The sequence below is a fragment of the Gottfriedia sp. NPDC058432 genome, assembly GCF_042721555.1.
GTDB lineage: Bacteria > Bacillota > Bacilli > Bacillales > Bacillaceae_G > Gottfriedia.
Window position 1 is genome coordinate 1 of sequence record NZ_JBHXLC010000004.1, and the last position, 57,671, is coordinate 57,671.

At 34.4% G+C, this 57,671-nt stretch carries 44 protein-coding genes, 4 tRNA genes and 1 rRNA gene (1 of these 49 running past the window's edge); 39 read left to right on the plus strand and 10 right to left on the minus strand.

The window, feature by feature from the left end:
- From ACFWM3_RS05810 to dnaA, 7 genes are all read right to left on the minus strand, one after another.
- A 16S ribosomal RNA gene (locus tag ACFWM3_RS05810) occupies positions 1-327 on the minus strand; the annotation flags it as partial.
- A gap of 615 nt (positions 328-942) precedes the next feature.
- Positions 943-3,453: a DNA gyrase subunit A gene (gene gyrA, locus ACFWM3_RS05815; protein ID WP_390310677.1), complete on the minus strand. Its 2,511-nt coding sequence runs from the start codon at positions 3,451-3,453 to the stop codon at positions 943-945.
- Between the two features lie 69 nt (positions 3,454-3,522).
- Positions 3,523-5,442 carry a DNA topoisomerase (ATP-hydrolyzing) subunit B gene (gene gyrB / locus ACFWM3_RS05820; protein ID WP_390310833.1) on the minus strand — a complete coding sequence of 640 codons (1,920 nt, stop codon included), beginning with the start codon at positions 5,440-5,442 and terminating at the stop codon, positions 3,523-3,525.
- 97 nt (positions 5,443-5,539) lie between these two features.
- Positions 5,540-6,661 carry a DNA replication/repair protein RecF gene (gene recF, locus ACFWM3_RS05825; RefSeq protein ID WP_335409283.1) on the minus strand — a complete coding sequence of 374 codons (1,122 nt, stop codon included), beginning with the start codon at positions 6,659-6,661 and terminating at the stop codon, positions 5,540-5,542.
- 17 nt (positions 6,662-6,678) lie between these two features.
- Complete coding sequence (yaaA, locus tag ACFWM3_RS05830) at positions 6,679-6,897, minus strand: S4 domain-containing protein YaaA (protein WP_098429557.1); 219 nt, start codon at positions 6,895-6,897, stop codon at positions 6,679-6,681.
- Positions 6,898-7,114: 217 nt separating this feature from the next.
- Positions 7,115-8,260, minus strand: coding sequence for a DNA polymerase III subunit beta (dnaN, locus tag ACFWM3_RS05835; protein WP_056467133.1), 1,146 nt, complete (start codon positions 8,258-8,260; stop codon positions 7,115-7,117).
- Positions 8,261-8,416: 156 nt separating this feature from the next.
- Complete coding sequence (gene dnaA, locus ACFWM3_RS05840; RefSeq protein WP_056467135.1) at positions 8,417-9,763, minus strand: chromosomal replication initiator protein DnaA; 1,347 nt, start codon at positions 9,761-9,763, stop codon at positions 8,417-8,419.
- Between the two features lie 745 nt (positions 9,764-10,508).
- Between dnaA and rpmH the strand changes: the two genes are divergently transcribed.
- The 10 genes from rpmH (at position 10,509) to ACFWM3_RS05890 (ending at position 19,461) form a co-directional block, all read left to right on the plus strand.
- On the plus strand, positions 10,509-10,643 hold the full coding sequence (gene rpmH / locus ACFWM3_RS05845) for a 50S ribosomal protein L34 (protein WP_056467137.1): 135 nt from the start codon (positions 10,509-10,511) through the stop codon (positions 10,641-10,643).
- A 141-nt stretch (positions 10,644-10,784) separates the two neighbouring features.
- Positions 10,785-11,165 (plus strand): ribonuclease P protein component, encoded by a 381-nt coding sequence (gene rnpA / locus ACFWM3_RS05850; protein ID WP_056467140.1) that lies wholly within the window; start codon positions 10,785-10,787, stop codon positions 11,163-11,165.
- 39 nt (positions 11,166-11,204) lie between these two features.
- Complete coding sequence (gene spoIIIJ / locus ACFWM3_RS05855) at positions 11,205-11,990, plus strand: YidC family membrane integrase SpoIIIJ (RefSeq protein ID WP_056467143.1); 786 nt, start codon at positions 11,205-11,207, stop codon at positions 11,988-11,990.
- Entirely contained in the window at positions 11,987-12,625 is a 639-nt protein-coding gene (gene jag / locus ACFWM3_RS05860) for an RNA-binding cell elongation regulator Jag/EloR (RefSeq protein ID WP_390310682.1), read from the plus strand. The genes spoIIIJ and jag overlap by 4 nt, the downstream gene beginning before the upstream one ends.
- A gap of 156 nt (positions 12,626-12,781) precedes the next feature.
- Positions 12,782-14,158: a tRNA uridine-5-carboxymethylaminomethyl(34) synthesis GTPase MnmE gene (mnmE, locus tag ACFWM3_RS05865; RefSeq protein ID WP_056467149.1), complete on the plus strand. Its 1,377-nt coding sequence runs from the start codon at positions 12,782-12,784 to the stop codon at positions 14,156-14,158.
- Positions 14,159-14,178: 20 nt separating this feature from the next.
- On the plus strand, positions 14,179-16,065 hold the full coding sequence (gene mnmG / locus ACFWM3_RS05870; RefSeq protein ID WP_390310684.1) for a tRNA uridine-5-carboxymethylaminomethyl(34) synthesis enzyme MnmG: 1,887 nt from the start codon (positions 14,179-14,181) through the stop codon (positions 16,063-16,065).
- A 21-nt stretch (positions 16,066-16,086) separates the two neighbouring features.
- Entirely contained in the window at positions 16,087-16,806 is a 720-nt protein-coding gene (rsmG, locus tag ACFWM3_RS05875) for a 16S rRNA (guanine(527)-N(7))-methyltransferase RsmG (protein WP_390310686.1), read from the plus strand.
- 130 nt (positions 16,807-16,936) lie between these two features.
- Positions 16,937-17,743, plus strand: coding sequence for a nucleoid occlusion protein (noc, locus tag ACFWM3_RS05880; protein WP_390310834.1), 807 nt, complete (start codon positions 16,937-16,939; stop codon positions 17,741-17,743).
- A 127-nt stretch (positions 17,744-17,870) separates the two neighbouring features.
- Complete coding sequence (locus ACFWM3_RS05885; protein WP_025568951.1) at positions 17,871-18,632, plus strand: ParA family protein; 762 nt, start codon at positions 17,871-17,873, stop codon at positions 18,630-18,632.
- Entirely contained in the window at positions 18,625-19,461 is an 837-nt protein-coding gene (locus ACFWM3_RS05890; RefSeq protein ID WP_390310689.1) for a ParB/RepB/Spo0J family partition protein, read from the plus strand. Before ACFWM3_RS05885 ends, ACFWM3_RS05890 begins: the two co-directional genes overlap by 8 nt.
- 104 nt (positions 19,462-19,565) lie before the next feature.
- Here the strand turns inward: ACFWM3_RS05890 and yyaC are convergent, their stop codons facing one another.
- Positions 19,566-20,153: a spore protease YyaC gene (gene yyaC, locus ACFWM3_RS05895; protein WP_390310691.1), complete on the minus strand. Its 588-nt coding sequence runs from the start codon at positions 20,151-20,153 to the stop codon at positions 19,566-19,568.
- Between the two features lie 194 nt (positions 20,154-20,347).
- On the opposite strand from yyaC, the gene ACFWM3_RS05900 reads away from it, so the two are divergent.
- The 22 genes from ACFWM3_RS05900 to rlmH all read left to right on the plus strand — a co-directional run bounded on the left by ACFWM3_RS05900 (position 20,348) and on the right by rlmH (position 37,563).
- Positions 20,348-21,244: a mechanosensitive ion channel family protein gene (locus ACFWM3_RS05900; RefSeq protein ID WP_056467165.1), complete on the plus strand. Its 897-nt coding sequence runs from the start codon at positions 20,348-20,350 to the stop codon at positions 21,242-21,244.
- Between the two features lie 37 nt (positions 21,245-21,281).
- A complete protein-coding gene (locus ACFWM3_RS05905) occupies positions 21,282-21,479 on the plus strand; it encodes a DUF951 domain-containing protein (RefSeq protein WP_056467168.1) in 198 nt (65 codons plus the stop codon).
- Positions 21,480-21,642: 163 nt separating this feature from the next.
- Positions 21,643-22,743, plus strand: coding sequence for a redox-regulated ATPase YchF (gene ychF, locus ACFWM3_RS05910; RefSeq protein ID WP_056467170.1), 1,101 nt, complete (start codon positions 21,643-21,645; stop codon positions 22,741-22,743).
- A gap of 129 nt (positions 22,744-22,872) precedes the next feature.
- Positions 22,873-23,163 (plus strand): 30S ribosomal protein S6, encoded by a 291-nt coding sequence (gene rpsF / locus ACFWM3_RS05915; protein ID WP_025568958.1) that lies wholly within the window; start codon positions 22,873-22,875, stop codon positions 23,161-23,163.
- 34 nt (positions 23,164-23,197) lie between these two features.
- Entirely contained in the window at positions 23,198-23,683 is a 486-nt protein-coding gene (ssb, locus tag ACFWM3_RS05920; RefSeq protein WP_025568959.1) for a single-stranded DNA-binding protein, read from the plus strand.
- A gap of 79 nt (positions 23,684-23,762) precedes the next feature.
- Positions 23,763-23,996: a 30S ribosomal protein S18 gene (rpsR, locus tag ACFWM3_RS05925; protein WP_056467298.1), complete on the plus strand. Its 234-nt coding sequence runs from the start codon at positions 23,763-23,765 to the stop codon at positions 23,994-23,996.
- 132 nt (positions 23,997-24,128) lie between these two features.
- Complete coding sequence (locus ACFWM3_RS05930) at positions 24,129-25,055, plus strand: YybS family protein (RefSeq protein ID WP_390310695.1); 927 nt, start codon at positions 24,129-24,131, stop codon at positions 25,053-25,055.
- 92 nt (positions 25,056-25,147) lie between these two features.
- Positions 25,148-27,124: a DHH family phosphoesterase gene (locus tag ACFWM3_RS05935; protein ID WP_056467176.1), complete on the plus strand. Its 1,977-nt coding sequence runs from the start codon at positions 25,148-25,150 to the stop codon at positions 27,122-27,124.
- Positions 27,121-27,564: a 50S ribosomal protein L9 gene (gene rplI / locus ACFWM3_RS05940; protein WP_390310696.1), complete on the plus strand. Its 444-nt coding sequence runs from the start codon at positions 27,121-27,123 to the stop codon at positions 27,562-27,564. The genes ACFWM3_RS05935 and rplI overlap by 4 nt, the downstream gene beginning before the upstream one ends.
- 27 nt (positions 27,565-27,591) lie before the next feature.
- Complete coding sequence (gene dnaB, locus ACFWM3_RS05945; RefSeq protein WP_056467182.1) at positions 27,592-28,950, plus strand: replicative DNA helicase; 1,359 nt, start codon at positions 27,592-27,594, stop codon at positions 28,948-28,950.
- Positions 28,951-29,164: 214 nt separating this feature from the next.
- Entirely contained in the window at positions 29,165-30,454 is a 1,290-nt protein-coding gene (locus tag ACFWM3_RS05950; protein WP_056467185.1) for an adenylosuccinate synthase, read from the plus strand.
- Positions 30,455-30,594: 140 nt separating this feature from the next.
- Positions 30,595-30,667, plus strand: a tRNA-Lys gene (locus tag ACFWM3_RS05955).
- Between the two features lie 19 nt (positions 30,668-30,686).
- Positions 30,687-30,758: transfer RNA gene (locus ACFWM3_RS05960), tRNA-Glu, on the plus strand.
- 23 nt (positions 30,759-30,781) lie between these two features.
- A tRNA-Asp gene (locus ACFWM3_RS05965) sits at positions 30,782-30,857 on the plus strand.
- Positions 30,858-30,863: 6 nt separating this feature from the next.
- Positions 30,864-30,936: transfer RNA gene (locus ACFWM3_RS05970), tRNA-Phe, on the plus strand.
- Positions 30,937-31,285: 349 nt separating this feature from the next.
- Complete coding sequence (gene yycF / locus ACFWM3_RS05975; protein ID WP_056467188.1) at positions 31,286-31,990, plus strand: response regulator YycF; 705 nt, start codon at positions 31,286-31,288, stop codon at positions 31,988-31,990.
- Positions 31,990-33,825 (plus strand): cell wall metabolism sensor histidine kinase WalK, encoded by a 1,836-nt coding sequence (walK, locus tag ACFWM3_RS05980; protein ID WP_056467191.1) that lies wholly within the window; start codon positions 31,990-31,992, stop codon positions 33,823-33,825. Before yycF ends, walK begins: the two co-directional genes overlap by 1 nt.
- Positions 33,822-35,177: a YycH family regulatory protein gene (locus ACFWM3_RS05985; RefSeq protein ID WP_056467194.1), complete on the plus strand. Its 1,356-nt coding sequence runs from the start codon at positions 33,822-33,824 to the stop codon at positions 35,175-35,177. Before walK ends, ACFWM3_RS05985 begins: the two co-directional genes overlap by 4 nt.
- Positions 35,164-35,961 (plus strand): two-component system regulatory protein YycI, encoded by a 798-nt coding sequence (locus ACFWM3_RS05990; protein ID WP_056467197.1) that lies wholly within the window; start codon positions 35,164-35,166, stop codon positions 35,959-35,961. Before ACFWM3_RS05985 ends, ACFWM3_RS05990 begins: the two co-directional genes overlap by 14 nt.
- Before the next feature lie 2 nt (positions 35,962-35,963).
- Complete coding sequence (locus ACFWM3_RS05995) at positions 35,964-36,758, plus strand: MBL fold metallo-hydrolase (protein ID WP_056467200.1); 795 nt, start codon at positions 35,964-35,966, stop codon at positions 36,756-36,758.
- A 74-nt stretch (positions 36,759-36,832) separates the two neighbouring features.
- Positions 36,833-37,024 (plus strand): CxxH/CxxC protein, encoded by a 192-nt coding sequence (locus ACFWM3_RS06000; protein WP_056467203.1) that lies wholly within the window; start codon positions 36,833-36,835, stop codon positions 37,022-37,024.
- A gap of 59 nt (positions 37,025-37,083) precedes the next feature.
- Positions 37,084-37,563, plus strand: coding sequence for a 23S rRNA (pseudouridine(1915)-N(3))-methyltransferase RlmH (rlmH, locus tag ACFWM3_RS06005; RefSeq protein WP_390310698.1), 480 nt, complete (start codon positions 37,084-37,086; stop codon positions 37,561-37,563).
- 238 nt (positions 37,564-37,801) lie between these two features.
- Here the strand turns inward: rlmH and ACFWM3_RS06010 are convergent, their stop codons facing one another.
- Positions 37,802-38,122, minus strand: coding sequence for a hypothetical protein (locus ACFWM3_RS06010; protein WP_390310700.1), 321 nt, complete (start codon positions 38,120-38,122; stop codon positions 37,802-37,804).
- A gap of 496 nt (positions 38,123-38,618) precedes the next feature.
- A complete protein-coding gene (locus ACFWM3_RS06015; protein WP_390310702.1) occupies positions 38,619-40,106 on the minus strand; it encodes a DNA/RNA non-specific endonuclease in 1,488 nt (495 codons plus the stop codon).
- Between the two features lie 464 nt (positions 40,107-40,570).
- Between ACFWM3_RS06015 and ACFWM3_RS06020 the strand changes: the two genes are divergently transcribed.
- From ACFWM3_RS06020 to ACFWM3_RS06050, 7 genes are all read left to right on the plus strand, one after another.
- On the plus strand, positions 40,571-41,257 hold the full coding sequence (locus tag ACFWM3_RS06020) for a response regulator transcription factor (RefSeq protein ID WP_390310703.1): 687 nt from the start codon (positions 40,571-40,573) through the stop codon (positions 41,255-41,257).
- Positions 41,232-43,313, plus strand: coding sequence for a sensor histidine kinase (locus tag ACFWM3_RS06025; protein WP_390310704.1), 2,082 nt, complete (start codon positions 41,232-41,234; stop codon positions 43,311-43,313). The genes ACFWM3_RS06020 and ACFWM3_RS06025 overlap by 26 nt, the downstream gene beginning before the upstream one ends.
- 126 nt (positions 43,314-43,439) lie before the next feature.
- Positions 43,440-44,924 (plus strand): WD40/YVTN/BNR-like repeat-containing protein, encoded by a 1,485-nt coding sequence (locus ACFWM3_RS06030; RefSeq protein ID WP_390310835.1) that lies wholly within the window; start codon positions 43,440-43,442, stop codon positions 44,922-44,924.
- A 430-nt stretch (positions 44,925-45,354) separates the two neighbouring features.
- Entirely contained in the window at positions 45,355-53,379 is an 8,025-nt protein-coding gene (locus ACFWM3_RS06035; RefSeq protein ID WP_390310706.1) for a S8 family serine peptidase, read from the plus strand.
- A gap of 659 nt (positions 53,380-54,038) precedes the next feature.
- Positions 54,039-55,538, plus strand: a complete 1,500-nt coding sequence (locus ACFWM3_RS06040; RefSeq protein ID WP_056467220.1) for a malate:quinone oxidoreductase — start codon at positions 54,039-54,041, stop codon at positions 55,536-55,538.
- Between the two features lie 405 nt (positions 55,539-55,943).
- Entirely contained in the window at positions 55,944-57,194 is a 1,251-nt protein-coding gene (locus ACFWM3_RS06045; RefSeq protein WP_056467221.1) for an ABC transporter substrate-binding protein, read from the plus strand.
- 84 nt (positions 57,195-57,278) lie between these two features.
- Positions 57,279-57,671, plus strand: the beginning of a protein-coding gene (locus tag ACFWM3_RS06050) for a carbohydrate ABC transporter permease (RefSeq protein ID WP_390310836.1). The gene runs 546 nt beyond the window's last position; 393 of the gene's 939 nt are visible here — the first part of the coding sequence; it begins with the start codon at positions 57,279-57,281; its stop codon lies off the right edge, out of view.

Consider the following 57,671-nt stretch of genomic DNA (forward strand, 5'->3'; position numbering starts at 1 on the left):
CCCAGTGTGGCCGATCACCCTCTCAGGTCGGCTACGCATCGTCGCCTTGGTGAGCCGTTACCTCACCAACTAGCTAATGCGCCGCGGGCCCATCTGTAAGTGATAGCTAAAAGCCATCTTTCAATAAAGGAACAGGAGTTCCTTTATGTCATCCGGTATTAGCTCCGGTTTCCCGAAGTTATCCCAGTCTTACAGGTAGGTTGCCCACGTGTTACTCACCCGTCCGCCGCTAACTAACGGGAGCAAGCTCCCATTAGTCCGCTCGACTTGCATGTATTAGGCACGCCGCCAGCGTTCGTCCTGAGCCAGGATCAAACTCTCCATAAAAGTTAAGTTTAAATCTTGTATTGCTCAAAAAACTAATAATTGACGTTTACTTCATGTTTTGTTTAGTTTTCAAAGTTCATTTTGTCGTCCGTATCTCTTGGCGACTTCTATATAATAACAAATCTAACAACCCAGGTCAATAGTTTTTATAATATAATTTCAAAAAAAAATAAAACAGTACGTTTCACTAAATTTCCCTTCAACTTAAGCATTTTATCTTCTCACCTAAAGTAATACAAATCATGGAGATATACTAACCAAAATAGTTTTAATAAAACTGTATACTATATAGTAGAAAGTATTTCAGGTGCTTACACGATTTAACTTGATTGATCGTAGTTAACTTAAAACATTAACACTATACTATAAGTGAAAATACCAACCAATTTGATCAGCTCCAAAATTGTCTGATTAATGCTAAGCTTCATTAAGCGCACGGATATTTGGCAATCTCTTTTTTGATTTTTATTTAAATAAGATGTGCACTTAAGGATACATTTTGTTTTATGAAAGAATCAATTATTCTTTCACTCGATTCTCTATGTTTAACACATCCGTATACAATCAAAAAAAAGAGAGAACCTACTTGTTCTCTCTTTACTAATCACTGCTCTATTATTCTTCTGTTGTTTCAATATCATCTTCGTTTTCTAGAGTCGTTAATTCTTCAGCTTCATTTTCAGCTTCTTCATCAATTTCCTCTTCTTCTTTCGCAGCAATTGCTACAGTCGCAACATGACCTTCTTGATCAAGTTTAATTAATTTAACACCTTGAGTAACTCGACCTAAACGAGAAATTTGTTCAATTGGCATACGGATTATTACACCAGACTCAGTAATTAACATTAAATCCTGTTCGTCACTTACACATTTTAATGAAATCATTTTACCGTTTTTGTCTGTAACATTAAGTGTTTTTAACCCTTTACCGCCACGACTTTGAATTCGGTATTCTTCCTGTGCAGTTCGCTTACCATAACCTAGTTCCGTAACAACAAGAATATCTAAGTGCTCTTCAACAACTTCCATTCCAACAACATAATCATCATCAGAAAGAGTAATTGCTTTAACACCTGTTGCCGTTCTTCCCATCGATCTAACATCGTCTTCATTAAAACGGATCATCATACCTTTTGAAGTACCGACAACAATATCTTTTGTTCCGTCAGTTAAACGTACAGATATTACGTCATCATCTTCTTTTAAATTAATTGCAATTAAACCGTTAGTACGAATGTTTGCAAAGGCAGATAAAGGCACACGTTTTGCTATTCCTTGTTTTGTTGTAAAGAATAGGTACCAATCCTCTAAAAATTCACTTACTGGAATAATAGCGTTAATATTTTCATCTCGGTCAATTTCTAGTAAGTTTACGATCGGTAATCCTTTAGCTGTACGACTAAACTCTGGAATCTCGTAACCTTTTGAACGGTATACTTTTCCCTTATTCGTAAAGAATAAAATTGTATCATGTGTTGAAGGTGTTAGTAAGTGTTCTAAGAAGTCATCATTATTAGTACCCATTCCTTGAATACCACGTCCACCTCTACGTTGAGATCGGTAAGTAGAAACTGGAAGACGTTTAATATATCCATTATGAGTTAAACTTACAATGATATTCTCCACTGGTATTAAGTCTTCATCTTCAATGATTTCTAGTCCTCCAGGAACTATTGCTGTTCTTCGTTTATCATTATACTGCTCTTTTAGCTGAGTTAATTCTTCTCGAATAATTTCAAGAACTCTTTCCTCATCAGCAAGAATTGCTCTTAATTCTGCAATTAACTTGATTAGTTCTTGATATTCTTCTTCAATTTTCTCGCGCTCTAAACCAGTTAAACGTTGTAATCTCATATCTAGAATTGCTTGAGCTTGCTTTTCAGATAAGTTAAAAGTTTCCATTAAGCCATGTTTAGCGATTTCTCCCGTTTGAGAAGCTCTAATTAAGCTGATTACCGCATCTAAATGGTCTAAAGCAACTTTTAAACCTTCTAAAATATGTGCACGCGCTTCTGCTTTTTCTAACTCAAACTGTGTTCTACGTTTAATAACAACAATTTGATGGTCTAAATAGTGTTTTAAACAGCTCTTTAGAGATAAAACTTTTGGTTCACCATTTACAAGTGCTAATAAATTAATACCAAAACTTGTTTGAAGAGCAGTTTGTTTATAAAGATTATTTAAAAGTACATTTGCGTTCGCATCTCTTCTAACTTCAATGACAACACGCATACCATTTCGATCAGATTCATCACGTAGATCAGTAATACCTTCTATTTTCTTATCTCGAACTAGTTCAGCAATTCGTTCAACAAGCTTAGCTTTATTTACTTGATATGGTAACTCTGTAACAATAATTGTTTGTCTACCATTTGCTTTTTCTTCAATTTCAACTTTTGCCCTAATAATGATCGAGCCTTTACCAGTTTCATAGGCCTTACGGATACCACTTTTACCTAGAATCATACCTGATGTAGGAAAATCTGGTCCTTGAATATATTCCATTAAATCTTGTGTAGTGATTTCTGGATCTTTACTTAGTGCAAGAACACCATCAATTACTTCACCTAATTGGTGCGGAGGAATATTCGTTGCCATACCAACCGCTATACCCGTTGCTCCGTTTACCAACAAGTTAGGGAATCGTGCAGGAAGAACGATTGGCTCTCTTTCTGAACCATCATAGTTATCTTGATAATCAATTGTGTTTTTATTAATATCACGAATTAATTCCATCGAAATTTTAGACATTCTAGCCTCTGTGTAACGCATCGCCGCCGCTGCGTCTCCATCAACTGATCCAAAATTCCCATGGCCATCTACTAACATATATCTGAAGTTAAAGTCCTGAGCCATACGTACCATTGTTTCATATACAGCAGCGTCACCATGCGGGTGATACTTACCAATAACTTCACCTACGATACGCGCTGACTTTTTATAAGCTTTATCAGCTGTCATACCTAAATCATTCATTGCATATAAAATTCTTCTATGAACAGGCTTAAGGCCGTCTCGTACATCTGGTAACGCTCGAGAAACAATTACACTCATTGCATAATCTAGGAAGGAATTACGCATTTCATGACTAATATTTATTTCTTTAATTTGTTGATTTTCACTCAACATCGGCACCTCCCTTTAGTTTCCGTATCTACCTGAGAAAAGGAGCATAAAGCTCCTTACAAATACTTGTTAAATATCTAAATTCTTTACATACTTAGCATTATCTTGAATAAAGTTACGTCTTGGCTCTACTTTTTCACCCATTAATGTTTCAAACGTTTCATCCGCTTCGATCGCATCTTGAAGGTTAACTTGCAGTAACGTTCTAGTTTCTGGATTCATTGTAGTTTCCCATAACTGTTCAGGGTTCATTTCACCTAGACCTTTATATCGTTGGATAACAGGTTTTGGTACTGCATTTAAAGTCGACATAATCTCATCCATTTGTCGGTCATTATAAGCATATTGTATTTTTTTCCCTTGCTGGATCTTATATAAAGGTGGTTGAGCAATATAAATATAACCACTTTCAATGATTTGACGCATATAACGATATAAGAACGTTAACAATAAAGTACGGATATGGGCACCATCAACATCAGCATCCGTCATCAATATAATTTTATGATATCGTGCTTTCTCGATATCGAAATCATCACCGATTCCGGTACCAAAAGCAGTAATCATTGAACGAACCTCGTTATTTGATAAAATTTTATCAAGTCGAGCCTTTTCAACGTTAATAATTTTTCCACGTAAAGGAAGAATTGCTTGGAAGTGACGGTCTCGTCCTTGTTTAGCACTTCCACCCGCTGAATCACCCTCAACGATATAAATTTCGCTAATAGAAGAATCTTTTGAAGAACAATCAGCTAATTTCCCAGGTAAACTTGATACTTCTAAAGCACTTTTTCTTCTTGTTAATTCACGAGCCTTTTTAGCAGCAACACGAGCTCTAGCCGCCATTAAACCTTTTTCAACTATTTTTTTAGCCTCTGTTGGATTCTCTAATAAAAACTTTTCAAGTTTCTCTCCAAAAATTTGCTCTGTAATTGTACGAACTTCACTATTACCCAGCTTAGTTTTTGTTTGCCCCTCAAACTGTGGATCTGGATGTTTAATAGAAACGATCGCCGTTAACCCTTCACGTACATCCTCACCAGATAAGTTGCTATCTTGATCTTTAATTAAACCATTCTTACGACCATAATCATTAATAACACGAGTTAAAGCTGTTTTAAATCCAACCTCGTGTGTACCACCTTCGTGTGTATTAATATTATTCGTGAATGAGTAGATATTACTTGTATAGCTTTCGTTATATTGAAGTGCAATTTCTACACTAATTCCATCTTTTTCACCAATAACAAAAATTGGTTCGTCATGTATTACTTCTTTAGAACGATTTAAATGTTCAACGTAAGATTTAATTCCACCTTCGTAATGGAATTCTTTCTTTTGTTTATTTTCTCTACGATCTTCAATTGTTAAGCGAATACCTCTGTTAAGGAATGCTAATTCTCTTAAACGGTTTGCTAATGTATCAAAGTCATAAACTGTCGTTTCAGTGAAAATTTCTGCATCAGGTTTAAAATGAGTAATTGTACCTGTAACATCAGTTTCACCAACGATACTCATATCTGCAACCGGTATACCTTTAGAAAATTGTTGATAATAAATAGTACCTTCACGATGAACGTGAACTTCTAGCAAAGTAGACAACGCATTTACTACTGAAGCACCTACTCCGTGTAATCCACCAGATACTTTATATCCGCCACCGCCAAATTTTCCACCTGCATGAAGTACCGTCATAATTACTTCTAGCGCAGGTCTACCCATTTTTTCATGGATACCTACTGGAATCCCACGGCCATTATCTTTAACAGTAATACTATTATCTTCTTCAATTGTTACATTAATCTCGTCACAGTATCCAGCCAATGCTTCATCTATACTGTTATCAACGATTTCCCATACTAAGTGATGTAATCCTTTTCCGCTCGTAGAACCGATATACATACCCGGTCTCTTACGTACGGCTTCTAAACCTTCAAGAACTTGTATCTGATTTTCATCATAATTATGTTCTTGCATCTTTTGATCCATTGTCATGAACACTCACCTACTTTTTTTATTTTACATAAAAGAATTAGTAAATTTCAGCTATGCTTATTAGGCGGCGTAGTAGAAATTTCATAAATTATTATCGAGAAGTACTTATAATTGTTCCATGTGAAACATTTATAATATTAGCTTGTTTTATCGTTTCGTGCTGAATTCCGTCGACACTTGTTGTTGTGACAAAAGTCTGTACTTTATTTTGAATTGCATTTAATAAGTGTGTTTGACGATAGTCATCTAGCTCTGAAAGAACATCATCTAATAAAAGAATTGGATATTCTCCAACTTCCTCTTTAATTAGTTCAATTTCTGCTAGTTTTAATGAAAGAGCTGTTGTCCGCTGCTGTCCTTGCGATCCGAAAGTTTGAACGTTTTTATCATTTACCATAAAAACTAAATCATCTCTATGCGGACCAAGCAATGTAGTACCTCTTGATACTTCACGCTCTTTTTCAGCTTCGAATTGTTTTATGTACTCATCTTCCATTTTCGTCAAATCTGTTAAATCTGATACATTAATGCTTGGTTTATATATAATTTCTAGTTTTTCGGTCTCTCTAGAAATTTGACTATGAATAGGCGATGCCCAATCTTGTAGTAATTTGATGAACGAAATTCGTTTTTCAATTATTTTTACGGCATGTTTTACAAGCTGAGATGTTAGGACTTCAAGCATTAAATAGTTCCGATCTCGGCTGGTTTGTAATGTTTTTAGTAGTGAATTTCGCTGTTGGAGGATTCTCTGGTATTGACTTAATTCATGTAGGTAAACAGGCGAAACTTGTCCTAGTTCCATATCTAGGAATTTACGACGCACTTGCGGACTACCTTTTACTAAATGTAAATCTTCCGGTGCAAACATAACGACATTCATCACGCCTATATATTGACTTAACTTCATCTGTTCAAGATGGTTCAGCTTTGCTTTCTTACCTTTCTTTGAGAGGATTAGCTGTAGTGTTACTTGCTGATTTTTTTTCTGTAACGTACCCTTTATTGTACCATATTCTTCATCCCAACGTATCATTTCTTTGTCGTTACTTGTTCGGTGGGACTTTGTTAAAGCTAGCACATAAATGGATTCCATTAAATTTGTTTTACCTTGAGCATTCTCACCAATAATGACGTTAACATTATTTTGAAAGTTTAACTCAAGGTTTTCATAATTACGGTATTGTTTTAGTTGTAAATCTTTAATATACAATGGGATTCCCCCAAAACTTATGAAGTTATAATATACGAACCTTTTCCAGTTATAGAAATTGTATCATTTAAAACTAATTTTTTTCCTCTTCTATTCTCAGGTTCATTGTTTACAAAGATTTCATGCTCTGATAAAAACCATTTAGCCATTCCACCTGTATCAATTACACCCGCAAGCTTTAAAAATTGACCTAATGTAATATAATCTGTATTTATTTTAACTTTTTCTGTTTTCATCTTTTATCACCCTCATTTATCCATTCCTTAATTGTACTAAACTTCTGTAAGAAAAAAAACACTTAACCCTTATTTTGTCTATTAAGTAAAAAAAGACTGACCTCAATGTACTATGCACTCCCCAAACAAGTTGTAGAATAAATTCTTTATTCAATCTGCTCGTTGGAGATTGCTAGTACATTCTATTAGGTCAGCCCCTTTCGATAGAATTTACTAACTAGTATGTGCGAACTGGTAAAATTAATTGCAATGTTCTTGAATCATTTACAGTACGAATTAAAAATGGTCTCATAGCCCCTGTGAATTGAATATAAATTTCTGGGCTTTCTATTGCTTTTAATGCATCCATAACATATTTCGCACTGAAAGAGATTTTTAACTCTTCACCTTTAATATCCTCACAAACAATTTCATCTACTACTTTACCGATTTCAGGAGAATAAGAAGAAACATTGACTAATGAGTTACCAACTGTTTCTAAGTGAACAACATTATTTCTACCTTCTCTCGCTAATAAAGAAGCACGATCAATTGCTTGTAGGAATTCTTTTGTCATTACAGTTAGTTCCGTTTTACTTTCACTTGGAATTAACTTTGATGTATCAGGATAATTCCCTTCTAGTAATCGAGTAAAGAACAATAGATGTTTAGTCTTAAATAAAGCTTGATGTTCTGTTAAGACGATCTCTACTTTTTCATCATTGTCATCTAGAATTTTACTTAATTCATTTAGACTTTTCCCAGGAATTACTACGCTAGCTTTAAATTCACTTGTTGTAGAACTTCCGTCAATTTTAGCTTGTCTTAAAGCTAGTCGGTGACTATCTGTCGCTATACACGTTAGATCACCATTTTCAATCTTCCAGTTTACACCGGTTAAAATTGGTCTAGTCTCTGAAGTTGATACTGCAAATACTGTTTGACGAATCATAAACTTTAATAAATCTGCAGAGATCGAAATTGTTTCATGTTCTTCAATTTGAGGAAGTAGTGGATATTCCTCAGAATCAAAACCATTTAAGCTAAATTCAGTTTTTCCCGCTCTTATCGTTGTTACATAATTATTATCAGATTCTAATTCGACAAAATCTGAAGGTAATTTTTTTACAATATCACTAAAATATCGAGCATTTAATACAATGCTTCCAGTTTGTTTTACATCAACTAGTTGTTGATCATCTAAAACTATTGGTAAATAAGATTCTATAGATATATCTGAATCACTACCTGTGAAAGTTAATCCTTCAGTTGTAACGACTAATTTAATTCCAGTTAAGATTGGAATAGTTGTTCTTGATGAAACAGCTCTCATAACTTCTTGTACAGCTTTAACAAGATGATCTTTTTGTACCGTAAATTTCATTGTTTGTACTCCTTATATAATTTATAAAATAATATAGTAATAGTAGTAGGGCCTGTGAATTTGTGGATAACTATATTTTAGTAAAGAAAAATAAGTCTATCAACATGTGGATAGACTGTGTAAAAAAGATAGAAAGTTATGCACAGGTAAATAACTCTACTGATTTAATTTTTCATTGATTTCTTTAACTTGAGATTGCAATTGTGTGTCAGTTTCAATTAATTTTGAGATTTTTTCATGCGCATGAATAACAGTTGTATGATCTCGGCCACCAAACTCTTCTCCTATTTTAGGTAAAGAATGGTCTGTAAGCTCTCTCGAAAGATACATTGCAATCTGTCTTGGGAAGGCTACGGATTTTGTACGTTTCTTTGCTTTAAAATCCTCTAATTTAATACTAAAAAATTCTCCAACTGTTCGTTGAATATCGTGTATTGATACTGTTTTAGGCTTCGTCGCAGTGATTAAATTCTTTAAGGCTTCAGCGGCCACACTGGCGTTTATATCCTTGTTAATTAACGATGAATAAGCGACTACACGAATAAGTGCTCCTTCTAACTCACGGATGTTTGTATCAATTTGATTTGCTATATATAACATTACCTCATTTGGAATATCTAACCCCTCAGCCTTAGCCTTTTTACGTAAGATCGCTATCCTAGTTTCTAAATCTGGTGGTGTAATATCTGTAATAAGGCCCCATTCAAATCGTGAACGAAGTCGATCTTCTAATGTAGGAATTTCTTTAGGTGGTCGGTCACTTGAAATAATGATTTGTTTACTTTCTTCATGAAGTGTATTAAACGTATGGAAAAATTCTTCCTGTGTTTGTTCTTTTCCAGCTAAGAACTGAATATCATCTATAAGTAGCACGTCTACATTACGATACTTATTTCTAAATTCAATTGCTTTATTATCACGAATTGAATTAATGAACTCATTTGTAAATTTTTCTGATGATAAATAAACGACTTTGGCATTTGGATTATGCTCAAGTACATAGTGTCCAATTGCGTGCATTAAGTGCGTTTTTCCTAACCCAACGCCCCCATATATAAATAATGGGTTATAGGCTTTTGCAGGTGCCTCAGCAACCGCTAATGATGCCGCATGGGCAAAACGGTTACCTGAACCAATTACGAAAGTATCAAAAGTATATTTAGGGTTTAACATACTTTGGTTGAACTCTACTGGTTCCTCAAATTTTACTTTTGCTTTAACTGCCGGTATATTCATCTCTATTTCTTCTACATGATTTTGAGGAAGGATAAATTTGATTTCTAATTCCGCTCCAGTTATTTCTAAAACTGTATCCATTATTAAAGATGAATACTTTGACTCAAGCCAATCACGGGCGAATTCATTTGGCGCAATAATTGTTAAAGTATCATTCTTTAAAGAAAATGCCTTTGTTGATTTTAGCCATGTTTCAAAGCTTGGTTTACTTATTTTTTTTTCTATTTCTGCTAGAACCCTAGACCACAGATCCCCTATATTCTCCAAACGGTAATCCCTCCTTACAAAGCTTGTTCAACTTTTGTACAAGCACATAAATTAAGTATTTATTTTTATTCATGTCTTTGAATATGCGTTATTTTATAAAACTGCAAAAAACCACTTTATTTGACAGTATTCACCCTTGTGGATAACTTTAAAATAGTACAAGTGTAAAACCTGTCCACAAGTTATTAACATCTGTGGACAAATAAAAATAAAAAACAAGTTGTCCAAAGTGGAAAACAAATTAATAATATCAAAAATCTTAAGCTATTTCAATGAGTAGTTAATGTTATCCACATGCTAATCCACTTGTTTAAAAAAATTGTCCACAGAAAAAGAACTTGTGTAAAAGTTGTCAGTAACCATTGTGGGTAAAAAATGTGTAGAAAAATATTATCCACAGAGCACTTAACAATTTTAAGAAAAGGGGAAGTACTACTTATTTATAGATTTTTTTATTCACTTAAAGTTCTGTTCCAAAAAATCTTTCGACACCACATCTTTTGCTCAGATTACTCGTTTATAAATTTTTGGGAGGGAAATGATAGGAGTAAATCGCATTTCTTTTATTAAATAAGTAACTATTTATTATTTTTTTCTTACTAAAACTCACTGGATCAGCCACTCTTCATAAATTGGAAATAATTATTCATTATGATTTAATATCTTACATTGACATTAATAGTAGTTATTCTTTATAATTTATAGGACTGTCTATTACAGTAATTCCTCAGGGAGGTGTCATATAATGAAAAGAACATTTCAACCAAACAAACGTAAACGCAGCAAAGTACATGGTTTCCGTAGCCGTATGAGCACTGCAAATGGACGTAAAGTTCTAGCAGCTCGTCGTCGTAAAGGAAGAAAAGTATTATCTGCGTAGGCCACTGTCAACAGTGGTCTTTTTCACTAATAAGAAGGCCTTTTTTGCTTTTATGTCACAATTTGTAAGTAAAAAAGGCCTCATTTTTTATAAAAAAGTTGTTATGATAATTGAAGGAATCATTTGAGGTGTCAGTGGAACATGAACAAGAAAAACAGAATAAAAAAGAATGCAGATTTTAGTCGCGTTTTTCAAGAGGGATCGTCAACTGCGAATCGGCAATTTGTAATCTATACATTAAAAAAGGAAGATCAAAAGCAATTTCGTATAGGATTATCTGTTAGCAAGAAGTTAGGTAATGCTGTAATGAGAAATCATATTAAGCGGTATATAAGACAAGCTCTTACTGAATTAAGTGATGATCTTCGTGTGAATATGGATTATGTTGTAATCGCAAGAAAGCCCTGTACTGAACTACCCTTCAATGAATTTAAAAAAAGTTTAATTCATGTGTTGAAAAGGGCGGAAGCGCTTAAAATACATGATTCAAAACATAAATTAGATAAAAATCAAATTAAGTAATTACATATTTAAATGTAACTTCTTAAAGGAGGAACTAGTTTGAAGACTAAGAAGTACCAATTGCTAGTTACAGTTCTTTTATTAGTAGTCGTGTTAGCTGGGTGTTCGCAAACAAACCAACCGATTACATCTGAAAGTACGGGGATTTGGAATGAGTATTTCGTTTATCCACTATCGTGGTTAATCACGGCTGTATCTAAAATTTTTGGTGGAAGTTATGGGATGTCGATTATCGTCGTAACACTTTTAATCCGTTTAGCATTACTACCATTAATGATTAAACAAATTAAAAGTACAAAAGCGATGCAATCAATCCAGCCTGAAATGGCCAAACTTAAAGAAAAATATTCTTCTAAGGATCAAAAAACAGTCCAAAAATTAAATGAAGAAACAATGAAGTTGTACCAACAACATGGTGTAAATCCACTATCTGGTTGTTTACCAATTTTTATTCAAATGCCAATCTTAATTGCTTTCTATCATGCAATTATGAGAACAATGGAAATTAAAGCACATGACTTCCTATGGTTCCAATTAGGCCACCCGGATCCAATTTATGCTTTACCAATCATCGCTGGTATTACAACTTTCATTCAACAAAAGGTGTCAATGAGTACTGGTTCAATGACAGGGCCTGCTGCTCAACAAATGAAAATCATGCTTTATGTTATGCCAATCATGATTTTAGTATTTGCTGTTAGACTTCCTTCTGCTTTAGCTTTATATTGGGTAGTTGGTAATACATTTATGATTCTTCAAACATTATTTGTTAATAGAGGTAATACTACCGTAAAAAATAAAAATGTAGGAGGGGCTAGTAAGTGAGAGAAGTAACTGCTACTGGTCAAACAATCGAACAAGCAGTTCAAATAGCACTTCAGCAACTTAGTTCATCAGAAGAAGACGTAGACATTACAGTAATCGAAGACGGTAAAAAAGGATTTTTAGGATTTGGTGCTAAACCTGCTAAAGTATTAGTTGTTAAAAAGAAGACTTTAATCGAAAAAGCATACGACTACCTTTTAAATATTGTTAAAAGTCTTGATGAAACTGCAGATGTAAGTTTCGAATTGCAAGGTACTAAAGAACAAACCTTCTTATTTACAGTAAAGGGTGACAAGGTTGCTCTTATTATTGGAAAAAGAGGTAATACTTTAAATGCTCTTCAATTCTTAGTTCAAACATTTGTAAATCGTCATTCAAAACAATTGATTCATGTTGTCGTTGACGCTGAGAATTATCGATTAAAACGTAAGGAGTCACTAGAGATTCTTGCAAAAAAGACTGCTCAAACAGTTTTAAAAACAAGAAAAGCGATCTCTTTAGAGCCAATGCCTTCTTTCGAAAGAAAAATTATACATCATATACTGACAGATATGCCAAATATCTCTACGAAGTCTGTAGGCCAAGATCCGCATCGTCAATTAGTTATAGATTTAAAGAAACCAATTAAGGGTTAATCCTTAATTGGTTTTTTAATGTTCTTCATTCAAGTCATATAAGTTTACTTGTACTTTCGTACGGTTATAATATAAAAACATTCAATTTTATGCTATGCTATAGATTTAGAAGTAACATGTTAACTTTTGTTTAACATGCTCCGAGGTGATTTTTTGATGGAATTCGATACAATTACAGCGATATCGACACCAAAAGGTGAGGGTGCAATTGCCATCGTTCGTTTAAGTGGCGATGAAGCTGTTCAAATAGCGAATAAATTATTTAAAGAAAAAGATTTAAATATAGTAGATTCACACACAATTCATTATGGACATTTAGTTGATCCAAGTTCCGGGAATACTGTTGAGGAAGTTATGGTCTCGATCTTAAGAGCACCAAAAACATTTACACGTGAAGATGTTGTCGAAATAAATTGTCATGGTGGAATTTTTTCGGTAAACAAAGTACTTGAATTAGTACTATCGCAAGGTGCTAGATTAGCGGAGCCTGGTGAATTTACGAAAAGAGCATTTCTTAATGGACGAATCGACCTGTCGCAGGCCGAAGCAGTAATGGATTTAATTCGTTCAAAGACTGACAGAGCAATGGCTATCGCAATGAATCAAGTAGAAGGTCGATTGTCTAAGCTGGTTAATAGCTTAAGACAAACATTACTTGAGATTTTGGCTCATATTGAAGTAAATATTGATTACCCTGAATATGATGATGTTGAAGAAATGACCAATACTGTTTTAATTGAAAAAGCAAGAACAGTTCGAGTTGAAATACAAAAACTACTAGAAACATCAAAACAAGGTAAGATTTTACGTGAAGGACTATCTACTGTGATTATAGGTAGACCAAATGTCGGAAAATCATCTCTTTTAAACACGCTTGTTCAGGAGAGCAAAGCAATTGTTACTGATATTCCAGGTACAACTCGTGACGTTATTGAAGAATACGTAAATGTAAAGGGTGTACCATTACGACTAATTGATACAGCCGGTATTCGTGAAACTAAGGATGTTGTAGAAGCAATTGGTGTTGAAAGATCTAAAAAAGTATTGAATTTGGCTGACTTAGTTTTATTTGTTTTAAATAATAATGAGCAATTAAGTGAAGAAGACCGTAAATTATTTGGTGAAATGAGCGGTAAAGATGTAATTGTGATCATTAACAAAACAGATTTGCCACAAAATCTTGATATGGATGAAGTAAAAGCGTTAGTTGGTAATGCTACAATTGTTACGACTTCCTTAAAAGAAGAAAAAGGAATAGATGATTTAGAAAAAGCAATTGCCAACTTATATTTTGAAGGACAAATTGAGGCACAAGATTTAACCTATTTATCTAATGCTAGACATATTGCGCTATTAAAACAATCAGAACAGACAATTAATGATGCAATTGAGGCAATGAAAAATGGTATGCCGATTGACTTAGTACAGATTGACTTAACAAGAGCGTGGGAATTGTTAGGTGAAATCATTGGAGATACAGTTCAGGAAAGTTTAATCAACCAGCTATTTTCTCAATTCTGTTTAGGAAAATAAAATGGTTAGGAGGAGAAAAGATGAGTTTTGAAGCAGGCAATTATGATGTAATCGTTATTGGAGCTGGTCATGCTGGATGTGAAGCCGGTTTGTCATCTGCTCGAATGGGTGCAAAAACGTTAATGCTAACAATAAATCTCGATATGGTAGCATTTATGCCTTGTAACCCATCTGTAGGTGGTCCTGCCAAGGGGATTGTTGTACGTGAAATTGATGCACTTGGCGGTGAAATGGGTCGAAATATCGATAAAACACATATTCAAATGAGAATGTTAAATACGGGTAAAGGTCCTGCAGTACGCGCATTGCGTGCTCAAGCGGATAAATTTGCGTATCAACACGAATTAAAGAAAACCATTGAAAATACAGAGAATCTAACTCTAAAACAAGGTTTAGTAGAAAGATTAATTGTAGAAGATGGGCAATGTACAGGTGTAATTACACAAACAGGTGCAATTTATCGTTCAAAGACAGTTGTCATTACAACGGGTACTTTCTTACGTGGAGAAATTATTGTAGGAGAATTAAAATACTCAAGTGGTCCTAATAACCAACAACCAGCAATTAAGCTTTCTGAGCACTTAGAGGAATTAGGTATAGAACTTGTTCGTTTTAAAACAGGTACGCCTCCTCGTGTAAATAGTCATAGTATTGATTATTCAAAAACAGAAATACAACCTGGCGATGATGTACCTCGTGCATTTTCATTCGAAACGGAACCAGTTGAAACAGAACAAATTCCTTGTTGGTTAACTTATACAAGTGAAACTACACATCAAATCATCGACGATAACTTACACCGTTCGCCTATGTACTCTGGTATGATTAAAGGTACTGGGCCACGCTATTGTCCTTCTATTGAGGATAAAGTTGTCCGATTTAATGATAAACCGAGACATCAAATTTTCTTAGAGCCTGAAGGAAGAAATACTCAAGAAGTTTATGTACAAGGATTATCAACTAGTTTACCTGAAGATGTACAGGAAAAAATGCTGCGTTCAATTGCAGGTCTTGAAAATGTTCAAATGATGAGAACTGGATATGCAATTGAATATGACGCGATTGTACCTACTCAATTATGGCCAACTTTAGAACTTAAACAAATTAAGAATCTGTATACTGCTGGTCAAATTAACGGAACTTCTGGTTATGAAGAAGCAGCGGGTCAAGGTTTAATCGCAGGAATTAATGCTGCATGTCGTTCTTTAGATAAAGAAGAGTTAATTTTAGATCGCTCTGAAGCTTACATTGGTGTTTTAATTGATGACCTGGTAACTAAAGGGACAAATGAACCGTACCGTCTTCTTACCTCTAGAGCAGAATATCGATTATTATTACGCCACGATAATGCCGATTTACGTTTAACTAAAATTGGTCAAAGACTTGGTTTAATAAATGATGAAAGATATGCAGAGTTTGAACAAAAGAAAATGTTAATTGAAGAAGAAATAGAGCGTTTAAAAGCAACTCAATTAAGACCGACAAAAGAAGTACAGGAATTAATTGTACAAAATGGTGGTAGCGAGCTGAAAGATGGCATTCGTGCAGCAGATCTTTTACGCCGCCCTGAAATGCTTTATGAACATATCCATCTTCTTACTCCATCTGAAAAAGAATTACATTCAGATGTTAAAGAGCAAGTTGAAATACAAATTAAGTATGAAGGTTATATTGAAAAATCATTAAATCAAGTAGAACGCATGAAAAGAATGGATTTAAAGAGAATCCCTGAAAACATCGATTATCAAGCTATTCACGGCCTTGCTACTGAGGCAAGACAAAAGCTTGAGCAAGTGCGCCCTCTATCAGTAGGTCAAGCTTCTCGTATATCTGGTGTTAATCCAGCAGATATTTCAATTCTACTTGTTTATTTAGAACAAGGAAAAATTGCAAGAATATCGAACTAATAATAGATAGGGGTATTACTAGTGAATAAAGAACAATTTATCGCTGCTCTTAAAGATAAAGGAATCCATTTGTCAGATTTTCAATTAAAACAATTTGATATATATTTCCACACATTAGTTGAGTGGAATAATAAAATGAACTTAACTGCTATTACAGAAGAAAGCGAAGTATATTTAAAGCATTTTTATGATTCAATTAGCGCTGCCTTTTATTTCGACTTCGCTGGTGAGATTACTTTATGTGACATTGGTGCAGGAGCGGGCTTCCCCTCTATCCCAATTAAAATATGTTTCCCATCTATCAAATTAACGATCGTAGACTCCCTTCAAAAAAGGATTACATTTTTAAATCATTTAGCGAAGGAATTACAACTAGAGAATGTATCATTTATTCATGATCGAGCAGAAACTTTTGCTAAAAGAACTGGTATGAGAGAATCTTTTGATGTTGTAACTGCTAGAGCAGTTGCTAGAATGTCTGTGTTGACTGAATTATGCTTACCACTTGTTAAACAAAATGGCCACTTTGTTGCACTTAAAGGTGCTGCTGGTCAAGAAGAGTTAGAAAAAGCAAATTATGCTATAAAAACTCTTGGTGGAGAAGTTAAATCAATTAGTCACTTTACTCTCCCAAGTGAAGACAGTGATCGAAATATTGTTATAGTAGAAAAGAAACGTAAAACGCCAACTAAGTACCCTCGTAAACCGGGTACTCCTGGTAAAGAACCATTAGAGATTTAATATGATAAACTAACAAATGTTTCACGTGAAACATTTGTTATGTTTATTCTATTGTGAACGAAATTCTAAAAGGGTGGGAATCACATTGAAAAGCACATTATCTAGGTTATTTGGCTTATCAGAAAAAGAAATTAGTGATGATGTTCAAGATTCGGTTTCGAGTAATGAAGTTATTCGCCAAATTCCAGTATCGGACATTGTACCGAATCAGTATCAGCCTAGAACATTCTTTGATGATGAAAAAATTAAAGAACTAGCGCTAACGATTCGAACTCATGGTATTATTCAACCAATTGTTGTTAGGGAGATTAGACCAAACTTTTATGAAATAATTGCCGGGGAAAGAAGATTCAGGGCTGTTTCATCTTTAGGTTGGGATACAATTCCTGCAATTGTGAAAACGTTTAATGATACAGAGACTGCCTCCGTCGCTCTGATTGAAAATTTACAACGTGAAGAACTATCTCCTTTTGAAGAAGCCGTAGCTTACCAAAAATTAATTGATTTACATAACTTAACTCAAGAGGCACTAGCTCAGCGATTAGGTAAAGGTCAATCGACTGTTGCAAATAAATTGAGGTTGTTGAAACTTCCTGGGGAAATACAACAAGCATTATTGGATAAGTCGATTACAGAACGTCATGCACGAGCACTTATTCCATTAAAGTTACCTCAACTACAAATTACTCTTCTTCATGAAATAATTGAAAAGCAATTGAATGTTAAACAAACAGAAGAACGAGTAGTAACATTACTTACTGAGAAAAAACCAAAGGCTAAACGTAAATTTAAGGCTATTAGTAAAGATATACGAATTGCGATGAATACGATCCGCGAATCTTTACAAATGGTTACTAAAACAGGCATGAATATTGATAGTCAAGAAGAAGAACATGATGACTATTACCAAATAACAATTAAAATACCAAAGAAATAAACATTAAATTCACCTCTTTACAGTGGTGAATTTTTTTATTCATTTTTAAATCTAGACACAACGATGAATCTATTCATGGTAAAATAGAAAATAAGAATTGTTTGTTGTGGAAGGAGTAGATTACATAGTGGTTAAAGTAATCTCTATAGCTAATCAAAAAGGTGGTGTTGGTAAGACTACAACATCGGTTAATTTAAGTGCTTGTTTAGCTCATTTAGGAAAAAAAGTATTACTAGTCGATATAGATCCTCAAGGTAATGCAACTAGTGGTATTGGAATTGAAAAAGCTGATGTAAATCAGTGTGTTTACAATGTATTAGTTGATGATGTTGAGGCGAAAAATGTCATTTTAAACACTGCTATTCCAAATTTCGATATTATTCCAGCAACAATTCAACTTGCTGGAGCAGAAATTGAATTAGTACCTACTATTTCTAGAGAAGTACGATTAAAGCGCGCTTTAGATACAGTAAAAGGTAACTATGATTATATTTTAATAGATTGTCCTCCATCATTAGGTTTATTAACTTTAAACTCACTAACTGCTTCTGATTCAATTATTATTCCAGTTCAGTGTGAGTATTACGCACTTGAAGGTTTAAGTCAGCTATTAAGTACTGTACGCTTAGTACAAAAACATTTAAATAAAAATTTAGCAATTGAAGGCGTATTGTTAACGATGCTAGATGCTCGTACAAATTTAGGGCTTCAAGTTATAGAAGAAGTAAAAAAATATTTTCAAGATCGTGTCTATAAATCAATTATTCCAAGAAATGTACGCTTAAGTGAAGCACCAAGTCATGGTAAACCGATCATTACATATGATCCAAAGTCAAGAGGTGCAGAAGTATATCTCGATCTAGCAAAGGAAGTGATTGATAATGGCTAAAGGGTTAGGAAAAGGCATTGGAGCGTTTTTTCAAGATATTAATCAGCAAGAAGAGTTAGTCCAGGAAATTGATCTTAAAGAACTTAGACCTAATCCATACCAACCTCGCAAAGTATTTGATGAGACTGCAATGTTAGAATTAACCCAATCAGTGATTGAACATGGGATTCTTCAACCAATCATTGCAAGAAAAAGCATAAAAGGTTTCCAAATCGTTGCTGGAGAGAGACGCTATCGCGCTGCAAGGAATGCAGGTTTAAATACAGTTCCAGTTATTGTGAGAGACCTGACTGAAGAGCAAATGATGGAGTTAGCTGTATTAGAAAATTTACAGCGAGATGATTTAAATCCTCTTGAAGAAGCTGAAGCATATCAAACTTTAATTGAACAATTACACTTAACGCAAGAACAACTGGCAAAGAAACTTGGAAAAAGTCGTCCACATATTGCTAACTATTTAAGAATTTTAACTTTACCTAATTCTGTTCAAAAAATGGTCGAAGAAGGCACGCTCTCAATGGGACACGGAAGAGCACTTTTAGGACTAAAACGAAAAGGATTAATTGAGGGTACCGCACTAAAAGTAATTGAAAAAAACTTAAGTGTTCGTGAGGTTGAATCGTTAGTCAATGATCTGAATGAAAATGTTTCACGTGAAACATCAAAGAAAAATCCAACTAAAAACATATTTTTTAGTGAATATGAGGATCTTTTACAAGAAAAATTCGGAACGTCAGTTAAAATTAAATCGGCTAAAGATAAAGGGAAAATAGAAATCCAATTCTTTAACAAAGAGGATTTGGAAAGAATTCTTTCAATTATAAAATGAGTTACTCATAGGGAATATTAAATGTGTTGTCTTCCAATGCAGTTAATACTCCCTTTTTGTATTTATCTAACCATTTTACAATTGAAAGTTAGGAAACTATTATGTTAAAAATCTAATTGGCAGGTAAATTTTTTTTCAGTTTCTTTAATTGAATTCGCAATAAACTTAGCCATTTTCATTACAAGGCTTAATCTAGTATTTTGTAAAACGTAGAACTCCATGAATCCACTAACATTTACAACACCAGTTAAGTTAATTTCACCTACTAAAGGTAATTCTTTTTTCATTGCAGCACCAGGTTTTAATGGGCCATTGGATAAGCGCACGCTACCAATGCTTTTTACTCTGCCTAAACATGCATCTACAGCAATGATAAATGGATTGTTATATCTGCCTTTAATTTTTTCAAGTTGGTCTGAAAGATTTAACGCATGAATTGGCTCATCAAGAGTACCATAATAATGAAATCTACTTAAGTTTAATTCTCCTAACATGGTTCCAACTAAAGGACCTAAAGAGTCTCCCGTGGAACGGTCAGTTCCAATACATACAAATACAATTTCTTTAGTGTGAACACTTGGAAGCGACTTACATAAACGATCTGCAAATCTGTTAATAGCGTTTTCGTCATCTAGAAATACAGAATAATCATCCTTGAATAGGTTACGCAAAGGATTTGCTGAAAATTGCATAATATCGCCTACTTTTCATTTAAGAGAGTAGTATTAGTTTATGCAAAATTTAAACAATTTATACTTTTGTCAAGCAATCTTCGTTATTAAATTAAATCATTATTACATTTGTTCATATTTGTAGTTTTAAGGTGATAATTCGTTTAGTATTACGTTAAAAGTCATTTGAAAATAGATAGGGGGAAAAATACAGTATGAATAATGCAGCAGATAAAATAGAAAATGCTGAGAAATTAGTAAAAAAAAGCATGCTAACTCCAGAACAATGGGACACAATTTTAAATTCAACAATAAAAATAGCGCTAATTATTATCGTTTCAGTATTGGCTGTAAAACTCGGAAGAAAGTTAATCCGTAATCTCTTAAAAGTTAATGCTAGAGGACCGTTACAAGTATCAGAAAGAAGATCAGTAACACTTATTAAATTGATGGAAAATGTACTTGCATATGTAATATTCTTTATTGCTGCTTTGACGATTCTCCCGATATTTGGCGTGGAAATAAAAGGACTTTTAGTTGGAGCAGGAATAGGTGGCGTAGCAATTGGTTTTGGGGCACAAAGTTTAGTAAAAGATATCATTTCTGGATTTTTTATTTTGTTTGAAGATCAATTTTCAGTTGGTGATTATATTAGAGTTCAAACTTTTGAAGGAACAGTATTATCAATCGGTTTAAAAACAACTAAAATTAGAAGTGGAACTGGTGAACTTCATATCATCCAAAATGGAATGATTACTGAAGTAACCAATTTTTCATTACATAATGCTGTGGCAATGGTAGATGTTAGTATTTCATATGAGGGCGATATTGAACATGCACAAAATGTAATTGAAAAACATCTAGAAACTATGCCAGCTAGATATGAAGAAATGATAAAACCTCCAGAGTTTCTTGGGATACAAAACTTGGGTCCTTCTGAAGTAACATTGAGAATATCTTCAGAAGTTAGAGCAATGACACAGTTTAAAATTTCTAGAGCAATTCGAAAAGAAATTAAGGAAGTACTTGAAAGAAATAACATAGAAATTTCGTATCCAAAAATGGTATTATATAAACAACCAGAAACTAAAAATGAAAATGCGAATGTATAGTTTGTATGCTACTATTTTAAGGAAGTGAAGTTTTTACATGGAAGAAAAAGAATTTAGCCTAAATGATATAGTAGAAATGAAAAAACCTCATCCTTGTGGAGTGAACAGATGGAAAATTATTCGAATGGGTATGGACATTCGATTAAAATGTGAGGGGTGTGAGCATAGCGTATTAATACCGCGCAGAGAGTTCACACGAAAATTAAAAAAGGTTTTAGTTCGATCTGAAGAGTAGGACGATTTTTAAATCAATGGGTATCTAGTAGAGCAATTTGAAGGATCGCTCGTATTAGATACCTTTCGTATGTTTAGAATTAATATTCAGATTTTCTTGTTATTTTTTTTTGAAATCAATATAATTGTGAAAGATTAACTAAGTTCGTATAGGAGTGGAAAATATGCCATTAACAGCAGGAATCGTAGGATTACCAAACGTAGGAAAGTCAACATTATTTAATGCAATTACACAAGCGGGCGCTGAATCAGCAAACTATCCGTTTTGTACAATTGATCCAAACGTAGGTGTGGTAGAAGTACCAGATTACCGTTTAGTAAAATTAACTGAATTAGTTCAACCTAAAAAAACTGTTCCAACAACTTTTGAATTTACTGATATCGCTGGGATCGTTAAAGGTGCAAGTAAAGGTGAAGGTTTAGGAAATAAGTTTTTATCTCATATTCGTGAAGTGGACGCAATTTGCCAAGTAGTACGTTGCTTTGTAGATGATAATATTACTCATGTATCTGGAAAAGTAGATCCAATTGCAGATATTGAAACAATTAACTTAGAACTAATTCTTGCAGACTTAGAATCAGTTGAAAAACGTATTGATCGTGTAGCTAAATTAGCGAAGCAAAAAGATAAAGATGCATCTTATGAACATGAAATTTTAGTGAAATTAAGAGAAGCATTTGAAAATGACAAGCCAGCTCGTTCAGTAGAGTTTACGGAAGAGCAAATGAAAGTAGTAAAAGGTTTACACTTATTAACGACTAAGCCAATGCTTTATATCACTAATGTTGGCGAGGATGAAATCGCAGATGCTTCATCTAACGAATACGTTGAAAAAGTAAGAGAATTTGCAGCTAAAGAAGGTTCTCAAGTAATTGTGATTAGTGCAAAAATTGAAGAAGAAATTGCTGAGCTAGATGATGAAGAGAAACGTACATTCCTTCAAGAACTTGGAATTGAAGAATCAGGTTTAGATCAATTAATTCGTGCAGCTTATTCTTTATTAGGATTAGCAACTTATTTCACTGCAGGTGTACAAGAAGTAAGAGCTTGGACATTTAAAAAAGGTATGAAAGCTCCACAATGTGCTGGCGTAATTCATAGCGACTTCGAACGTGGCTTTATCCGCGCAGAAACAGTTTCTTTTGAAGATTTAGCGACTTATGGTAACATGACAGCATCAAAAGAAGCAGGAAAAGTGCGTCTTGAAGGTAAAGAGTACATCGTACAAGATGGAGATGTAATGCATTTCCGATTTAATGTTTAATAAAATAGCAACTGAATTATAGATTTGCTATCTTAAAAAAACTATGCTATAATTTTAACTCGTGAGTGATTAATTAAATTGCTCCTTGCCCTTAATTGGGCCGTTAGACCAAAAGGAGGTGACATTGTGATGAATAAATACGAAATCATGTACATCGTTCGTCCAAACATGGAAGACGAAGCACAAAAAGCATTAGTTGAGCGTTTCAACGGCGTTTTAACTGAACAAGGTGCTGAAATCACAAACGTTAAAGAGTGGGGTAAACGTCGTTTAGCTTATGAAATTAACGATTTCCGTGATGGACACTACATGCTTGTAAACGTTTCTGCTAAGCCAGAAGCAGTACAAGAATTCGATCGTTTAGCGAAAATCAGCGAAGATATCATCCGCCACATCGTTATTCGTGAAGAAGAAAAATAATATTTTTTAAATGCTTTAGGGAGGTAGGAATCAGATGATCAATCGTGTTGTACTTGTAGGTCGCTTAACAAAGGATCCGGACTTACGTTATACACCAAGTGGGGTTGCCGTAGCAACATTTACTCTAGCGGTGAATCGTACCTACTCAAATCAGCAAGGTGAAAGAGAAGCGGATTTTATTAACTGCGTTATCTGGAGAAAGCCTGCTGAAAACGTAGCAAACTTCTTGAAAAAAGGAAGCTTAGCTGGCGTTGAGGGTCGTATTCAAACTAGAAGTTTTGATGGTCAAGATGGTAAGAGAGTATATGTAACTGAAGTTGTAGCTGACTCTGTTCAATTCTTAGAACCAAGAAATGCATCAGGTAACCAAGGTGGTTCATTCGGTATGAATCAACAAAATCAAGGTTTTAACGCTGGAAATCCTTTCGAAGCACCATCTCAAAAGCCTAGCTTTAATGATGATCCATTTGGTGGGACAAGCAAAACGATTGATATTACTGATGACGATCTTCCTTTCTAATAATACAAACAGTGTAATGTTGAACGGTTAACATTACTAAAAAACTAATTTTAAGTAGAGGAGGGAAATAACAATGGCAATGGGTGGACGCAAAGGTGGACGTGCTAAACGTCGTAAAGTTTGTTACTTTACTTCAAACGGCATCACTACAATCGACTTCAAAGATACTGAGTTATTAAAACGTTTCGTTTCTGAGCGTGGTAAAATTTTACCTCGTCGTGTAACTGGTACTTCTGCGAAATACCAACGTAAATTAACGATTGCAATCAAACGCTCTCGTCAAATGGCTTTATTACCATACGTGGCTGAATAAGCTAAGTAATAAAAAGTACAGCATTCTCGTGCTGTACTTTTTTTGTATTTATGAAAAAATAAGTTTTATGGTAAAATAAGTAATAGTATGCTTATCGCGAAATAAGTAGGGGTAGTTGAAAGGAGCTTTATTTTGAAATCGACTCGATTTATTACCGAGGGTGCAGTACTTTTAGCTATTTACTCAGTACTACTGTTAATATTTAGATTTGTACCGTTTCTCTCATTTATTATGGCATTCCTTATGCCACTGCCATTTATTATTCTAAGTATTAAATACTCAATTAAGGAATCACTACTACTTTGCTGTGTGGCGTTGGGATTAACAATTGTGATTACCTCATTTAATTTACTCCCAGTTACTTTAATGTACTCAACAGTTGGTATAGCATTTGGCTATCTGTTGAAAAATGAGCGAAGTAAAGGCGAGATTTTACTTACTAGTACTTTTTTATATTTAATACATACAGTACTATCGTACATACTATTCAAAGCTGTTTTTCATATTGATTTCGTTAAAGAGAATATAGACTTGGCAATGGAAGCTATAGAAAAAAGTAAGGAACTTAGTGCCAGTCTTGGTACAAACGCGAATGAAAAGGCTTTAGATAGTCTTACAAATGCTATTAAATTAATCCCTACATTAATTCCTTCATTACTGTTAATGGTTAGTTTTATACTTGCTTTTATAACACAACTAGTAACTTTTCCATTAATAAAAAGATTAGGTTATAAAACACCGAAATTTAAACCATTTAGAGAGTTTAGACTCCCAGTAGGATTCATGTGGTTCTTTTTAATTGTAATGATTTTTTCGTTCTTCAATTTGAAACAAAGTAGTTTCCTTAGTACAGCAGTAATTAACTTAACATATGTACTTCAAATTTTACTGCTTGTTCAAGGTTATGCATCGATCTTTTATTTTAGTTATTTAAAACAGTTTTCTAAAGCGGTACCAATTATTATATTAATCGCAAGTTTTATCATTCAACCATTAATTTATATTGTTTTACTAATTGGAATCATCTCAATTGGAATCTTTAATAGAAGAAAAATTTAAACTTAAAAACATATTTGATACTAATTTGTTGTGCAAAAGTGAATAAACTTTAATATGTAAGTTAGATTTTATTTGGCTTAGGGGTTGAACATATGCAAGATTTTCATAAGAAACAAATGTTTCTTATACCCGTCTATCTTTTAACTGCTCTTTCAGTGTTTTTGATCGGAACTGTGGTCTATATTCAACCTAAAATAGGGATAATATTTATCGTTATCTTTTTATGCGTTATATTTCTAGTTGTAAAGTTAGAAATTAAGTATCGCTACGTTTTAGATATGTATATAGAATCAATTATGTCGAGAGTGAAAAATTTAAGTAATGAAGCAATTACAGAAATGCCAATTGGAGTATTACTTTATGATAGAGAGTACCATATTGAATGGGGCAATCAATATATTTTAAATATTTTAGATGATCGTTCATTAATTGGTAAACACATATATGATCTATCTGAAGGATTAATGGCTTTAATTTCGAAAAAAGAGAAAAAAGAAGATGTATTGAATATAAGTAAAAGAACATATCGCGTAGTTATTAAAAGGGAAGAGCGATACATTTATTTATTTGATGTGACAGAACAGGCACAATTAGAGAAGTTATACGAAGATCAAAGAACAGTAATCGGAATTATTTTATTAGATAATTACGATGAAATGACACAGGGATTAGATGATCAGGAGCGTTCTAGTGTAAATGGTGCAGTAACTACTATGTTAAATAGTTGGGCTAATAGCCATGGTATTTTCTTGAAACGTGTTTCATCTGATCGATATAGTGTAGTTTTAAATGAAGGAATTCTGGCGGCATTAGAAAATAATAAGTTTTCTATATTAGACCAAGTAAGAGAAGAAACTACAAAACGTAATTTACCCCTTACTCTAAGCGTTGGCGTCGGGGTAGGTAGTTTAAATTTAACCGAACTTGGTCAACTAGCGCAATCTGGCTTAGATTTAGCATTAGGGCGCGGGGGAGATCAAGTAACTGTTAAAAACATTAACGGTAAAGTAAAGTTTTTTGGTGGAAAAACAAACCCTGTAGAAAAGAGAACGAGGGTTAGAGCGAGGGTAATCTCGCATGCATTAAGAGATTTAATGAAGAGTAGCACCAATGTTATGATAATGGGTCATAAGTTACCTGACATGGATGCTCTTGGTTCAGCAGTTGGTATCTTAAAAATGGTTATGCATAATGAAGTGGATGGTTATGTAGTTATTGATAAAGATGAAGTAGATAAAAGTGTTAATCGTTTGATGAGGGAAATGTCTAAAAATGAACAATTTATGTCTTGTTTTATTTCACCTGAAAAAGCAAAAGAACTTATTTCTGAAGATACATTAATAATCGTAGTAGATACCCATAGACCAACAATGGTTGAAGAAGAATCACTTTTAGATGAGACAGATAAAATTGTTGTGATAGACCATCATCGAAGAGGAGAGGACTTCATTAAGGATGCAATTCTCGTTTATATGGAGCCGTACGCTTCCTCTACAGCAGAATTAGTAACAGAGTTATTGGAGTACCAACCTAAGAAAATAAAATTAAGCATGCTTGAGGCAACAGCCTTACTTGCAGGAATTATTGTTGATACAAAGAGTTTTACTTTCCGAACAGGGGCACGAACTTTTGATGCAGCATCATACTTGCGTTCGAATGGCGCTGATACGATCCTCGTTCAAAATTTACTAAAACAAGATATGAATGAATATATTCGCAAAGCAGAATTAATAGAGGAAGCCTATATGTATAAAGAGGGCTTTGCGATTAGCTTTGGAAAAGATAATGTAAGCTATGATCAAGTTTTAATTGCAAAGGCCGCAGATACGTTATTAACGATGACAGATGTTATTGCATCTTTTGTCATTGCGAAAAGGTCAGACAATGTTGTTAGCATTAGCAGCCGTTCATTAGGGAATATAAATGTTCAATTAATAATGGAAGAGCTTGGTGGTGGCGGTCACTTAACAAATGCTGCTGCACAAGTTGAATCTTCTTCAATTAGAGAAGTTGAACAACACTTATTGAGAATAATCGATGAATATATTGAAGGGAGAACAAACAAATGAAAGTAATTTTCTTAAAAGATGTAAAAGGAAAAGGTAAAAAGGGAGAAACTAAAAATATCGCAGATGGCTATGCAAGTTTCCTAATCAAAAATGGAGATGCTATTGAAGCTACAGCAGGTAATATGAAAACTCTTGAAGCGAAAAAAAATAAAGAATTAAAAGATGCACAAATTGAATTAGAAAATTGTAAAAAGCTAAAAGAAACAATTGAATCTCTAACAGTAGAACTAAAAGCTAAATCGGGTGAAGGTGGTCGTCTTTTCGGATCAATCACTAGCAAACAAATTGCCGATGAGCTTCAAAAAGTACATGGTATTAAACTAGATAAGCGTAAATTCGAAATGAATGATGCGATTAGAGGTCTAGGTGTAACAAATATTAAAGTAAAATTGCATCCTGAAGTTAGTGCAACTTTAAAAGTACACGTTAAGGAACAATAAGAAAAACAAGCATCTGGAGGACTAGAAATGAGTGATTTGCTAAATGATCGTACTCCACCACAGAATATAGAAGCTGAACAGGCTGTATTAGGAGCCATACTGTTAGATTCAGAGGCGCTAATATCAACTTCAGAACGGCTTTTACCAGATGACTTTTATCGAGCTGCCCATCAAAAAATATTTGAAGCAATGCTTAAGATTGCTTCAAGGAATGAGCCTTTAGATGTTATCACACTAACTTCTGAACTAGCTAATCAAGGAGTATTAGAAGAAGTTGGAGGAGTGTCATACTTAAATGATTTGCTGGCTTCAGTACCAACGGCATCTAACGTTGAATACTATGCGAAGAGCGTTGAAGAAAAATCTACTTTAAGAAGATTAATAAGAACCGCTACAAATATTGTAACGGAAAGCTATGCACCAGATACTCCAGTGGATGTTGTACTAAACGAGGCTGAAAAAAGTATCTTAAAAGTAGCTCAGCGCACAAACGTTTCTGGTTTTCAAAGTATTAAAGATGTAGTATTTACTACATTTAGTAAAATTGAGACTTTATTTAATCAACGTGGCGAAATCACAGGTGTACCGACAGGATTTACTGATTTAGATCGTATGACAGCGGGATTTCAGCCCAATGATTTAATTATAGTAGCTGCCCGTCCTTCAGTAGGTAAAACAGCTTTTGCGTTGAATATCGCACAAAACGTAGCGACTAAGACAGATGAAAACGTAGCAATTTTCAGTCTCGAGATGGGATCAGATCAGCTTGTTATGCGTATGCTTTGTGCAGAAGGGAATATTAACGCACAGGCACTACGTACAGGTAATCTTGAACAAGAGGATTGGAATAAGCTTACGATGGCTGCTAGTAGCTTAGCTGGTACAGGTATATATATCGATGATACACCTGGTATTAGAGTAAATGACATACGTGCTAAGTGTAGAAGACTGAAACAAGAGCATGGCTTAGGAATGATCTTAATTGATTACTTGCAGCTTATTCAAGGTAACGGCAAAAGTGGAGAGAATCGTCAACAAGAAGTATCGGAAATTTCACGTTCTCTTAAAGGACTAGCGAGGGAATTAAAAGTACCTCTAATAGCCTTATCTCAGCTATCACGTAGCGTAGAGTCAAGACAAGATAAACGTCCAATGATGTCTGATATTCGTGAATCAGGTAGTATTGAGCAAGATGCGGATATCGTTGCGTTCTTATATCGAGACGATTACTACGATAAAGAATCAGAGAATAAAAATATTATTGAAATCATTATTGCTAAACAAAGGAATGGTCCAGTAGGTACTGTTTCATTAGCATTTGTAAAAGAATATAACAAGTTCGTAAACTTAGAACGAAGGTTTGATGAGCAAGCGCCAGGGGCCTAATGTCATCTAAAAAATAATCACATAGTGAATCTATGTGATTATTTTTTTTTGTTAGGGCAAACTATTTTTATCAAATTCTTTAGTTTGTATTTACGAACAAATAAAACTTAGAACAGAATTATTCAAAGAGATTTATTGACAAATTCCGTAAGTTTGATATACTAGTTTTGGTTTTAGTTCGGAAATAGCGTATTTTAATCGGAGGTGCAGTACATTGTCATCAGTAGTAGTAGTTGGTTCTCAATGGGGAGACGAAGGAAAAGGAAAAATTACCGACTTTTTATCACAACAGGCAGAAGTAGTTGCTAGATATCAGGGTGGTAACAATGCAGGTCATACAATCGTATTTAATGGTGAAAAGTACAAACTTCATTTAATTCCATCAGGTATTTTCTTCTCAGATAAAATTTGTGTTGTTGGAAATGGTATGGTTGTAGATCCTAAAGCTTTAGTTCAAGAGCTAGCATACTTACATGATAAAGGTGTTTCAACTGACAACTTACGTATTAGTAACCGTGCTCATGTTATCTTACCTTATCATTTAAAACAAGATGAGTTAGAAGAAGAGCGTAAAGGTGATAATAAGATTGGTACTACTAAAAAAGGTATTGGACCAGCTTATATGGATAAAGCTGCACGTGTGGGGATCCGTATGGCAGACCTTTTAGATAAAGAAGAGTTTTACGAAAAATTAAAACGTAATCTTGAAGAGAAAAATAATTTATTTGAAAAAATGTATGATTCAAATTCATTAAATATTGATGACATTTTTGAAGAATATTATGAGTTCGGACAACAAATTAAAAAATATGTGTGTGATACTTCTGTTGTATTAAATGATGCAATTGATGGTGGAAAGCGCGTATTATTTGAAGGCGCACAAGGTGTAATGTTAGATATCGACCAAGGTACATACCCATTCGTTACTTCTTCTAACCCAGTTGCAGGTGGAGTAACAATTGGATCTGGAGTTGGTCCAACAAAAATTAATCACGTTGTTGGTGTATGTAAAGCTTACACTACTCGTGTTGGTGAAGGTGCATTCCCAACTGAGCTTTTCGACGAAATTGGAAATACAATTCGTGAAGTAGGTCGTGAGTACGGTACAACTACTGGAAGACCAAGACGTGTTGGTTGGTTTGATAGTGTAGTAGTTCGCCACGCTCGTCGCGTTAGCGGTATTACTGATTTATCACTTAACTCAATTGACGTATTAACAGGACTAGAGACTGTTAAAATTTGCGTTGCTTATAAATTCCGTGGAGAAACAATTACTGAGTTCCCTGCTAGCTTAAAACAACTTGCAGAATGTGAGCCAGTTTATGAAGAACTTCCAGGTTGGACAGAAGATATTACAGGAGTAAAAACGCTTAATGAACTACCAGTTAATGCAAGACACTATGTAGAACGTGTATCTCAATTAGTAGGTATTCCATTATCTGTATTCTCTGTAGGTCCAGACCGTAACCAAACAAATATCGTACGTAACGTTTACGGAGCTTAATATAATAAAAAGCCCTTAAATAAAAACTTAGGGGCTTTTATTATTTTTTTTAAAAAACTATTGCAAACTTATTAGAAAGTATGATAAGATAAGTCTTGTCGTCATAACTAGTACATAGTTTATGAAGTTAATCATTTTATGAGCCATTAGCTCAGTAGGTAGAGCATCTGACTTTTAATCAGAGGGTCGAAGGTTCGAATCCTTCATGGCTCATCTTTTCTTAAATTAATGTGGCCCGTTGGTCAAGCGGTTAAGACACCGCCCTTTCACGGCGGTAACACGGGTTCGAGTCCCGTACGGGTCATCCTTTTTTATAAAACTTATCTTGGTCCCGTGGTGTAGCGGTTAACATGCCTGCCTGTCACGCAGGAGATCGCCGGTTCGATCCCGGTCGGGACCGCCATATAATGGCTCGGTAGCTCAGTCGGTAGAGCAGAGGACTGAAAATCCTCGTGTCGGCGGTTCGATTCCGTCCCGAGCCATCATAAAAACTACTGTATATACAGTAGTTTTTTATTTTATATCAACCTTATAGAAAATAAATTCTAGTTTGAATAAAACAGTTCGATTTTACAAAAAAACCTACTTAATTTAAAATAGAAGTAAGTGGAGTAGACCTCTAGCAACAAGCTAGAGGTTTTTTTCAAAAATCTAGTGTTTATAGATAAAAAGAATAACACGTATGATCGCAGTCGTATTATATTTAGAGAGATAGTCCACAAAACGAAATTGCTATGAAAAGTTTATTTGTTGCCTAATTTAATGTTAAATTGCAAAAGATATGTATAGAATTGATGGCAGCGAAAACTGACTAGAAAAGGAGTGCGGGGAATGAATAAAAAAATATTAATAGTCGATGATGAAAAACCAATTGCTGATATATTGAAGTTTAATTTAGAAAAAGAAGGTTTTGAAATTGTTTGCGCGTATGATGGAGAGGAAGCATTACAAAAAGTAGACGAGTTTCTTCCTGATTTAGTTTTATTAGATATTATGTTGCCAATTAGAGATGGTTTAGAAGTTTGTAGAGAAATTAGAAAGAATCATGAAATGCCAATCATTATGATTACAGCAAAAGATTCTGAATTAGATAAAGTACTAGGTCTAGAAATGGGAGCAGATGACTACGTAACAAAACCATTTAGTACACGTGAGTTGCTTGCTAGAGTAAAAGCAAATTTACGTAGACATCAAACTGGAGCTACATCTGAAAAAGAGGAGTCAGTTGAAGTTATTATTGGTTCGCTTGTTATCAATCCAAACGCTTATATCGTAACAAAACGTGGCGAGAAGATCGAATTAACTCACCGCGAGTTTGAATTACTGTATTATTTAGCGAAGCATATCGGACAGGTTATGACGAGAGAACATTTACTTCAAACTGTTTGGGGCTATGATTATTTTGGAGATGTACGAACTGTTGATGTAACAATTCGAAGACTTCGTGAAAAAATTGAGGACAATCCAAGTTATCCACTTTTCATTGTAACAAGAAGAGGAGTAGGATATTACCTGCGTGATCCGGAGCAAGATTAATGGCAGCTTACAATAAAGTTGGTTTATTTAAATCAATTGTATTTAAATTTGTACTTGTTTATATTTTACTCATATTGGTAGCTATGCAAATTATTAGCGTTTATTTTTCGAGAGAACTTGAAAAGCAACTTGTAAATAGTTTTACAGTTGCGATAAACGAACGGGCTAAGCTACTGGCTTATAATATAAAAATCGAGTATGAAAAAAAGAAAACTCTGGACGATCCAGAGGTGAAAGCTAATATTCAAAAAATAGTTTCTGACTTTGGAAAGAATATTGGGATATCAGATGTAAGAGTTATTAACCAAAATAGTGAAGTCATTGCTACTTCGGATTCTAGTAATCGGTCTATTGTTGGAAAAAGGACAACTGATATTTTAGTTAAAAGAGCACTTTTAGTAGGTACTAGAACTGAAAAAGTGTTAATTGATCCTAAAAACGGTCATCGAATGAAAACGATTGTTACCCCAGTGATGGAAGGTGACGAAATTGTTTCAGCGATTTACACGAGTGCTTCAATGGAAAGTACTTATGAAAGAATGGAATTAATTAACCGTATTTTTTCAACGGGTACACTTATAGCAGTCGCGATTACATCCATTTTAGGGATATTATTGGCTAAAGCAATTACGAAGCCAATCTCAGAAATAAGAAGACAGGCCCAAGAAATGGCGAAAGGAAATTTCTCTCGTAAATTAAAGGCCTATAGTGAAGATGAGATTGGTGAATTAACGATATCATTTAATAATCTATCACGTAACTTACAGCAAGCTAGGGCTTCAACAGATGGAGAAAGAAGAAAGCTTCAATCAGTACTAGAGCATATGTCAGATGGCGTTATTGCAACTGACCGTAGAGGGAAAATTATTCTCTTAAATGATCCAGCTGAAACGATGCTAAATGTTTCACGTGAAACAGTATTAAATAAATCTATTTTAGAGGTATTGGGAATCGAAAAGATTAATACTCTAGATGATTTATACGATGAGCCAGATTCAATTATGTTAGATTATAGCGATAATAAGAGACCAATGATTCTACGAGCTAGCTTTTCAACTATACAAAAAGAGTCAGGTAAAGTTAATGGTCTAATCGCTGTAATTTATGATGTAACTGAACAGGAAAAGATCGAGCAAGAACGTAGAGATTTTGTTTCCAATGTGTCACATGAATTAAGAACACCGTTAACAACGATGAGAAGCTATTTGGAAGCATTGTCAGATGGAGCTTGGGAGAATAAAGAAATCGCACCTAAGTTCTTACAAGTAACTCAAGATGAAACAGAACGAATGATAAGGCTAGTAAATGACTTATTACAATTATCTAAGTTAGATAGTACTGAATATCGTTTAATGAAAGATTGGGTTAACTTTACAGAATTGTTTAATCGTATAATTGATCGACACGAAATGAGTAAGTCTCAAGAAGTTTCGTTCAAACGTGAATTTATAAGTAAGACAAGATTTGTATTTATAGATGAAGATAAAATTACACAAGTGTTAGATAATATTATTTCAAATGCATTAAAGTATTCACCAGAGGGTGGGACTGTAACTTATCGTATTAAAGAATCTAGAGATCAAATATTAGTTAGTATTACTGATGAAGGTATGGGAATTCCAAAAGAAAATCTATCAAAGATATTTGATCGTTTCTATCGAGTAGATAAAGCTAGATCAAGACAAGTTGGAGGAACTGGCCTAGGGCTTGCTTTGGCAAAAGAAATGATTTACGCGCACGATGGTCATATATGGGCTAAAAGTGAAGAAGGAAAGGGTACAACAGTCTATTTCACACTTCCAGTGGCTGATGACCAAGAGGATGAGTGGGAATGAGAAGAGAACATATAAAATCAGTTGTATTAACTACTCTTGTTATAGTAAGTTTAGTACTTTCATATAGCTTATGGTCATATCAACCAACATACGATGTACTTCAAAATCAAGACTATGTCCAAAAAGTTTCAATTGGTGCCAAAAGAGACTTTAAGGACATAGTAATTCCGAATTTACTAGTTGTTCATGAATCAAATAAAAATTATGAAACAACTAAACAGAGTAATATATCACCAATTTATAGATCATTGCAGAAATCCGAAATCACAAATTTTGAAAACCTGACAAATAGAACATCTGAAGTTGCCTACCAATCAATAACAAAAGGAAAAAATAAACTAGAAATTATTTTTCCAACTGAAGTGCCAATAGAGACATTAGGTAAAGTTCTTAATCTAGATGCAAAACGATTACAAAATGTTTTATTTGATCGAATAATCATCAATTTATCTACTAAACAGGATTCTTCAGCAAGGATCTACTTTTCAAATGAATCACAAAATATTCTTTATGGAGCAACATTTGATAACTCTTCAATTATTGCATCAGTTGAAAAGATAAGAGACAATTACGAAAGCTTTACTGAAAGCTTAAGATATAAGTTAGATTCAGGTAAAATAATTTATTTACCTAAAAAACCAATCAAATTAACAACGATGGAGTTCCTTACGACGGATATAGATGTTGATAAATTAAAAGATGCTATATTTAGTGATCCATCAAATGTCCGAAAAGAAAGTACCGATTCAGGAGATACATTCACAGACGGTACTAGATTAATGTCAGTTTCACCATTAAATCGAGCGATTTCATTTGTTAACCCAACAACACCTGAAAACAATAATAATCAAAGTCCTAATTTATTAGTCCAAAGAAGCGTTGATTTTATTAATGCTCATGGTGGCTGGACTGATGGATATATTTTGTCTGGAGTTAAACCTGAAAATAATGAAGTTTCATTTAGACTTTTTGTAAATAATTTACCTGTGTATAATAATTCAACAATTACGACGAGCTGGGGAGTAGACGATATAGAAACCTTTAAACGTCCATTGTATAAATTTACTAGAATCCAGGTGGACAAGAAGGAAAGTGAAATGGAGTTAATGGCTGGTCCTCAAATTATGGAGATCATATCCAACAATAAGTCTATTAACAAATCCCTTATTAAGGATATTAGCTTAGGGTACGAGACGATATTTGATCAAGATCAATCAACAATCAATCAGCCGTACTATAATAGAGCAATCCAGTTAAAACCTGTTTGGATTATAAATTACGATGACACATATAAGAAGATTGATCAAGATTTGCTAAGTAGAACTGGGGTGAATATTGTTGGATTGGAGTAGAATCAAAACAATATTTATTTTAACTTTCTTAGTATTAGATTTATTTTTAGCGATTCAATATTATCAAAAGCGAAGTAGCGACCAGTTTGATACGATGGCGGAATCGAGTATTGAGGAGCAATTAAAGGAAAATGATATCACATATGTGACATTACCTAAAAATTCTTTAAAGGAATCTTATATATCGGGTAATAGTAAGGATTTCTCGAAGAAAAATTTTGCTGATCGAAAAGGACAGAATATACAAATCTACAAAGATGTATTACAAAGTCAATTGAAAAAACCAGTTCCAATTGCAGAGACAAATAAAATACTCTTTTTAGAAAACTTTGTGAAGGAGTATGTTTGGAATGGTGGTAACTATCGTTATTGTCAAATAGATCAAACGTCAAAAACGATATACTTCTGTCAAACCTATAAAGATCGCCTAATTTATAATATCGAAAGCTCAGTAGTTGAAATAAAGTATAATGATAAGAATGAGATTTATGGGTATCGCCAAAGATATTTAGAAAACTTAAAGGAAATGATCGATAAAAAGAATGTGCAGGAAGCGTTACCGGCAATTAAAGCCATTGAAAATTTATTTGTTAAAGATGAATTAAAACCTAGTGATCGAATTACAAAGGTTAACTTTGGCTATTATACAGTAATCCCGTTATCGAATGGAGTTAAATTCATAGCGCCAGCATGGCATATCGTTGTCAATGAACAGCAGGATTACTTTGTAAATGCTATTGAGGGACAAATAATTAAGATAGATAAAGAACAATGGAGTGAATAGCGATGAGTCTGCATTTTAGTGTACTTGCAAGTGGAAGTACCGGAAATGCGTTATACGTTGGGACGGAGAAAACTAAGCTTTTAGTTGATACAGGACTGAGCGGTAAAGCGATGGAGTCTTTATTTAAAGATATCAACAGGGATATAAAAGAAGTTTCCGGCATTCTAGTCACGCATGAGCATAGTGATCATATTAAAGGACTTGGAGTTCTTGCCAGAAGATATCAAATCCCAATTTACGCGAATGAAAAAACATGGAAAGCAATGAACCATTTAATTGGAGAAATTCCAACAGAGCAAAAGTTCATTTTTAACATGGAAACGACGATTCAGTTTGGGGATATTGAAGTTGAATCATTTGGTGTATCACATGACGCTGCTGAACCAATGTTTTACGTATTTCATCATAACGAGAAAAAATTTGTTACAATTACGGATACAGGCTATGTAAGTGATCGAATGAAGGGAATCATTTCTAACGCAGATATGTACATTTTTGAAAGTAACCATGATGTTGAAATGCTACGCATGGGTAGATATCCATGGAGCATTAAACGCCGTATACTAAGCGATGTTGGTCACGTATCAAATGAGGATGCTGCACTTGCAATGTCTGATGTAATTGGAGATAAAACAAAACGTATTTATCTTGCGCATTTAAGCCAAGATAATAATATGAAAGAGCTTGCCAGAATGTCTGTTACACAAACATTAGAGGGAAAAGGATTTGAAGTTGGGATGCAATTTGAAATTCATGACACGGACCCTCAAAAACCAACAGATATAGTGTATGTATAAAACAAAGCGCATACTTAAGGGGAGAGTTTACTTTCTCCTCTTTTTTTTGTGCTAAAAAAAGGAGCTGTGCATAAGTGGAAAAAGTAATTTTAAGTTGTGATGAGCATATAGAATGGGCTCTCGATGATTTTGTGGATAAGTATAGTGAAACACCTCTGTTGAATAAAGTCGAAAAAACGCATAATATATCCACAACCTGTGAATATTGTCAAAATGATGCCATATATATTGTATCGAACATAGATTCCCCCACTAAATGTGGATAGAAATTGTGGGTATGTGGATAACTTTTGTGTATAACTTGTTCGTAAAGTGAGGATATAGTGTGAATATCTCAATTATCAGTGTTGGAAAGTTAAAAGAGAAGTATTTAAAGATGGGGATCGATGAATACATAAAACGATTATCGAGTTATGCAAAAATGGATATACTCGAAGTTGCGGATGAGAAGGCTCCAGAAAATTTAAGTGATGCAGACATGTTAATCGTGAAAGAAAAAGAGGGCGAAAGAATTTTAAGTAAAATAGCCGACGACGCTTATGTTATTGCATTAGCAATTAAGGGGAAGGAACATACGTCAGAATCATTAGCAAAAAAACTAGATCAACTAGCTACATATGGAAACAGTAAAGTAGTCTTTGTAATAGGTGGCTCGTTAGGTTTAAGTGATGCTGTAATGAAAAGAGCGGATGATACTTTGTCATTTTCAAAAATGACTTTTCCTCACCAATTAATGAAATTAATTTTGGTGGAGCAGATCTATAGAGTTTTTCGTATAAATAGGAATGAACCATATCATAAATAAGTGGAAAATAGAAAGGGACTTCAATGAGTCCCTTTTCTCTTTATCCGTAGGATTTTGCTTGCCAAACCCAAACCAAATTAAAGATTTAAAAGTAGAAACAACTATTATTAATGGTGAAATTATCGATCAAGAAGAACAATTAGTGAAAATTTGATATATTATAGTTTGTACACCATGTATGTCAAGAACGTAGGGACTATAAAAAAACCCCTAGTTTTACTAAGGATTTGAAATAATTTTAATTATGATAAACGCTTGATTTAGAATATACAAGTTCATAGTATTGAGACATTTCTTCTTCTGTTATATTGTATTTTCTTTGAATTTCATTGTGTTCTTCCAATAAATTTTTTGACCATTTCATTGATTGTCTATCTGTTATCTTACCACTCTTTAGTAACATTTTATTTTTTGCAAATTCTGACCTGAATTTCAGTTCGAATTCTGCAATTTCTATGATTTCTTCAGGAGTATGTTTTTCTTCGTTACGGCTAGAAGTACTATTCATTTTAAGTATTATACCAATTATTACAATTACAATTACAATAAACCATACCACAATATCACCACCTTTCATTTTCATAATATCATGTATAAATAACTAATAGTTAAAACTATTTCAAAATTTAAACACCTTAAATTTTTTGTGTTTTCCACAATCTAGTATGTTGCCAGAAAACCATTTAATGATAACGAAGAGGAAGCAGAAAGATTAGATATGAAAAAAGATGACAGAATAGAAGAATTTAATTTTTCATGTGAAAATTCCACCTGTGGAGGGGGAGACATTTTACGGGAAAATTTGTTAAGAATATCGTTTAACAGCCCTCATTCAAGAGCTTCCATCCTAATAGTGAGGAAACGATTATAGGAAATGAAGTATACTGGTGATTTCTTACATCCTAAAAAATCCCATTTAGATACGTTACGGTGAGCCGTATCATAAATAGGGTCAGTTTATTAAATAAAGAAGGGAATGTGTACCAAAAGTTTTTTGGAACACATTCCCTTTTCTTTATACTCGATCTGCTTATTATTTATCATTAAATGAAGATTTAATTTGTCGGACCATTGTCAACGCCAGCTTCAATGGCACTTTGAATGCTAGCAGGCACCGAAGATAAATAGTCATAACCAGTCATAGACTCAATTGAATCTACACTTACCCTGTAGTAGCTCCACGGGTGGCTTGAAGCTGTTTGATCATTAGGTAGTACTACAGCTATTACTCTCGTAGAAGCTGTAACTCGACTTAAATCATTATTCCCATTAGGCAATACAACGATCACTTTCCATGTTTTTGCTGGTACGACAACACCATTCCCAACAGTAGTTTTATATCCACTAGACCCAGTACCTCCAGATCCATAACCCCCGGATATTACATATAATTCGTTTCCAGCTGATACAAGTGAACGACTATATTCCTCTAAATTTGCCCAAGTAACCTCGTTGTTATTTGGAGCTTGAGGAATCATATTGCTCATTAGAAAAGTTGCAGAATTGTTAGCAACCGTAGATGTACGGTCAGCCGATGGACACATGTGACCACGATCAAATCCACTTCCCGAAAATTCACTAGCAGTCACTTGATACCACCCTGGCGGTAATGTTGTATCGGCACGGAAGTCATCCTGACGAGATGTACTTCCGAGATCAGATGACCCTACATGCCAGCTAACCCAGTTAGGTTCGTGTTTGCTATTGTTGTAGGATAAATCGTACTGAGGTTTAACCATCAAATAATTATTAGAATTAGATACATTATTTGTAGCACCACTTGGATTCCCCAATCCGATATGATCATTATCAGTGCCCGTTTGTGTTTGTGTTGTAGGTTCAGCCGTAGAAGACGAATTTTGAGGAGCTAGACCACTTGTTATCACAAAGTCGTTAGCGTTATTATTCGTATCCCAACCATTACCTTGACCTTGAGTAGTTCCACCAATATTGTCTTTACGTTCAGTACTTGTCGTAGCAGAAAGAGTACCTACTGGAGTAGTTTCCGAATCATTTGCAGATCCGAAACCAACAAAATCCACCACATTTGAATTCGTCGAACCCGATACCGCTGTAGTAACTTTTGCTAGCGCAACTTTTCCACTGCTTGCACTTAAGTTGATCGTACCTGTCACATCTGCAGTTGGTAGATCAACAGTTCCACCACCACCACTTGCTTCTTTAATTAAATAATACTGATGTGACCCAATACTACCTGTTAAATTTGTAATGCTACTGAATGTACCAGTTGAAGAAGCATATTGGATGGACCAACCAGATAAGCTAATACTTGAATCTGTAGGATTATAAAGCTCAATATAATCATTTTTGTAGGAAGAACCGCTATTACCTCCACCACCATAAACTTCACTGATGACAACATGAGTTCCCACAGCAGCCTGCGCAGGTTTAATAAATAAATTTCCTAGAGCACTACTTAAAAAAACTAAACTAGAACAAACGAGGAGAGCAGTCTTCCTTTTAAAATTTTTCTTGATTGTTTTAGATAAAATTGTATTTTGTACCGTTCGACCTTCTAGCATTGAATAAAAACCTCCTACTAATTTTTGAAAAAATACCGATAGACTAATTGAAACAACTCAAAAGTAAGTACTCGATCCTTTCGTTATTTATGCTTGGGGGGAAAGTAAGATAGTAGGTGTCCTAAAGAGTTCTAGTTGAGGATTCTTGCGATGCTCTGCCTTAAATATGTATTGCTTATCTTGCCTAATTCCACAATATCATATTTTTTTCAGAAAAATTTAAAATATTTGTAAATAACTATCTATCTTTTGTTAAGTACATTAATGTTTATATCCATTTAATCCAATAAATAATTCTTTAGAAACTGACATCTTTTTTATTACTGTTTGCGGGTAGACAACATTATTAAGAAAATCTTAAGATTTACATTGAGAAGTTATTAAGATTTTACTGATATCATCCCCTTAACAAGAAAAATAAAGAGGTGATACAATTTTGAAAAAGGTAAATTGGAGAGAGATACATGAACATATTAGTTTGTGATGATGATCAGTCAATTGTAGAGGCTATTTGTATTTATCTAGAAAATGAAGGATATAGCTTGTTCAAGGCTTATAACGGAGTAGAGGCGCTAGAGACTATCGAAAACAAAGAGATCCATCTCATTATTATGGATATCATGATGCCTAAACTAGATGGAATTAGGACAACGATGAAGATTAGAGAAAATTATGGGGTGCCTGTCATTATGCTGTCTGCGAAGTCTGAGGACTCCGATAAGATTTTAGGCTTAAATTTAGGAGCAGATGATTACATAACAAAGCCATTCAATCCTTTAGAGCTCATCGCACGAGTTAAATCACAACTGCGGAGATATACAAGCTTAGGCAGTCTTGAAACTAAGAATAGTTTATATCGTAGTGGAGGGCTTGTAGTCGATGATGAAAGCAAAATCATTACAGTTGATGGGGAAATTGTTCATCTTACTCCAGTTCAGTATAAGATTGTAAAGCTCTTAACTGAAAATGCAGGTAGGGTATTTTCGATTGAAGAAATTTATGAAAGAGTTTGTAATGAGACAGCTTTTAATCCCGAAAATACAGTATCTGTCCATATTCGAAAAATTAGAGAGAAAATCGAAATAAATCCGAAAGAACCAAAATATTTGAAGGTGGTGTGGGGAGTTGGATATAAGGTCGAGAAAATATAGCCATTCACTAACTGTAAAAATAATTGTATTTACGCTAGTCGTTTTATTTTTTTCAGGCATACTTAAATCGATTGCAAATGTGTCGACTTTAACTGACGATGATTTTGGAATAGTCTTTGAAGATAATTATTTTCTAAGTAAGTCCTATATGTTGGAAGTTGAGCCTATTTTAAGTAGCTTGAATCAATTAGTAAGTGAGTATAAAAGTGAAGAGAATATTTCAAAGGGTGGAACAATTAGCACAGAGGATATGAGATCAATTGAAGAATCTTTATATCCTGACTTCACTGAGAGGTCAAAAATATATAATCCAAGCTTAAGCGAAGAAGAAAATTTTAAAAATTTTAAAGAAGCTTATGCAAAAAAAATTGACCAAGCGAAGAATCAAATGATAACGGATGAATTAAAACGATATCAAGGGTTAATGCAAACTTTAGCTGAAAAGAAAGATTTATTATATTATGCCAATGACGGCGTGAATGAATTTACAAATAACACGCTAAAAGGTCAATTCAAAGAGAACCCTTCCTATATAATTTATAAAAATTATAAAAAAGAAATTTATCCATCAACGATTGAAAAGAATAAACGCTTTAACTGGATTACTGAAGATTTAGATCAGTTAAATGCAAAAAACATGGAAATATCAATAGCGTTCACGCAAGATGCTTTGGATCAAAAAATAAAAGAATGGAAAGAAAATAAGTCAATTGCAACGAATGCATTCATTCTGTTTATAGGTTCTTCTATCGGATTTTTACTATCTTTCGCATACTTAGCACTTATTATTGGTAGAAAATCATTCAATGACCGAGAGCTACATTTAAATGTAATAGATAAATTATTTAATGACTTAAATGTTCTATTGTTAATGGCTCTCATCGCCTCTTGGGTAGCATTAGTGGACACGCTAACAATTGATGTTTTAAGTATGTTAGTTTTCTTCCTTTCGATTCCATTTTTTATCGTGGCACTAACGCTGGTTTTATCTATTATAAAGCATATTAAAAAAAGAACACTGTTAAAACATACATTAATCTATCTTTTATTAAGTAATTTTTTTACATTTATTAAAAACGTCTATAATAGCGGTAGTAATGGTGTTAAAACGGTACTACTTGTTGTTGGCTATCCAATCGCAATTGCGATAACATTTTTTATATTCCCAATCACGATCGGCTTTGCGGCGTGGTTTGCGTATAAACAAGTAAAAAAATTCAATGCGATTAAAGAAGGAGTCGAGCAAATAAAAGCAGGCGATTTCCACCACCGTATAGAGGTAGATGGGAAAGGTGAGATTGCAAGTCTTGCTAGTAATATAAATACCATTACAGACGGTTTGAAAACAGCCGTTAATCGTGAACTAAAAAGTGAGAGGATGAAAACGGAGCTCATCACTAATGTATCACACGATATAAGGACACCACTGACGTCAATCATTACGTATGTTGATTTATTGAAAAAGGAAGAGGACCCTCTTAAAATACAAGAATATGTAGAAGTTTTGGATCGAAAATCGCAAAGATTAAAGCTATTGACTGATGATTTATTCGAAGCAGCAAAAGCATCTAGCGGAACGATTCCTGTTCACCTTGAGCGTATAGATATTTTATCGTTATTAACCCAGGGTTTAGGTGAAGTTAACGCAAAGGTAGAAGCTTTAGATTTAACATTTAAAATAAACCACCCAAAAGATAAACTATACGTTGCAGCGGACGGAAAATTATTATGGAGGTCAGTGGAGAACTTATTATCAAATATATTTAAATATGCACTTAGAGGATCAAGGGTATATATTGATATAGATGATATGGGTAATGATATACTTCTAACCTTCAAAAACATTTCAGCCTATGAGTTAAATATTTCAGCTGATGAACTGATGGAACGATTTAAAAGAGGCGAGGAATCGAGAACTAGCCAAGGAAGCGGTTTAGGTCTTTCAATAGCGAAAAGTCTAATCGAAATTCAAAAAGGACAGTTTTCAATTCAAGTTGATGGTGATTTATTTAAGGCGATGATTAAAATACCTAAACATAATAGTTTGATTTCTTAAGATTTAGCACTCCTTTTTTCAAAAAGGAGTGCATTTTTAATTTTTTAAGATAAAACAGTAAATCATGAATCATGCAGAAATCTAGGAAAACAAAGTATACTTATCATGGACGAATAGAACGACTTAATTCAATTAAGGGGGAACTACATATTGAGGGGAAATGTTAAAAGAATACTTAAATCACTATTAACAAATCCGATTTTCTTGATTGGATACTGGGTTTTTGGACTAAAGTTAGCTTCAATATGCAAATATGGAAGTATCGATAAAAATCTACCGATCTTAATATTGAGCGTGGTCATTTTACTATCGACTATATTATTTACTACAATAAAAGCGGTAAAAAATAGCGATTATAAACCTAACAAAATAACTAATTTAAAAGCATGGAAATATATATCTATTGTCTTGTTTGTTTCAATTACATTATTATATGGAGTGAACATATATAAAAGTGGAACAAATTATAATGGTAAACTCGCATGGTATATAGAACGATTAAAAAATCAAAGATCAGTTAAATTTGAACATAACAATGTATATAACTATGGCGTAAAAGGTATTTTTGACGATATAAATAAGAAACATTCTATGCCTAAAAAATTATATATAGTAAATAATTTTTCAATTAAATTTAATTCAGATGGAACAATTACATCCCTTGATACTTTTGTTTATGGGAAGAATGATCATGGTAAAGTAGAAAGCTTTCTAATAACTTATGATAAAAATAAGTCAGAAAATATTACAGTATATTTACACGGGTATGCCGCTCCTAATTATAATGACGACAAACTGTTAGAACCATTAATTGAAACTACTAATGTGATTCCAATTAAAAAAGCAGTTAGCAAATGGAATGAAAAACAGTATGGATTGATCTATTACGGTAAAAGAAATTGGGGATACAATACAAATGGCATTATTAATATTGATAAGGATGGAAGAGAATATAGTCCTGAAACAGCAAGTACTGAAATAATTGGCTATACAGTATCCTTATTTGTCCCAATGGATAAAGAAATTACACCTGCTAGATATAACTTAATAGGTGATCCAAATTGGAGTAAACCATCTACTACTCTAAATCAAGCTACTTCAGATGAGAAGAAAAATGAACGAATAAACACCAACGAACAATTTTTTCAATCTAAAGAAGTCGGTTATAAACTAAATGTGGCAGATAAAGCTTTAGGAAGCACATTTTATTCATTAAGTAAGACCACTGATGGTGGAAGTACATGGACAATTATAAATAATGATCCATATAGTGGAACAGTTGGTGGAGCTTCAGGTATTGTCTTTTTGGACGATAAGCTCGGGTTTTTAGGAGCAGTTAATCCCTCAGGTAATGAAGGAGCCTTATATCGCACAAATGACGGAGGCAAAACTTTCAAAAAAGTAAACTATACACCTCACGAAGTAAAGTTGAATAATGGCCAGTCTATAAAACCTTTTGATACTCCTAGTATGCCTTATGAAATGGATGGAGTTTTAAGTATGTTGGTTGGTCAAGGATCAGATGGAGATTATAACGGGAATAGTAGAGAACTTTATCAGTCAAATGATAAAGGGCAAACTTGGAAATTTATCAAGGAAATTAAAAAATAAATCGGATTAGAATATAGAAAGGTCTCTCAAAAAATTGAGAGGTCTTTTTTTATGTTCTTAAGTAGATATAGAATCACTGAAAAGGATTAAGAATTACTAATTTATCCCAAAAATTTAAAATCAACAAAATTTGTAGAATGACAAGTTGCAAATTCCCCCAAATCCATTCCTATAAAATATGCATATAAAACAATGAAAAAAGGAATATTGCTCCAAAAATTTAACAAAATATGACAATTTTCTTTCTTCATATTACGCTAAAATTCCCCAATTTACTGTCCCTATAACCCAACTTATAATGAAGAATGGCGACCTAATTGTCGTAAAATTTTTAACAATATTAAAATTCTGTCATTAAAGGAGGAAATGGTTAGGGGGGAATAGGGCTTTTGCTCTATCTATTAAATTAAAGAAGGGAAATGAGAAAGGTATGAGCCATCGTAAAATGAAAAAGATGGTCATGTCAACGTTTCTTGCAACTTCAACACTGCTAGGCTACACAGCTCAGGCTTTTGCCATGTCAGGTGGAACATCTGCAAGTAAAAGCCAAACTGTTCAGTTAGACAGTAATAGCAAACTTGACTTGACTCAAGCACAACAATTGCAAAATTTATATTTAGAGAAGCTTCAATTTGATCCGAAGCTATTAAATTCTTCGGACCAACTAGATTTAATTATTCAATTCAATGTTGATCCAGCCCCAATTCAAATGCAAAATCAACAGAAGAATACATCTTCTGGAAAACTTTCTGTTAATCAAGAGAGCACACCGACTGTTACGTTAGAAAGTGCTCAAACAGAAGTAAATCAAACACACAGTGACTTTAAGAGCTTCGTTAGCAACGAATCTAAAAAATTGAAAGCTACAGGCGAATCCTCTAGCGCTATTCATATAGGAAGAGAGTATACTCAAGTATTTAACGGGTTAGCTGTCAAAATTCCTAAAAGTTCACTTAATGATATATTGGCATTACCTTACGTAAAGAGTGTCTATCAAAATGTCAAATATGCTCCAATTCCAGCTTCTCAGTCAAACGATATTCCAGCGAGCGTAACAGGTGACGGAAAGGTTTCTGATCAAAAAACAAATCCAAATGTATTACCTGTTATTCGTTCAAATCGTTCTAACATACAATCAGCAAGTAGTACTTCAGAGAACTCTTCCGTATCAGAAAAAGCAGTTAATACGCAATCTGGAACAGTTCCACCTCCAGGTCCAGAAGGCCCGCAATCTGGTGAAACAGCAGTTCTTGATTGGTTAAAAATACATGATTTACAAAATGAAAACATCACAGGGAAAGGTGTAAAAGTTGGTGTTATTGATACAGGTCTTGACTATAATCATCCAGATCTTGCTGGAGAATATCAAGGCGGTAAAGATTTTGTAGATAATGACAATGACCCGATGGAAACGGTCTATTCTGACTGGTTAGCTGCAAAGAATGCCAATAATGCACTTCCATCTGATCAACAAGATCCAAACTTTCCAACAGATTACCATAACTATATTACTTCTCACGGAACTCACGTAGCTGGAACAATTGCAGGTCAATCAAGAAGTAGTTCTCCTTATGCAGTTAGAGGAGTTGCACCTGAAGTTCAGTTATATGCTTACCGTGTATTAGGTCCTCACGGTGGTACAGATGAGGCAGTTATGGCAGGGATTGAGCAATCTTATAAGGATGGGTGTAAAGTAATTAACTTATCACTAGGTGCAGCTTATAATGATTCACTGTCTCCAAATGCTGTTGCAATTAACAATATTTCTGACCTTGGAGTAACTGCAGTTATTGCTGCTGGTAACTCTGGTCCGGGTGCTGGAACAGTAGGAACTCCAGGTGCTACTGCTAAGGCAATAACTGTCGGTGCAATTGCTACACCTACTCAAGTACCAACGTTTGACATCCATTCATATGGAGCAACAGGGGAGGATTCATTTGCGATTACAAATACTCGTTTAATCGGAAAGGATTTCTCGGAATCGAATTCAAAGCTTAGTGGATCGACTCAGTATGATATCGTAGATGCTGGATACGGCACACCTGCTTGGTATGATGATCTTCGTAATAAAAATATTGATGTTAAAGATAAAGTTGTTCTTGTTAAACGTGGTGCTGCATCTATGGACCTGCTAATGATGTATGCGACTAATGAACATGCTAAGGCCATGATTGTGTGGAATCCATCAGACAATGCTAATCTTCTATTTGATGATCAAGGGTATTATCCATTTTATTTTGGTTCTAAGGGTGGTACGGTTTACACTTTGCAAATAAGCAAGAATGATGGAACAAAATTCTATAATGCTTTTAAGGCAGGTACGATTAAGAAAATATCTGTATCGAATGCTGGAAATTATACAATGGCGGGGAATTCACTTGCTAGTTTTAGTTCTACCGGACCTGTTACGGGTTCATTAGCAATTAAACCTGATGTTGTTGCCCCAGGTGTAGATATTTTCTCAACAGCTCCTTATGATATATGGGAGCCAAATAACAAAGATTATTCTTATACTTATCAATCCATGTCAGGTACATCAATGGCTACTCCTCATGTTGCTGGTATGGCAGCATTGATTTTATCAGCTCATCCAAACTATAAGCCTGAGGACGTCAAAGTAGCATTGATGCAAACTGCTGATGCAATAGACTCACAAAAAAGTTTATTCCAAATCGGCTCTGGTAAAGCCGATCCATATCAGGCAGTGCATTCTGATATGCAATTTAAGGTAAAGGATTTTATTCAATCACGTTCATCAACTGACGATTCATCAAGTTCAAATATTATTAACATAGCAAATACAACAGGTTCATTCTCGTTTGGTTATACAGCTCGTTCAGTAGATGGTTCTGTTACGAAATCAGGAGATTTGTATATTACGAATAACGGGAATGCTGCTAAGACCTTCGACGGATCGAGTGCTTTCTTTAAGGATGCGTTCATGACAAATGGACAAGATGGGGTGGAACAAGGTGCTAAAATTAGCATAAGTAATGCAACATCCCCTGAGACTGAATTAAAGTCAATTACAGTTCCAGCAGGAGGAACAATTCATCTAACTGTAAAATTCACTGCCCCTGCATCAGCTACAAGTGGATATTACGAGGCATATATTAACTTTGTTAATCCAGCTAATCCTGATGAAACTTACCGTATGCCTCTTGCTATTAACGTTCAAAGTAGAGGACTAGATTTTAGAATCCAAAGAAAAGCTTTTACGCTAAGTGGTGATAAAAACTTTAATCCTAATACATTTGCTGTTACTCCTCAATCTTGGGCAGAGGTTCGAGTGAAAAGCACACTGGATCCTTCATTTGGCTTTAAGCTTTATCTTATGGATCTAACTGGAAGTAAATATATAGGATATATTGCTACATTTAATCTTTCTGCTTTTACTCTTGGTAATTTGGTTTATGCACCGTTATTAGTTAATGGTAGTTATTACCCTTATAAAGATCCAATTTCCAAGGATGATCCTAATTTATCAGTTAAACTGACACAACAACAATCAACTCAGAAGCAACTTGGAGAAGGTGGTTATACAATACAAGCTCGTGCTTTAGACGCTTCTAATGGTCAGTTATATGAAAAAAACGGCACAGTTTATATTGATAACACTGCACCAACAGTACAAATGGATAAAGGTAGTGAACCTGGGATTTATGAGATTGATCCAAACGGTCCTATGACAGATGGAGCGCTAAAATGGTTCTCAGGAAAGGCCTACGATTCAAATGTTGATTATATGAAAAACGTTGGGCATGAAACGCAAGTTCCTGCACCGCCGAACTATGATACTGATACAAATGTAAGTCAATCTTTAGGTAGAATTGACGGAATGCTTGGTGATTCAAACTCAGCACCGTACGTCAACTACTTCCTTACCCCTAGTGGTGATGGACAATTTAGATTTGGAATTAGTAAAGAAGACCTTGTGAATACTGATGCTGACCCATTAAAAGAAAATTACGGTACACAGTTCAGAATTTATCCTGAAGATTACTCGTTTGCAGGTAATCTTGAAACGCAAGGACAATTTTATTATTTTGTTAAAAAAGGTAATGAGTATGTTGTTAATCGCTTTGCACGACTAGATTCGCCAGGTTCAACTACATTAAATGGAGTAGACCCTAACTTCCTTGTTGATAAAACATTAGTCTCTAAAGGAGATAATTTTAAATCAACATTATCTATTAAGTATCCGAAAAAGCTTGTAGGAGCAAAGTTTTATATTGATAGCCTTTATTTTGCTGATATTAAGGATATCGATTTCAGTCCAGAATATAAAGCCTTTTTAGCAACAAAGGGTATTACAGCTGATAAGTCTTGGATTCATCAGGACACAGATGTAAATGGAGATTTTATATTCAATTTCAATCTTCCAAAAGATTTACAAGCTCAAGGTGTATTAAATACAGCAGAAACAATGAGCGGGGGTGTTGCCCAAGAAATGCCTCTTCTTGATATTAAATACAAAGTGACAAATGATGCTGGATTAGATACATTATGGCTTCAAGGATCTGCGAATATCCCGGAAATCACAACGTATGACGGTGGGAAAAATGGGATGGATCGAGTCCCTACATTCCTTGATAAAAAACTTTATATTAAAGGCTCAGCATATATTAGTGGAGGTATTAAACCAGAAGGATTCCAAAACTATCCGACTACTACTACATTCGGTAGAGCAACACCAATAACGTCTGATGCTTCGGGTGTTGAGGTTAAGTTTGAAGATTCTAATGCAGGTGGTATTACGTCTAAGTTGTCAATAGCTAAGAATCCTACAGCTGGCGCATCAAGTGAAAATCCAGGGATTACTCAGAATGGTTTATTCACAACTGACCTTCCAATGCAAGCAGGAGATAAACCATACAATTTTGAAATGAAAATGCCAGGTCATTTAACATACTATGGTACATTAGCTGTTAATACTGCGGGACAATATAATTACGCAGCAGGAGGAAATTATTCTGTTCCAAATGCAATCATGCTTGCAGGTGACGTGAATGGTGACGATGTAATCGATATGAAAGACATTGAGGCTGAAAGCACAGCTTACAATAGCTTTGTTGACACATCTTCAACTTACACTAGAAGTGCTGATTTTAACTTCGACGGTACAATTGATTATAACGACTTTGAATACATCATCAAAAACATTGGAAAGTACAATACGACTGCTCAAAATGCATCAACTTTAGCAGGAAAAATCGTTTTAACTACAAGTAAAGCTATAACGATTACTGGATTTGGCACAGTACCAAGCGGTTCGGATCTTACTGCCTTTAACACGGTTATTAAACCAGTGCCATTTATTAAAACAAGTGATATCAACGCCTTTGTATATTATGGAAAAGTCAATCCGTTTCAATTGTTTTCTGTAGGCTATAAAACACCAGACGTTGTAAATGGCGCTACAACACTTACACAAATTGAAGATACAGCTTGGAGAGCTGCTGTAGACGGAGCTGGTGGACAAATTCTGATTGATGGAGTCGACCGAAAAGCAGCTACGAATATATATAATGGCGTTTCAACAAATTCGATTATTGAAAAAGTAGTATCTAACAAAGGACAATATGAATTTGATCCGTCAGTATTCAAAAAAGCGGGAGTCCACACAATCGTGTTCAAGGCTCCAGGTTATATGGATCGATCTTTAAAATTTAAAATGCAAAATGGTGGAGGAACTGGCTTTTCACTTTTATCACCAAACAACGTTGCAACAATTGGAAAAGCGTTGACATACACTCGATCAGATACGACAGGTTCAACAGCTGCGCACTATCGTGATATTTGGCAGCCAAATATTAATTCAATAACAGTAACTGACCCAAATAATAATGTTGTTAAAAACTATACAGGAACTGAATTGGCAGGACTCTTTAACCAGTTGACGCCGGCGAACGCAACAACATTTAACTTTACGATTCCGGCAGGTGTTTTCTCGACGCCATCGTCGGGTAGTACAGATTGGAAGATTACAATCTCAGCTGACAATTACGATTCGTATTCATTCACACAAAGAATTAATGCGTTCCCGTCTCCAACATTGACGGCTGAAGCAAATCGTTATTTTAATGATAGCAATCCAAACCCAATTTCAATAGGAGTTGGAGCTACAAACGATACACAAGCTTGGAGAGATGCGATTACAGCCATTCAAATTGGCGGTAATACAATTAATAGGGCGGATTTTGAGGCAAATAAAATCACGGTAGGTGCTCCTGGAACACCAATTAAGATTGATGAAGCGCTAATCACTACTCCAGGAAGCACAAAAATCAATATAATCGCATCAAATTACCAAATAGTGTCTGTTGATCAACCTTTATACAAACAAGGGGTAACACTTACAAGTCCGGCAGGAACGATTTATGCTGGAAAAGACCTTGTAATGACATTTAATTCAGGTACAGCTGCATCTGATTGGATAGCTGTTATGAAGGCTAGTGGTGATATTAAATTTGGCGGAAATTCGATTAAAACTAAGGCTGTGATTGATGAAACAGCAGGAACATTAACGATTCCATATGATTTAGTAAGAACAAATGGCGGCGCTGCAGTTTCAAGGAGCTTAGTTGTTTCAGCTCCGGGTTATGCTGACGTTAATGTAAATACAACTGTTACACCACAAACTGCACCTGTCATTACAATTTCGTCAACTACAGGAACACCTCAGTTTGGTGATACCATTACTTACTCTATTAATGGGGATGATAATTCGTTATGGAGAAGTTCAATTTTACTTGCACCGACGTCAGATCAATCGATAGATAATGGTGATGTCACAATACAATTATCATCGATTATATCAGTAAAACCTTATGTCACAACATCTGTAAAAAATGGTACAGGATCAGTAACGATTGATGGAAATGCAACACAATCTAATACTGCTGCAGGTAATAAGAATGTTAAGTTCATATCACCTTACTTTACGCCAATTACAATTGCTCAACCATTTGCTCAAAGAACGGCACCAACACCGAGCGTGACGCTAAGTGGAGTTAATAAACCAGTAATTATTACAGTACCTAATAATACTGAAAATATGAGATGGGCAAATGCAGCTAAGGCAGTTTCTGGTGATATTACAGTAGAAGGAATATCAGTTAAATCTGATGCGACAATCTCATCAGATAAGAACAATATCACAATAACACTTCCTGGAACAGCATTTACAACGACAGGCAATAAAGAAATTAAGTTTACGGCGTATTGCTACCCAGACACGAAGGTTACTCAAGTTGTTAAGAGCAATGCACCAGTGTTTGCATCAAAAATTGCTTACATTCAAGAAGATACACCGATTACTGTTACCCACGATCAGGATTCAGCGTGGATTACAGCGAATCCAGTTGTTTCATTAAATGGTAAAGTTGTTGATCCAAGCAAGTATACTCTGACAGCTAAGGACCTTACATTTACTGACAGATCATTATTCAAAGAACTGGGTGATTATGAGTTTACAGTTACTGCCCCTGGTTATATTGACACTTCATTTACTGTTATCATTAGTGATGATTTGTCACATTTGATTTCGGCAACAACTGACAGCAACGGTAAAATTGATCCGGACGGCTTCACTTCAGTGAAACATGGGTCTAATCAAACTTATAAAATCACGCCGAATACAGGTTTTGAGATTGGAAGCGTTAAAGTTGATGGACAAGAAGTAGCAGTAACAAACAACGAGTACACATTTACAAACGTAACGAAGAATCATTCAATCGAAGTAACGTTCAAACAAATCGTTCATATCATCACAGCAACAGCTGGAACGAACGGAACGATTAGTCCGAACGGCAGAATTGCTGCAAATCACGGAACAAACCAAACATTTACGATCACACCTTATGACGGTTTTGAGGTTGCAACATTTAAAGTAGACGGTGTAGATGCACAGTTAACAAACAATACGTACACATTTACGAATGTAACAAAAGATCACACGATTAATGTAACGTTTAAACAAATTGTACACACAATTACAGCATCACCTGGAAGCAATGGAACGATCAGTCCAAGCGGTAAAGTTTCTGTGAATCATGAAAAAGATCAAACATTCACGGTTACACCGAGTAAAGGCTATGAGGTTGCTACATTTACTGTTGATGGTGTGAATGCAAATCTTACAAATAACTCTTATACATTTACAAATGTAACGAAGGATCACATGATTAACGTAACGTTCAAAAAGATCGTTTACACTATCATAGTATCAGCTGAAGGGAATGGAACGATCAGCCCTGTTGGTATACTTACTGTAGATGAAGGAGCAAATCAAACATTCAAAATTACACCTGATAAGGGTAGTTATGAGGTTGATACGTTTAAAGTAGACGGAGTGGAAACAAAGCTAACAAATAATACGTATACGTTAACGAATATTACAAAGAATCATACAATCACTGTAACGTTCAAACATAAAGGAAACAGTGGGAAGTAATGGCACAGTTAGCCCAATTTGCAAAGTTTCAGTAATTTGCGGAGCAAATAAGCCTTTCAAGAAAAAATAAGGCATTGAAAAATTTTTTCTAAAGAGGAATTAAAGGGCTCATTTGAGTCGAAACAGGCTGTCGGGACCTTCTCGGCAGTCTGTTTTTTGTGTACAAATGAATATTAATAGGAGTAAAATTAGACTATGTATTAGCCAAAGAATAATTTAAATTTTGGGCTCATTAAATGATTCCAAAATAATAAGCAAATCATTCCTTTCGTTATATTCTTTTGTACGCAAGATAATATTAAAATAAGCGCTTACTATAAAAGTGTCTAGTTCATTAAGTATGAATGCTTTAGAATTTATTTTTCTAAAATAAGGACCTTAATGATAGATTTTTAACTTTTTTACATTCTTTAAATAGTTTATAATTATCAGATAAAGAAAAAAATTTTTTTAGGGCAATTAGTAATAGAAATATACTATTAATTGGATATAATTAAATAGTGATATACTATTATTAAAAGATGGTTTAAATGTGTTATACTATTAATAAGATATAATTGAGACAGAAAAGGTGTGTTCCTAGGTGGTGCCTTGCTTTTTGTGACACCTAAGCAGGAAAACCTACTTTTTTGCAAATAAAGGGGAAAAGGAAGGTTATTATGAGCAACAGACAAACTAGAACAGACATTATCTTAATTGGTGCTGGAGTCATGAGCGCGACTTTGGGATCATTACTAAAAGAATTAGCACCGGAAATGGAAATTAAAGTATTTGAGAAATTAGAAAAAGCAGGGGAAGAAAGCTCTAATGAGTGGAATAATGCAGGTACGGGACATGCTGCATTATGTGAGCTTAACTATACATCAGAAAAAGCTGATGGATCGATTGATATTAGTAAAGCCATAAAAATTAATGAACAGTTTCAACTTTCAAGACAATTTTGGTCATATCTTGTAAACAACGACTTGATTCGTAATCCACAGGACTTTATCATGCCAATTCCTCATATGAGTCTAGTGCAAGGTAAAGAAGATGTGGAATTTTTAAACAAACGATTTGAAGCGCTTTCTAACAATCCTCTATTTAAAGGAATGGAATACTCAGAGGACGCAAAAAAGCTGAAAGAATGGATTCCGCTAATCATGGAAGGACGCACATCTAATGAACCAATAGCGGCAACAAAAATAGACTCAGGAACGGATGTAAACTTTGGCGCTTTAACACGTATGATGTTTGAGCACTTAGAGAGCAAGAATGTCGAGATTAACTATAGACATAATGTTGAAGACATTAAACGTACTAGCGACGGCGGGTGGGAAGTAAAAGTGTATAATATGAGCACTGGAAATATTGACTCCCACATTGCAAAATTCGTATTTATCGGAAGCGGAGGAGCTAGTCTACCTTTACTACAAAAAACGGGTATCCCTGAGTCAAAACATATTGGAGGGTTCCCTGTAAGTGGACTATTCTTAGTATGTAAAAATCAGGAAGTTGCAAAGCAACATCACGCAAAAGTATACGGAAAAGCTAAAGTTGGTGCACCACCAATGTCTGTTCCGCATCTTGATACAAGATATATCGATAACCAAAAGTCATTATTATTTGGACCTTTTGCTGGGTTCTCACCAAAGTTCTTAAAAACAGGTTCAAATATGGATCTGATTAGTTCTGTAAAACCTAATAACGTCATGACTATGTTAGCGGCAGGCGTAAAAGAGATGTCATTAACGAAATATTTAATCCAACAAGTCTTATTATCGAATGAAAAACGTATGGAAGAATTACGTGAATTTATTCCAAATGCTAAGAGTGAGGATTGGGATATCGTAGTTGCTGGTCAACGTGTACAAGTTATTAAAGACACGCCAGCTGGAAAAGGAACACTTCAATTCGGTACTGAAGTAGTTAGTGCAGCTGATGGTTCAATCGCAGCATTACTTGGAGCATCTCCAGGTGCTTCAACAGCGGTTCATGTAATGCTTGAAGTATTAGAAAAATGCTTCCCCGGGCATATGATGGAGTGGGCTCCAAAGATTAGAGAAATGATCCCTTCATTTGGCTTATCTCTAGAAGAACATCCGGAACTTTTAGAGGAAATTCAAGCTTCAACTTCAAAAGCGCTTGGATTAAATGAAAAAGAGCTAGCTTATAGTTAATATTTATAAATAGCATAATAAAGTAAAGAACCTTCAATTGACATTGACTTGAAGGTTCTTTTTGCTGTGACAGGGAATAAGTGATAATGACTAAATAACGAATAGTATGACGAATCATGTCGATTTAAATTTTTCGAAAAATTTAAAAAAGTGTTCAGGATTTAAAAAAGAGGTGATATACTACTTACAACTGGTAATGACATCATTACTAAATGGTTATTGAAAGTGAAATAGGGGTGATGAAACTTTATATTAGAAAATCAAACGTTTTTTGTAAGCCTTTACAAGTTAACTGGTAATAACATCATGACAACATATTCGTGGAGTTTTACTTCAAAAGGTGTCATTAGAGAAACTACTCGATTGAAAGGCTATTAAACTTTTAAGAGAAAGAAGGGGAATGGGATGAAAAAGTGGCTTATTTTGCTACTAACCTTGGCTTTAGGCTTACTAGGATTGGCTGGATGTGGTAGCAGTGATACATCGGGGGATGCAAAAGATGGAAAGGTTGAAATTACTTACGGTTATTGGGATAAGAAGCAAGTTCCTGCGGTTGATGAAATTATAAAATTATTTAATGAAAAGTACCCTAATATTAAAGTGAAAACGGAGCTTACTCCATATGCACAGTATTTCCAAAAGCTAGAAACAGCTGCTACAGGAGGAGCATTGCCGGATGTTTTTTGGATGAACGGGGCTCATGTAGTCCAATATGCGGAAGGCAAAGTAATTGTCCCACTTAGTGACTTAGCATCAAAGGATAACTATAGTCTAGACAATTATCCTAAGTCATTAGTCGATCTTTATACAGTTGACGGAAAACTTTATGGTATCCCAAAAGACTTTGATATAACTGGATTTTGGTATAACAAAAAGATTTTTGATGAAGCAGGTATACCATACCCAGATGATACTTGGGATTGGAATAAGTTAAAAGAAGTAGCAAAGAAACTTACAAATAAAGAAAAAGGTATTTATGGTTTTGCTGCTTTAATGGGTAACCAAGGCGGATATTATGACTTCATTTGGCAAAATGGTGGACATATTATTTCCGATGACGGCAAGTCGGTCGGATTTGATCAACCTGAAGCAATTGAAGCACTTAAATATAATATTAGTTTTATAAAAGAAGGCTTGTCTCCAACACAAGCTCAAATGACGGAAACAGCACCATCAGAGTTATTCTCTTCAGGAAAAATTGCAATGATGTTTGATGGACCTTGGATGGTTCCAGAGTATAAGAAAAATCCAGATTTAAATGTAGCTGTTGTACCAAAAGGAAAACAACGTGCAGTTTCTATTCATGGATTATCAAATGTAATTGCGGCGAATACGAAGCATAAAGATGCTGCTTGGAAGTTTGTTCAATTCCTTGGTTCTAAAGAAGCAGCAGAAGTGTATGCGAAAACTGGTACAGTAATCCCTGCTTACAACGGTACACAAGATGCTTGGCTAAAAGCTGTTCCAAATTTAAATCTTCAAGCCTTTATTGATGGAGTTGACTATTCAGTTCCACTACCTAGTGTGAAAAATACAGGCGAAATCTGGCAGTATGAAACAGATATCTTGAAAAAAGCATGGAGTAATGAAGAAAGTGTTGAAGATGCTGCAAAAGAATTAACGAAAAAGGCAGACGAGGCACTAGCTAAGAACTAAAAAAATGAAGAGAAGAAGCTCTCTAAAGTCTAGAATGACTTCTTCTCTTTATTTCTCTTAAAAGGAGTGAATACAGTGAAGGAAATGCCTCTACAAGTTGAAATAAAATCAAAAAGTAAATTAAAGATCCCAAGCTTAGCAAAGACGAGAAAACGATCAGATTATCTTTGGGCGTATTTTATGATTGCACCAACAATGATTGGTTTAACAATTTTCTACTTATGGCCAATTATCCAAACGATTTACTTCAGTTTTACGGAATGGGGAGCATTTGGGCAATATGAGTGGACAGGATTGGATAATTATAGACGCATGCTAGAAGATTCTAATCTGTTGCAGTCATTTAAAAATACAGGAATTTATATCATTTTTACAGTTCCAATCGGTATTTTCTTATCGATTCTTATAGCAGTTCTCTTAAACCAAAAAATTAAGGGTAAGTCTGTTTATCGAACACTGTATTTTTTACCTGTTATT

Coding starts and splice junctions, on each gene's coding strand:
- gyrB (WP_390310833.1), bottom strand. CDS start 5,442: ATGGATCAAAAGATGCAAGAACATAATTATGATGAAAATCAGATACAA.
- yaaA (WP_098429557.1), bottom strand. CDS start 6,897: ATGAAAACAGAAAAAGTTAAAATAAATACAGATTATATTACATTAGGT.
- dnaN (WP_056467133.1), bottom strand. CDS start 8,260: ATGAAATTTACGGTACAAAAAGATCATCTTGTTAAAGCTGTACAAGAA.
- rpmH (WP_056467137.1), top strand. CDS start 10,509: ATGAAAAGAACATTTCAACCAAACAAACGTAAACGCAGCAAAGTACAT.
- rnpA (WP_056467140.1), top strand. CDS start 10,785: ATGAACAAGAAAAACAGAATAAAAAAGAATGCAGATTTTAGTCGCGTT.
- mnmE (WP_056467149.1), top strand. CDS start 12,782: ATGGAATTCGATACAATTACAGCGATATCGACACCAAAAGGTGAGGGT.
- mnmG (WP_390310684.1), top strand. CDS start 14,179: ATGAGTTTTGAAGCAGGCAATTATGATGTAATCGTTATTGGAGCTGGT.
- ACFWM3_RS05890 (WP_390310689.1), top strand. CDS start 18,625: ATGGCTAAAGGGTTAGGAAAAGGCATTGGAGCGTTTTTTCAAGATATT.
- yyaC (WP_390310691.1), bottom strand. CDS start 20,153: ATGCAATTTTCAGCAAATCCTTTGCGTAACCTATTCAAGGATGATTAT.
- ACFWM3_RS05900 (WP_056467165.1), top strand. CDS start 20,348: ATGAATAATGCAGCAGATAAAATAGAAAATGCTGAGAAATTAGTAAAA.
- ACFWM3_RS05905 (WP_056467168.1), top strand. CDS start 21,282: ATGGAAGAAAAAGAATTTAGCCTAAATGATATAGTAGAAATGAAAAAA.
- ychF (WP_056467170.1), top strand. CDS start 21,643: ATGCCATTAACAGCAGGAATCGTAGGATTACCAAACGTAGGAAAGTCA.
- rpsF (WP_025568958.1), top strand. CDS start 22,873: ATGAATAAATACGAAATCATGTACATCGTTCGTCCAAACATGGAAGAC.
- ssb (WP_025568959.1), top strand. CDS start 23,198: ATGATCAATCGTGTTGTACTTGTAGGTCGCTTAACAAAGGATCCGGAC.
- rpsR (WP_056467298.1), top strand. CDS start 23,763: ATGGGTGGACGCAAAGGTGGACGTGCTAAACGTCGTAAAGTTTGTTAC.
- ACFWM3_RS05935 (WP_056467176.1), top strand. CDS start 25,148: ATGCAAGATTTTCATAAGAAACAAATGTTTCTTATACCCGTCTATCTT.
- rplI (WP_390310696.1), top strand. CDS start 27,121: ATGAAAGTAATTTTCTTAAAAGATGTAAAAGGAAAAGGTAAAAAGGGA.
- dnaB (WP_056467182.1), top strand. CDS start 27,592: ATGAGTGATTTGCTAAATGATCGTACTCCACCACAGAATATAGAAGCT.
- yycF (WP_056467188.1), top strand. CDS start 31,286: ATGAATAAAAAAATATTAATAGTCGATGATGAAAAACCAATTGCTGAT.
- walK (WP_056467191.1), top strand. CDS start 31,990: ATGGCAGCTTACAATAAAGTTGGTTTATTTAAATCAATTGTATTTAAA.
- ACFWM3_RS05985 (WP_056467194.1), top strand. CDS start 33,822: ATGAGAAGAGAACATATAAAATCAGTTGTATTAACTACTCTTGTTATA.
- ACFWM3_RS05995 (WP_056467200.1), top strand. CDS start 35,964: ATGAGTCTGCATTTTAGTGTACTTGCAAGTGGAAGTACCGGAAATGCG.
- ACFWM3_RS06015 (WP_390310702.1), bottom strand. CDS start 40,106: ATGCTAGAAGGTCGAACGGTACAAAATACAATTTTATCTAAAACAATC.
- ACFWM3_RS06020 (WP_390310703.1), top strand. CDS start 40,571: ATGAACATATTAGTTTGTGATGATGATCAGTCAATTGTAGAGGCTATT.
- ACFWM3_RS06035 (WP_390310706.1), top strand. CDS start 45,355: ATGAGCCATCGTAAAATGAAAAAGATGGTCATGTCAACGTTTCTTGCA.
- ACFWM3_RS06040 (WP_056467220.1), top strand. CDS start 54,039: ATGAGCAACAGACAAACTAGAACAGACATTATCTTAATTGGTGCTGGA.
- ACFWM3_RS06045 (WP_056467221.1), top strand. CDS start 55,944: ATGAAAAAGTGGCTTATTTTGCTACTAACCTTGGCTTTAGGCTTACTA.